The 55630-nt window shown below is 59.2% G+C and carries 54 protein-coding genes, 2 tRNA genes and 3 pseudogenes (2 of these 59 only partly in view); 19 read left to right on the forward strand and 40 right to left on the reverse strand.

All coding sequences use genetic code 11. The annotated features are described in order from the left end of the window. From ACL9RJ_RS13330 to ACL9RJ_RS13340, 3 genes are all read left to right on the forward strand, one after another. A protein-coding gene (locus ACL9RJ_RS13330; RefSeq protein WP_042934884.1) for an ABC transporter ATP-binding protein crosses the window boundary here: on the forward strand, positions 1-668 show its 3' portion. Its footprint begins 46 nt before the window's first position; only the last 668 of its 714 coding nucleotides appear in the window; its start codon lies off the left edge, out of view; its stop codon occupies positions 666-668. Positions 669-872: 204 nt separating this feature from the next. Beyond that, complete coding sequence (gene mrdA / locus ACL9RJ_RS13335; RefSeq protein WP_103033129.1) at positions 873-2765, forward strand: penicillin-binding protein 2; 1893 nt, start codon at positions 873-875, stop codon at positions 2763-2765. 209 nt (positions 2766-2974) lie between these two features. Next, entirely contained in the window at positions 2975-4321 is a 1347-nt protein-coding gene (locus ACL9RJ_RS13340) for an MFS transporter (RefSeq protein ID WP_422765333.1), read from the forward strand. 90 nt (positions 4322-4411) lie between these two features. Here the strand turns inward: ACL9RJ_RS13340 and ACL9RJ_RS13345 are convergent, their stop codons facing one another. The 4 genes from ACL9RJ_RS13345 to ACL9RJ_RS13360 all read right to left on the reverse strand — a co-directional run bounded on the left by ACL9RJ_RS13345 (position 4412) and on the right by ACL9RJ_RS13360 (position 9174). Further along, positions 4412-5998 carry an aldehyde dehydrogenase (NADP(+)) gene (locus ACL9RJ_RS13345; protein ID WP_422765334.1) on the reverse strand — a complete coding sequence of 529 codons (1587 nt, stop codon included), beginning with the start codon at positions 5996-5998 and terminating at the stop codon, positions 4412-4414. 97 nt (positions 5999-6095) lie between these two features. Continuing rightward, a complete protein-coding gene (locus ACL9RJ_RS13350) occupies positions 6096-7019 on the reverse strand; it encodes a dihydrodipicolinate synthase family protein (protein WP_103033128.1) in 924 nt (307 codons plus the stop codon). A gap of 61 nt (positions 7020-7080) precedes the next feature. Then, positions 7081-8328, reverse strand: coding sequence for a DegT/DnrJ/EryC1/StrS family aminotransferase (locus tag ACL9RJ_RS13355; protein WP_177118426.1), 1248 nt, complete (start codon positions 8326-8328; stop codon positions 7081-7083). Between the two features lie 33 nt (positions 8329-8361). Further along, positions 8362-9174, reverse strand: a complete 813-nt coding sequence (locus tag ACL9RJ_RS13360) for a shikimate dehydrogenase family protein (protein WP_177118427.1) — start codon at positions 9172-9174, stop codon at positions 8362-8364. 264 nt (positions 9175-9438) lie between these two features. Between ACL9RJ_RS13360 and ACL9RJ_RS13365 the strand changes: the two genes are divergently transcribed. Both ACL9RJ_RS13365 and ACL9RJ_RS13370 read left to right on the forward strand, forming a co-directional pair. Beyond that, positions 9439-10356 carry a LysR family transcriptional regulator gene (locus tag ACL9RJ_RS13365; RefSeq protein WP_042936945.1) on the forward strand — a complete coding sequence of 306 codons (918 nt, stop codon included), beginning with the start codon at positions 9439-9441 and terminating at the stop codon, positions 10354-10356. Between the two features lie 195 nt (positions 10357-10551). Continuing rightward, positions 10552-12108 carry a UxaA family hydrolase gene (locus ACL9RJ_RS13370; protein ID WP_422765335.1) on the forward strand — a complete coding sequence of 519 codons (1557 nt, stop codon included), beginning with the start codon at positions 10552-10554 and terminating at the stop codon, positions 12106-12108. Positions 12109-12239: 131 nt separating this feature from the next. Here ACL9RJ_RS13370 and ACL9RJ_RS13375 read toward each other — a convergent pair whose 3' ends face one another. The 11 genes and pseudogenes from ACL9RJ_RS13375 to ACL9RJ_RS13425 form a co-directional block, all read right to left on the reverse strand. Further along, the gene (locus ACL9RJ_RS13375; RefSeq protein WP_017129162.1) at positions 12240-12680 is read right to left on the reverse strand and encodes an RbsD/FucU family protein; all 441 of its coding nucleotides are present in this window, start codon (positions 12678-12680) and stop codon (positions 12240-12242) included. 10 nt (positions 12681-12690) lie between these two features. Next, on the reverse strand, positions 12691-13275 hold the full coding sequence (locus ACL9RJ_RS13380) for a DUF1349 domain-containing protein (protein WP_422765336.1): 585 nt from the start codon (positions 13273-13275) through the stop codon (positions 12691-12693). A 25-nt stretch (positions 13276-13300) separates the two neighbouring features. Further along, entirely contained in the window at positions 13301-14149 is an 849-nt protein-coding gene (locus ACL9RJ_RS13385; RefSeq protein WP_422765337.1) for an amidohydrolase family protein, read from the reverse strand. Positions 14150-14157: 8 nt separating this feature from the next. Continuing rightward, the gene (locus tag ACL9RJ_RS13390; RefSeq protein WP_422765338.1) at positions 14158-15141 is read right to left on the reverse strand and encodes an aldo/keto reductase; all 984 of its coding nucleotides are present in this window, start codon (positions 15139-15141) and stop codon (positions 14158-14160) included. Positions 15142-15247: 106 nt separating this feature from the next. After that, positions 15248-16291, reverse strand: coding sequence for an ABC transporter substrate-binding protein (locus tag ACL9RJ_RS13395; RefSeq protein WP_042936851.1), 1044 nt, complete (start codon positions 16289-16291; stop codon positions 15248-15250). Between the two features lie 171 nt (positions 16292-16462). Next, positions 16463-17251: an ABC transporter permease gene (locus tag ACL9RJ_RS13400; protein WP_177127525.1), complete on the reverse strand. Its 789-nt coding sequence runs from the start codon at positions 17249-17251 to the stop codon at positions 16463-16465. A gap of 5 nt (positions 17252-17256) precedes the next feature. Beyond that, positions 17257-18138 carry an ABC transporter permease gene (locus ACL9RJ_RS13405; RefSeq protein ID WP_212810994.1) on the reverse strand — a complete coding sequence of 294 codons (882 nt, stop codon included), beginning with the start codon at positions 18136-18138 and terminating at the stop codon, positions 17257-17259. Further along, a complete protein-coding gene (locus tag ACL9RJ_RS13410; RefSeq protein ID WP_042936850.1) occupies positions 18139-19248 on the reverse strand; it encodes an ABC transporter ATP-binding protein in 1110 nt (369 codons plus the stop codon). It abuts the gene before it with no gap. A gap of 60 nt (positions 19249-19308) precedes the next feature. Continuing rightward, entirely contained in the window at positions 19309-20232 is a 924-nt protein-coding gene (locus ACL9RJ_RS13415; RefSeq protein ID WP_103033127.1) for a dihydrodipicolinate synthase family protein, read from the reverse strand. 343 nt (positions 20233-20575) lie between these two features. Continuing rightward, positions 20576-21331, reverse strand: coding sequence for a substrate binding domain-containing protein (locus ACL9RJ_RS13420; RefSeq protein WP_422765426.1), 756 nt, complete (start codon positions 21329-21331; stop codon positions 20576-20578). After that, positions 21326-21460: pseudogene (locus ACL9RJ_RS13425) on the reverse strand (LysR family transcriptional regulator); the annotation flags it as partial. The pseudogene ACL9RJ_RS13425 and the gene ACL9RJ_RS13420, both read right to left, overlap by 6 nt. 349 nt (positions 21461-21809) lie before the next feature. Here ACL9RJ_RS13425 and ACL9RJ_RS13430 point away from each other — a divergent pair. From ACL9RJ_RS13430 to ACL9RJ_RS13445, 4 genes are read left to right on the forward strand one after another with little or no spacing between them, the layout of a single operon-like run. Further along, complete coding sequence (locus ACL9RJ_RS13430) at positions 21810-23246, forward strand: NAD-dependent succinate-semialdehyde dehydrogenase (RefSeq protein WP_042936940.1); 1437 nt, start codon at positions 21810-21812, stop codon at positions 23244-23246. 12 nt (positions 23247-23258) lie between these two features. Beyond that, positions 23259-23591, forward strand: a complete 333-nt coding sequence (locus tag ACL9RJ_RS13435; protein WP_017129147.1) for a carboxymuconolactone decarboxylase family protein — start codon at positions 23259-23261, stop codon at positions 23589-23591. Between the two features lie 2 nt (positions 23592-23593). After that, entirely contained in the window at positions 23594-24163 is a 570-nt protein-coding gene (locus ACL9RJ_RS13440) for an alcohol dehydrogenase catalytic domain-containing protein (RefSeq protein ID WP_422765339.1), read from the forward strand. A gap of 25 nt (positions 24164-24188) precedes the next feature. Then, positions 24189-24593, forward strand: a complete 405-nt coding sequence (locus tag ACL9RJ_RS13445) for a zinc-binding dehydrogenase (protein WP_422765340.1) — start codon at positions 24189-24191, stop codon at positions 24591-24593. Between the two features lie 189 nt (positions 24594-24782). On the opposite strand, the gene ACL9RJ_RS13450 is transcribed toward ACL9RJ_RS13445, so the two are convergent. Beyond that, complete coding sequence (locus tag ACL9RJ_RS13450) at positions 24783-25529, reverse strand: SDR family oxidoreductase (RefSeq protein ID WP_177118431.1); 747 nt, start codon at positions 25527-25529, stop codon at positions 24783-24785. Between the two features lie 136 nt (positions 25530-25665). Here ACL9RJ_RS13450 and ACL9RJ_RS13455 point away from each other — a divergent pair, with 136 nt between their 5' ends. Beyond that, positions 25666-26562: a LysR family transcriptional regulator gene (locus ACL9RJ_RS13455; protein WP_017129142.1), complete on the forward strand. Its 897-nt coding sequence runs from the start codon at positions 25666-25668 to the stop codon at positions 26560-26562. Between the two features lie 301 nt (positions 26563-26863). On the opposite strand, the gene ACL9RJ_RS13460 is transcribed toward ACL9RJ_RS13455, so the two are convergent. Together ACL9RJ_RS13460 and ACL9RJ_RS13465 are read right to left on the reverse strand one after the other, a co-directional pair. Further along, on the reverse strand, positions 26864-27193 hold the full coding sequence (locus ACL9RJ_RS13460; protein WP_017129141.1) for a type II toxin-antitoxin system RelE/ParE family toxin: 330 nt from the start codon (positions 27191-27193) through the stop codon (positions 26864-26866). Then, positions 27190-27426 carry a type II toxin-antitoxin system ParD family antitoxin gene (locus ACL9RJ_RS13465; protein WP_017129140.1) on the reverse strand — a complete coding sequence of 79 codons (237 nt, stop codon included), beginning with the start codon at positions 27424-27426 and terminating at the stop codon, positions 27190-27192. Before ACL9RJ_RS13465 ends, ACL9RJ_RS13460 begins: the two co-directional genes overlap by 4 nt. Before the next feature lie 136 nt (positions 27427-27562). Between ACL9RJ_RS13465 and ACL9RJ_RS13470 the strand changes: the two are divergent. Then, positions 27563-27697: pseudogene (locus ACL9RJ_RS13470) on the forward strand (integrase); the annotation flags it as partial. Positions 27698-27781: 84 nt separating this feature from the next. Here the strand turns inward: ACL9RJ_RS13470 and ACL9RJ_RS13475 are convergent. Beyond that, positions 27782-27868 (reverse strand) — tRNA-Leu (locus ACL9RJ_RS13475). Between the two features lie 272 nt (positions 27869-28140). Beyond that, entirely contained in the window at positions 28141-29058 is a 918-nt protein-coding gene (locus ACL9RJ_RS13480) for a LysR family transcriptional regulator (protein ID WP_042936938.1), read from the reverse strand. A gap of 105 nt (positions 29059-29163) precedes the next feature. Between ACL9RJ_RS13480 and ACL9RJ_RS13485 the strand changes: the two genes are divergently transcribed. The 5 genes from ACL9RJ_RS13485 (at position 29164) to ACL9RJ_RS13505 (ending at position 37586) form a co-directional block, all read left to right on the forward strand. Further along, positions 29164-29820 (forward strand): oxygen-insensitive NAD(P)H-dependent nitroreductase NfsB, encoded by a 657-nt coding sequence (locus ACL9RJ_RS13485; protein WP_042936937.1) that lies wholly within the window; start codon positions 29164-29166, stop codon positions 29818-29820. Positions 29821-30411: 591 nt separating this feature from the next. Then, entirely contained in the window at positions 30412-31662 is a 1251-nt protein-coding gene (locus ACL9RJ_RS13490) for an iron-containing redox enzyme family protein (RefSeq protein ID WP_017129137.1), read from the forward strand. Positions 31663-31754: 92 nt separating this feature from the next. Then, positions 31755-33062 carry an aspartate aminotransferase family protein gene (locus tag ACL9RJ_RS13495; protein WP_177118433.1) on the forward strand — a complete coding sequence of 436 codons (1308 nt, stop codon included), beginning with the start codon at positions 31755-31757 and terminating at the stop codon, positions 33060-33062. 36 nt (positions 33063-33098) lie between these two features. Then, on the forward strand, positions 33099-36644 hold the full coding sequence (locus ACL9RJ_RS13500) for an amino acid adenylation domain-containing protein (RefSeq protein WP_017129135.1): 3546 nt from the start codon (positions 33099-33101) through the stop codon (positions 36642-36644). Positions 36645-36683: 39 nt separating this feature from the next. Continuing rightward, on the forward strand, positions 36684-37586 hold the full coding sequence (locus tag ACL9RJ_RS13505) for a DMT family transporter (protein ID WP_017129134.1): 903 nt from the start codon (positions 36684-36686) through the stop codon (positions 37584-37586). A 140-nt stretch (positions 37587-37726) separates the two neighbouring features. Here the strand turns inward: ACL9RJ_RS13505 and ACL9RJ_RS13510 are convergent, their stop codons facing one another. Both ACL9RJ_RS13510 and ACL9RJ_RS13515 read right to left on the reverse strand, forming a co-directional pair. Beyond that, the gene (locus tag ACL9RJ_RS13510; protein ID WP_017129133.1) at positions 37727-38575 is read right to left on the reverse strand and encodes a TIGR03915 family putative DNA repair protein; all 849 of its coding nucleotides are present in this window, start codon (positions 38573-38575) and stop codon (positions 37727-37729) included. Beyond that, complete coding sequence (locus ACL9RJ_RS13515; RefSeq protein ID WP_017129132.1) at positions 38572-39792, reverse strand: putative DNA modification/repair radical SAM protein; 1221 nt, start codon at positions 39790-39792, stop codon at positions 38572-38574. Before ACL9RJ_RS13515 ends, ACL9RJ_RS13510 begins: the two co-directional genes overlap by 4 nt. A gap of 202 nt (positions 39793-39994) precedes the next feature. Here ACL9RJ_RS13515 and ACL9RJ_RS13520 point away from each other — a divergent pair, with 202 nt between their 5' ends. Continuing rightward, positions 39995-40129: a hypothetical protein gene (locus ACL9RJ_RS13520; RefSeq protein WP_017129131.1), complete on the forward strand. Its 135-nt coding sequence runs from the start codon at positions 39995-39997 to the stop codon at positions 40127-40129. An 84-nt stretch (positions 40130-40213) separates the two neighbouring features. Here the strand turns inward: ACL9RJ_RS13520 and ACL9RJ_RS13525 are convergent, their stop codons facing one another. The 4 genes from ACL9RJ_RS13525 to ACL9RJ_RS13540 form a co-directional block, all read right to left on the reverse strand. Beyond that, positions 40214-40399, reverse strand: coding sequence for a DUF1737 domain-containing protein (locus tag ACL9RJ_RS13525; RefSeq protein WP_017129130.1), 186 nt, complete (start codon positions 40397-40399; stop codon positions 40214-40216). Positions 40400-40544: 145 nt separating this feature from the next. Next, a complete protein-coding gene (locus tag ACL9RJ_RS13530; protein ID WP_017129129.1) occupies positions 40545-40862 on the reverse strand; it encodes a hypothetical protein in 318 nt (105 codons plus the stop codon). A 5-nt stretch (positions 40863-40867) separates the two neighbouring features. Beyond that, positions 40868-41029 (reverse strand): hypothetical protein, encoded by a 162-nt coding sequence (locus ACL9RJ_RS13535; protein ID WP_017129128.1) that lies wholly within the window; start codon positions 41027-41029, stop codon positions 40868-40870. Between the two features lie 153 nt (positions 41030-41182). Next, positions 41183-41707, reverse strand: coding sequence for a hypothetical protein (locus ACL9RJ_RS13540; protein ID WP_042936844.1), 525 nt, complete (start codon positions 41705-41707; stop codon positions 41183-41185). Positions 41708-42104: 397 nt separating this feature from the next. On the opposite strand from ACL9RJ_RS13540, the gene ACL9RJ_RS13545 reads away from it, so the two are divergent. Beyond that, positions 42105-42419, forward strand: a complete 315-nt coding sequence (locus tag ACL9RJ_RS13545; RefSeq protein WP_017129126.1) for a hypothetical protein — start codon at positions 42105-42107, stop codon at positions 42417-42419. Between the two features lie 135 nt (positions 42420-42554). On the opposite strand, the gene ACL9RJ_RS13550 is transcribed toward ACL9RJ_RS13545, so the two are convergent. Then, the gene (locus ACL9RJ_RS13550; protein ID WP_017129125.1) at positions 42555-42755 is read right to left on the reverse strand and encodes a hypothetical protein; all 201 of its coding nucleotides are present in this window, start codon (positions 42753-42755) and stop codon (positions 42555-42557) included. A 24-nt stretch (positions 42756-42779) separates the two neighbouring features. Then, positions 42780-43205: a hypothetical protein gene (locus ACL9RJ_RS13555; RefSeq protein ID WP_017129124.1), complete on the reverse strand. Its 426-nt coding sequence runs from the start codon at positions 43203-43205 to the stop codon at positions 42780-42782. Positions 43206-43830: 625 nt separating this feature from the next. Between ACL9RJ_RS13555 and ACL9RJ_RS13560 the strand changes: the two genes are divergently transcribed. Continuing rightward, positions 43831-44310, forward strand: a complete 480-nt coding sequence (locus tag ACL9RJ_RS13560; RefSeq protein ID WP_177086046.1) for a hypothetical protein — start codon at positions 43831-43833, stop codon at positions 44308-44310. 471 nt (positions 44311-44781) lie between these two features. On the opposite strand, the gene ACL9RJ_RS13565 is transcribed toward ACL9RJ_RS13560, so the two are convergent. The 12 genes and pseudogenes from ACL9RJ_RS13565 to ACL9RJ_RS13620 all read right to left on the reverse strand — a co-directional run. After that, positions 44782-45840, reverse strand: coding sequence for a hypothetical protein (locus ACL9RJ_RS13565; protein WP_146049262.1), 1059 nt, complete (start codon positions 45838-45840; stop codon positions 44782-44784). Positions 45841-45962: 122 nt separating this feature from the next. Continuing rightward, a pseudogene (locus tag ACL9RJ_RS13570) lies at positions 45963-46290 on the reverse strand (IS3 family transposase); the annotation flags it as partial. Positions 46291-46392: 102 nt separating this feature from the next. Next, a complete protein-coding gene (locus tag ACL9RJ_RS13575) occupies positions 46393-47193 on the reverse strand; it encodes a DUF6694 family lipoprotein (protein WP_017129121.1) in 801 nt (266 codons plus the stop codon). A 175-nt stretch (positions 47194-47368) separates the two neighbouring features. Beyond that, positions 47369-47442: transfer RNA gene (locus tag ACL9RJ_RS13580), tRNA-Cys, on the reverse strand. 148 nt (positions 47443-47590) lie between these two features. Further along, entirely contained in the window at positions 47591-49045 is a 1455-nt protein-coding gene (locus ACL9RJ_RS13585) for an FAD/NAD(P)-binding protein (protein ID WP_422765341.1), read from the reverse strand. Positions 49046-49060: 15 nt separating this feature from the next. After that, positions 49061-49828, reverse strand: a complete 768-nt coding sequence (locus tag ACL9RJ_RS13590) for an ABC transporter ATP-binding protein (RefSeq protein WP_017129119.1) — start codon at positions 49826-49828, stop codon at positions 49061-49063. 3 nt (positions 49829-49831) lie between these two features. After that, positions 49832-51172: an ABC transporter substrate-binding protein gene (locus tag ACL9RJ_RS13595; RefSeq protein ID WP_017129118.1), complete on the reverse strand. Its 1341-nt coding sequence runs from the start codon at positions 51170-51172 to the stop codon at positions 49832-49834. A gap of 36 nt (positions 51173-51208) precedes the next feature. Continuing rightward, positions 51209-52258, reverse strand: coding sequence for a branched-chain amino acid ABC transporter permease (locus ACL9RJ_RS13600; RefSeq protein ID WP_103033126.1), 1050 nt, complete (start codon positions 52256-52258; stop codon positions 51209-51211). A gap of 3 nt (positions 52259-52261) precedes the next feature. Continuing rightward, positions 52262-53143 (reverse strand): branched-chain amino acid ABC transporter permease, encoded by an 882-nt coding sequence (locus tag ACL9RJ_RS13605; protein WP_017129115.1) that lies wholly within the window; start codon positions 53141-53143, stop codon positions 52262-52264. Beyond that, complete coding sequence (locus ACL9RJ_RS13610; protein ID WP_017129114.1) at positions 53143-53919, reverse strand: ABC transporter ATP-binding protein; 777 nt, start codon at positions 53917-53919, stop codon at positions 53143-53145. Before ACL9RJ_RS13610 ends, ACL9RJ_RS13605 begins: the two co-directional genes overlap by 1 nt. Continuing rightward, a complete protein-coding gene (locus tag ACL9RJ_RS13615) occupies positions 53916-54911 on the reverse strand; it encodes an acyl-CoA synthetase (protein WP_422765342.1) in 996 nt (331 codons plus the stop codon). The genes ACL9RJ_RS13610 and ACL9RJ_RS13615 overlap by 4 nt, the downstream gene beginning before the upstream one ends. Before the next feature lie 260 nt (positions 54912-55171). After that, positions 55172-55630, reverse strand: the 3' end of a protein-coding gene (locus ACL9RJ_RS13620) for an LLM class flavin-dependent oxidoreductase (RefSeq protein WP_103033125.1). The gene runs 939 nt beyond the window's last position; 459 of the gene's 1398 nt are visible here — the last part of the coding sequence; its start codon lies beyond the right edge, outside the window — the gene reads right to left on this strand; its stop codon occupies positions 55172-55174.

Here is a 55630-nt window from a genome sequence, read left to right on the forward strand (position 1 = left end):
CCGAGACCACGGTACTCAAGCAGGTCAGCCTGCAACTTCATGAGCGGGAAGCGGTGAGTCTGCTGGGCCCCAGCGGCTGCGGCAAAAGCACCTTGCTGCGGATCGTCGCCGGACTGGAAAAGGACTTCCAGGGTGAGCTGAAACACAGCACTGCGCCCATCGCCTTCGTATTCCAGGAACCACGCCTGATGCCCTGGTTGACGGTGGAACAGAATATCGGCTTCAGCGAAGACGACCACTACGACCGGGCCTGGGTCACGCAACTGATCGAGGAAGTCGGGCTCGCCGGTTTCGCCCAGGCACTGCCCAAGGCGCTGTCGGGCGGCATGGCACAACGGGTGGCGATCGCCCGGGGACTGTACAGCAAGCCGCGGATCCTGCTGCTCGATGAACCCTTCAGCGCGGTGGATGCTTTCACCCGCATGAAACTGCAGGACCTGCTCCTGCAACTGGCCAGGCGCCACGGCATTGCTCTGCTGCTGGTGACTCACGACGTCGACGAAGCCCTGTACCTGAGTGACCGGGTGCTGGTGATGGATAACCGTCCCAGCCGTATTCGCCAGACCCTGTCGGTCGACCTGGCCCATCCCCGTGATCGCCGCGACCCGGTGCTGGCCTCCCTCAAGGCACAATCGCTGACCGAGTTGCACCTGGCCCAGGTGATCTAGTCCCACCCTGCCGGCCCGGAAGGATCCGAGCCGGCCCCTGTCCCCCCGCCTTTGCCCACGCCTTTTGGCGGATCCTCCATCAATAAAGCCCCTAAATCCGGCGCTTCTTGGTATCGTGTGCGCCGATTTAAGTAGCTACCTATTTATTTTTTCTATCAGCCATACCTTTTATCGTCAATTTTTCTTGCACAAAACAGGTTCCTCATGACCGATCCCATTCATCTCAAGGATCACGAGACCGAAAAACGCCTGGTCAACAAGCGCCTGATCGCCTGTGGCCTGCTGGTACTGGGCCTCGCCGCCGCCCTGGTGGGCCGCCTGTATTTTCTCCAGGTCACCGAGTTCTCCTACAACTCCACGGTCTCGGAAAACAACCGGGTCCATGTCCTGCCGATCCCGCCTGAACGCGGGCTGATCTACGATCGCAACGGCGAAGTGCTCGCCGACAACCAGCCCAGCTTCAACATGACCCTCACCCGCGAACGCGCCGGTGACGTCGGCCAGGTGCTGGACACGGTGATGAGCGTCCTCAACCTGCCGGAAGAAGACCGGACCCTGTTCGGCAAGGCACTCAAGCAGTCGCGCCACCCCTTCGAGCCGGTGACCCTGCTCTACGAACTGACCGAACAGCAGATCGCCCTGCTGGCCGTGAACGAATTCAAGTTGCCGGGGATCGAGGTCGAACCGCAGTTCGTCCGGCATTACCCGCTGGGCGACCATTTCGCTCATTCGGTGGGTTACGTCGGCCGGATCAACGAGAAGGAAACCAAGCAGCTCGACCCGGTGGAGTACCGTGGCACCCAGTCCATCGGCAAGACCGGCATTGAGCGCTTCTACGAGAACGAACTGCACGGCCACGTCGGTTACGAGGAAGTCGAGACCAATGCCCAGGGCCGGGTCATGCGGGTGCTCAAGCACACCGATCCGATCCCCGGCAAGAACATCGTCCTGAGTCTGGATATCAAACTCCAGGAAGCCGCCGAGAACGCCCTGGGTGACCGCCGCGGCTCGGTGGTGGCGATCGATCCGAAGACCGGCGAAGTGCTGGCGATGGTCAGCAAGCCGAGTTTCGACCCGAACCTGTTCGTCACCGGCATCCGCGCCAAGGACTACTCGGCCCTGCGCGACTCCATCGACCGCCCGCTGTTCAACCGCGCCCTGCGCGGGCTCTACGCTCCCGGCTCGACGATCAAGCCGGAAGTGGCCATCGCCGGCCTCGACAGCGGCGTGATCTCGCCCTCGACGCGGGTGTTCGACCCGGGCTATTTCCAGTTGCCCAATGTCGATCACAAGTACCGCAACTGGAACCACAGCGGCGACGGCTGGGTCGACCTGAACGCGGCGATCATGCGTTCCAACGACACCTACTTCTATGACCTGGCAAGCAAGCTGGGCATCGATCGACTGCACGATTACCTGAACAAGTTCGGGGTCGGGCAGAAGGTCTCCCTGGACATGTTCGAAGAGTCTTCGGGGCTGATGCCGTCCCGCGAGTGGAAACGCGCCACCCGCCGCCAGACCTGGTTCCCGGGGGAAACGGTGATTCTCGGGATCGGCCAGGGCTATATGCAGGTCACCCCGTTGCAACTGGCCCAGGCCACCACGCTGATTGCCAACAAGGGCGTGTGGAATCGCCCGCACCTGGCCAAGTCGGTGGGCCAGGTGGCGCCGGTGGACGAGAACCCGATCCCGAACATCGTCTTGCGCGACCCCAAGGAGTGGGAGCAGGTCAACTACGCCATGCAACTGGTGATGCATGACCCGCGCGGTATCGCCCGCGCGGCGGCCGTCGGCGCGCAGTACCGGATTGCCGGCAAGAGTGGTACCGCGCAGGTGGTGGCGATCAAGCAGGGCGAACGCTACGACCGCCTGAAGACCTCCGAGCGCAACCGCGACAACGCCCTCTTCGTCGGCTTCGCCCCGGCGGAAGATCCGCAGATCGTGATTTCGGTGATGATCGAGAACGGCGAAGCCGGTGGCCGGGTAGCCGGCCCGGTGGTACGCGAGATCCTCGATGCCTGGTTACTGGACAAGGACGGCAAGCTCAAGCCGCAGTATGCGCACCCACTCAAGCCCCATGAGGATCCCAAGGTCTGATCGAGGGCTGCACGCGCGACTCACGTTGCCATCCAACCGGGCCTAGAGCCCGGTTTTTTTATGCCCGCGCATTCTCCAGGGCGCCCATTCAACGCGGCACTCCCATCAATAAAAGCGATTTGTTGAGCGGAGTATTTGTCGCTTTTTTTGCAGATTCACAATCATTACTTTGGCCGGACAACACCGATAAAAAAACAAGGTCTGCCCTCATGTCTCTGCCTGAAGTCATAAAACCTGCCGTGCGCAGTCATTACCGCTGGGTGGTGGCGGCGCTGATTTTCCTGATTTACACCATCGCCGCCGCCGACAGGGCAAACCTGGGTGTTGCCCTACCCTTCATTCGCAAAGAGTTCGACATGAGCAATGCCGAGGCCGGTGGCCTGGTCAGCCTGTTTCTGCTGGCGTATGCCTTGGCACAGATCCCCTCCGGCTTTGCCTTCGGCCGCTTCGGCGTCAGCAGGATCCTCCCTGGCGCCATGGTATTGACCTCGCTGCTGACCGGCCTGGTGGGGACGGCCGGCTCGCTGCTTGCGCTGAAGCTGTACCGCCTGGGCCTTGGCGTTGCCGAAGGTCCACTGCCGATCAGCATGACCACGACCATCAACAACTGGTTTCCCCCACGGGAAAAGGGCACGGCTTCGGGAATCTTCCTGTCCGCCGTCAAATTCGGCCCGGTGATCGTGCCGCCACTCTGCGCCGTGATTATTTCGGTCTGGGGCTGGCGCGAAATCTTCTACTTTTTCGCCGTGCCCGGCATCGTCCTCGCGGTGGTCTGGTATTTCATGGTTGCCGATCACCCGTCCCGTAGCCGCTTCGTCAACAACGCCGAGCTCCACTACATCACCGAAGCAACCGACAACATCCAGACGGCTCAACCGACCCGCCCACGGCAGACCCCAGCCTGGTTGCACAGACTGGATCGCGTCATGCGGGCTCGTCATGAAACGCCCCTGGAAACCAACAAGCAGGTGTTCACCTCCTGGAACATCTGGGGTTGCGCCACCAGCTACTGTTTTCAACTGGGCGTCTCCAGCGTGTTGCTGGCATGGATCCCGACCTACCTGATGACCGTCAAGCAATTCTCGATCATGAACATGGGGCTGGTATCGGCGGCGCCATGGGTAGGCGCGGTGCTGGGCAACCTGATCGGCGGCTTCTGCTCGGACCGGCTGCTGGGCGGGCGGCGCAAGCCCGGCATGCTGCTGTCGGCACTGGGCACGTCGCTGATGATGTACCTGCTGATCAATTCGCCTGCCGAACCGCTGCCTTACGGGCTGCTGCTGATGCTGACCGGCGTTGTCCTCAGCCTCGGTTTCTCTTCCTACATGGTCTACCCGATGGGGCTGGCCACCAAGAAAACGTTCCCCATCGCCAACGCCATCGTGAACATGATCGGGCAATTGGGCGCCGCGGCCACGCCTTTCATTACCGGCCTGCTGCTGGATAACTATGGCTGGGGTTATGTATTTGCCTGGCTGGCAATCGGCTCGTTCATCAGCTTCATCCTCTTGCTGACCATCTCCGAGCCAAAGGCAGGACCGGGTCACCCCGGCTGACCTCCCCTTTTGCCCCCACGGCCTGCCCACGACAGCGCAATGGGGGCTTTTTTCATGCCACAGCATCCAGCGCCTTTGCCAACAATCGGGCTAAGGCACAAGCGCCTCGCTGCTCCACTCACCATTCACCAAGCGCTTCACTTGCAGGGGGTTGGCGTTCTGCAACGCAGCGGGCAACAGGTCGTCCGGGTAGTTCTGGTAGCAGACCGGACGCAGGAACCGATCGATCGCCAGGCTGCCGACCGAGGTCCCCCGAGGATCGCTTGTCGCCGGATAAGGGCCGCCATGGACCATCGCGTCGCAAACTTCCACCCCCGTCGGATAGCCATTGACCAGGATACGGCCAACCTTCTCCTCCAACAGGGGCACCAGCCATTGATACTTGCGCAGATCGTCCGGCTCACCGATGAGCGTCGCGGTCAGTTGGCCGCGCAGGGCCAGCAACGCATGCTCGAGTTCCGCGTCGTCAGCCACTTCGATCAGCACGGTGGCCGGGCCGAAGACTTCTTCCTGGAGCAAGGGATGTCCCTCCAACAGCAAGCCGACGTCGGCCTTGAACAGCTGCGCTTGCGCCTGGCTGCCCTCCTGCGGCTGACCCGCCAGGTGCGTGACGCCCGGGCATGACCTCAAGGCATCGACGCCCTTGCGGTAGCTGCCCAGGCCGCTCGCGTTGAGCAGGGTCTGCGGCGCCTGTACCGACAGGTGCTCCCTGAGCTGTTCGGTGAACGCCGTGAATGCCGCGCCACGGATACCGATCACCAGGCCGGGGTTGGTGCAGAACTGCCCTGCTCCCAGCACCACCGAGCCCGCCAGTTCGCCAGCGATTGCCGCGCCCCGGGCGGCCAGGGCTGCTGGCAGCAGGATGACCGGATTGATGCTCGACATTTCGGCGAACACCGGGATCGGCTGCGCACGCTCGGCGGCGATCCGGCACAGCGCTTCCCCGCCGTGCAGCGAACCGGTAAAACCCACGGCCTGGATCGCCGGATGCCTGACCAGGTCCGCACCGACACCCTGGCCGAAGATCATGTTGAACACGCCCGCGGGCATGCCGGTGCGCGTGGCCGCCCGCTCGATGGCGCAGCCCACCAGGTCGGCGGTCGCCATGTGTCCGCTATGGGCCTTGACGACCACGGGGCAACCGGCCGCCAGCGCCGAGGCCGTGTCGCCCCCCGCCGTGGAGAATGCCAGGGGGAAGTTGCTGGCACCGAACACCGCCACCGGGCCGACGCCGATGCGGTACTGACGCAGGTCGACGCGTGGCAGGGGCTGACGGTCCGGCAGCGCCAGGTCGATGCGCGCACCGAGGAAGTCACCACGGCGCAGCACCTGGGCGAACAGGCGCATCTGGTTACTGGTTCTCAGGCGCTCGCCCTGGATACGCGCGGCCGGTAGTGCGGTCTCCCGGCAGACGATGGCCACGAAATCCTGATCCAGTGCATCCAGTTCCTCGGCGATTGCCTCGAGAAACTCGGCGCGCCGCGCCGGACTCAGTTGCCGATAGGGGCCGAAGGCATTCTTCGCGGCGAGGGCGGCCTGCTCGACTTCTTCGAGCGTGGCCTGGTGGAAAGCACAGGACAGGGCTTCCCCGCTGCTGGCATCAAAGCTCTGGTGACGGGGCTCGCCAAGGCCGCTGCGGGCACCCGCGATGAATTGCTGACCAAGTACAGGAAGCATTTTCAACTCTCTCTATGTCATCGGCGCCTGGCCGAAACCTATGAAATCAACAGGCCCAGCCGCCCCGGCTGCCTCTGTTCATGCCGGGGCACCCGGTTTACCTACCCCATTGCAACGCAATCGGATTGGCCGCCCTGGCCAGTTCAAGCAGGCCCTCACGTGTCTGCGGATGCAGTGCTTCCAGGGGATGGCGAACGCTGTCGGAACGGATCACACCGCCCTCCTTCATCACCGTCTTGGCCGCACGCAATCCGCACTGGCGGTTCTCATAGTTGATCAACGGCAGAATCCGCTCATATGCCTGGATCGCGTCCTGGCGACGGCCTTCGGCATGGGCGCTCATCACCGGACGGATCAGGTCCGGAATCATCGCGCTGGCCATGACCCCACGGGCGCCGGCATCCAGATCGGCCATCAGCGTGATCGCCTCTTCACCGTTGAAAGGCCCCACGATGCTGCTGCCGCCCAGCGTGATCAGCTCGCGCAGCTTGGCGGCGGTGCCGGGCACTTCGATCTTGAAGTAACGCACCAGCGGCAGGGTCCGGGCCACTTCCGCCAGGAAAGCCGTGGAGAGCGTGACGCCGCTCAGCGGCGCATCCTGGATCATGATCGGCAGCTGGCACGCCTCTGCGACACGCTCGAAGTGCTCGCGGATCAGTCGCGGTTCGAGCTTGATGCCCGCACCGTGATAGGGCGGCATCAGCATGATCAGCGCCGCCCCGTGCTCCGCCGCGTGACGCGCACGCTGGCTGGCGACCTGGGTGCTGAAGTGGCTGCAGGTGACCATCACAGGCACCCGCCCCTTGACGTGCGCCAGGCAGAACTCGGTCAACTGTCGGCGTTCTTCATCCGAGAGCAGAAACTGCTCCGAATAGTTGGCCAGGACACAGATGCCATCCACGCCCTGGTCGATCATGCAGTCAAGCACCCGCCCCTGCCCCTCGAAATCGAGCTCGCCGGCATCGCTGAATGGCGTCGGGGCAACAGGAAACAACCCCGAGTACGGCCCAGTCGTTTGCATCGCAAAAACCTCTTCCATTGGGAAAACGGCAGGCCGGGCAACGGCCCGCCGCAGACATGAGTCAGCCTCGGCCGTAGGCCGTCAGCACTTTGCGGATCGCGTGGGCGATGCCTTGCAGGTGTTTCTCCTCGAAACGGTCGGTCCACCACATGCACACCGTTTCCTTGCAAACCGTTTCCGCCACCGGACAGACGCTGCTGGAGAAGTCCTGCGGGTTCGCGCCCGGCAAGGTGAAGGGCAGCCCCGACGAGCCGAACGTCTTGCGTTCACGGATGACCGGGTAGCTGTAGAGCGGCACCTCGCCCGGGTAACCGATGAAGCCGTCGATCCCCTCGGCCACCAGCGCCTTCATGACCTCGCGCAGCGGGACCGTCAGTTGCGCGGTGTCCACGCGGAACGAATAGAAGAAGTAAACCCCGCGGGTGTCCGGCAACGGCAATACCGGCTGGATAGGCAACCCGTCCAGCAACCCGGTCAGGCGATCGGCCGAGGCAACGCGCGCCTCGACGAACTGATGCAGTTTCTCGACCTGCGCCAGGCCGACGGCAGCCTGCAATTCGGTCATGTGGTAGTTGGGTGCCAGGAACAGGTGGTCACGGCCACCGCGCTCGCGCGGCCAGCCCTTGTCGCTGCACGCGCGCAGGCGACGACCGTTGTATTCGTCGCGATTGCTGATCACCAGGCCGCCATCACCGGTGGTCATGTGCTTGGACTGCTGGAAACTGAAACAGCCCACATCGCCGAAAGTGCCGCACAACTTGCCCTTGTAGTAGGCCAGGTGCGCCTGGGCACAGTCCTCGATGACGAACAGGTCGTGCTTGCGGGCAATCGCCATGATCGCGTCCATGTCCGCCGGATTGCCGAACACGTGGGTCACGATGATCGCGCGGGTCCGCGGGGTGATGTTCTTCTCGATGGAGATCGGATCGAGGTTCTGCGTGAGCGGGTCGACATCGGCGAAGACCGGCACCGCCAGTTGCGCGAGCACTGGAATGACCGTACCGATATCCGTCACCGGCGACAGGATGATCTCGTCGCCAGGCTCGGGATTCAGGTAGATCACCGCGGTATGCAAGGCCGCCGTGCCGTTCGCCACCGCTACGGCCGTGGACACCCCATAGATCTCGGCAAAGCGTTGCTCGAACTGCCGGGTCTTGGGGCCGACCAGGAAGGACAGGCTGCCTGAGCGGATCACTTCCAGCAGCAGTTTTTCTTCCTCGGCACCGAACGTGCGCCCGGATGCGTCACGGAAGCTGGGCAGCGTCCCGTCTATGGCGCGTGGTCCGCCATGGATGGCTAATTCGTTCATCATCAATCCTTCTTGTGAAATGAGTGCGGCCCGTTACAGGCCAAGGAAGTCCGCCATCGACTGCACCTGGTGTTCCAGCATGTGGCGCCCCAGATGGACCCGGCAGCCGATACCCTCGGCCTCGATCAGCAACGCGGTACGCTCCGGTTCCTGGACCACTTCCGCCACGGTCATCTGCGGCGTCAGCCCGGCGACATCCAGCGGCAACGGGTCCGTGGCCTGCATACCCAGGGACGTACCGTTGATAATCAGTTGGTGGCCGCTGGGGTCACGGCTGCCCAGAGAGACGTCCAGGGCCGGATAGTGACGCAGGAGCCGCTCCTTGAGCTCAAGGCTCTTGTGCTCACTGCGGTTGGCCAGGGTCAGCCGGGCGATGCCGGCCTGGGCCAGCGCGAAAGCGACGGCGTTCGCCGCGCCACCGGCACCGACAAGGTAGACCGACTGGCCGGCCACTTCGATACCGGCATGCTGCAACCCGCGCAGGAAACCGATGCCATCCAGTTGATCGCCGACCAGGCGTCCATCGGCCAGGCGTCGGATGACGTTGGCGGCGCCGACGGCGGCGGCCTGTTCACTGAGTTCGTCGCACAACGGCAGGATGGCCTGCTTGAAAGGCACCGTGACAATGGCCCCATCGAAACTCAACAGTGTTCGCAGACTGTTGACGAAACGTTCGAAGTCTTGCGGCGCAACATTCATGGGCACCATGATCGCGTCACAGCCACGCTCACGGGCAATCCTGTTGATCTTGGGCGGTGCTTTCACATGTTCGGTCGGGTGAGCAAGAATCCCCAGTACCCGGGTTCTGCCCGTCACTTCTTTATTGTTTTCCAGCCTGTCAGGCATATACGTGGCTCCTCTGTTGAAACAACCCGATCCCGTCGCGGCCTGCATGACGAAACAATAAACACCGCGAAACCGGCTGAACCCAAAGTACTGCACTTCATGCGGGGCGAGTAATGAGAAGTACACCCCTGTCGATAACCGTTGGCTATCGCCGGGTGCAGCGGCGTTTCCACAAGGGCTGGCGGCAGGACCGGAGGCGGCTGGAGTTTTCCCGCCTGCTGATGCCTAATGCGGGTCATCTCTTTGAAAAAGCGCACCCTGACGATGATGCCAACCCTGGAAACCATCTCCTCGCGCCTTCGCCTCAAGCAGTTGCGCCTGTTGATTGCCCTGGACGATCACGGCTCCATCCACCGGGCCGCGGAAATCATCGGCATCACCCAGCCCGGCGCGACCAAGGCCCTCCACGATGTGGAGGAAACCCTCGGCGCGACGCTGTTCGAACGCACCAGCAAGGGACTGAACGCCAATGCGATGGGCCGTTGCGCGATTCGCTACGCACGCTTGATCCTGACCGACCTGGCCCACCTTCGGCAGGAGATGCACGGGATCTTCCAGGGACATGGGGGACGCATCACCGTCGGCACGATCATGGGCGGCGTGCCGCTGCTGACGGCCGGCCTGCTGCGGCTGCGCGAGCGTCAACCCCAGGCGACCATCGAGATAGTCGAAGACACCAGCGTCAAGCTGCTGAGCCTGCTGGACCAGGGTCGCCTGGACATGGCGCTGTGCTACCCCAGTGTGAGCCCGCGCCCCACGGCCTATGACAGCATCAGCATGAAACCCGAAGCGCTGATGGTGATGGCCAACCCCAAGCATCCGCTGGTGGGGCGCACCTCGCTCACCCTGGAGGACCTGGCGGATTCCGGCTGGGTGATCTTCTCGGCGAACATGCCGCTGCGCCAGACGCTGGAGCGCGAGTTCCATGAGGCCGGCGTGAACTTTCCGGCCCACCCCATCGAAACCTCATCCACCTTCGCCACGCTGCTGTTGCTGATCAGCGACCCCCACCTGGTCGCGGTACTGCCCACCGACGTGGCGGAACTGCCGTTGCTGCAGGCCATGTTGACGCAGTTGCCCTGTACCATCACGCCAAAGACCGAGCCGTTCGCCATCGTCACGCGTACCCAGGTGGAACTCTCGCAACTGACCCACTTGCTGATCGAAGAACTGACGAAGTAAACCCCTTGTCGACGCAACCGATATCAGCGCCACCGGGTTGAATATCGCCTGGCCTCGCTCGATTCGGTCACACAGATAACGCTCGGTTATCTCAAGCCTCCGGATTTTCATTACCCGCCCCGCCGGGCCGGCGCTAGGATCGCGCCATGAACCCTGCAGCAAAGCATCCGCTTTCCCCTCCAGTAAGGTGCCGTAATGGAATTGATTGCTAAAACAAGTGCGCAAAGCCAGATTGTGGCGGCCACGATCCGGCTGGATCCGCATGACGACGTGCTGATCGCGCGCCAGCCGCTCCCTGCCGGTCTGTTGCTGGAGGCGGAAGGCGTCGTTGTCCGGCAGGCGATTCCCGCCGGCCACAAGGTGGCCGTACGGCGTATCGAGGCCGGCGAGAACGTTCGCCGTTACGGCCAGATCATCGGGGTCGCGTCGGCCCTGATCGAGGCCGGCGCACACGTCCACAGTCACAACCTCGGCATGGCGCACTTTTCCCGCAATCATGAGTTCGGCATCGACGCCAAACCGACGCCGCATCGGGAAGCGACGTTCATGGGTATCGTTCGCCCGGACGGTCGCGTGGCGACGCGCAACTACATCGGCGTGCTGACCTCGGTGAACTGTTCGGCCACCGTGGCGCGGGCGATCGCCGACTACTTCCGTCGCGACATCCATCCCGAGGCCCTCGCAGAGTATCCGGGCGTCGATGGCGTGGTAGCCCTGACCCATGGCATAGGCTGTGCCGTGGACCCGGGCGGCGAGGCCCTGGCGATGTTGCAGCGAACCCTGGGGGGCTATGCGGTTCACGCCAATTTCCATTCCGTCCTGATGATCGGCCTGGGCTGCGAGACCAACCAGATCGACGACCTGCTCAAGGCCCGCCACCTGCAAGCAGGCCCGCACCTGCGTGTGTTCACCATCCAGGGGACCGGCGGCACGGCGAAATCCATCGCCAACGGCATCGAGCAGATCAAGGCCCTGCTGCCGACTGCCAACCAGGTACACCGGGAAGCCGTCAGTGCCAGGCATCTCATCGTCGGGCTGCAATGTGGCGGCTCGGATGGCTACTCCGGGATCACCGCCAACCCGGCCCTGGGCAATGCGGTCGACCGGCTGGTGGCGGCAGGCGGCACGGCGATCCTTTCCGAGACCCCGGAGATCTATGGCGCCGAACATCTGCTGACACGCCGCGCGGTGAGCAGCGAGGTCGGTGAAAAGCTCATCGCGCGGATCCGCTGGTGGGAAAGCTATTGCCAACGCATGAATGCCGAGCTCAACAACAACCCCTCGGCCGGCAACAAGGCCGGTGGGCTGACCACCATCCTGGAGAAGTCACTCGGTGCCGTGGCCAAGGGCGGCTCGACGAACCTGGTCGATGTCTACGAATACGCCGAAGCGGTCACCGCCCATGGCCTGGTGTTCATGGATACCCCGGGCTATGACCCGATCTCGGCCACTGGCCAGGTGGCGGGAGGTGCCAACCTCATTGCCTTCACCACCGGCCGCGGATCAGCCTTCGGTGGCGCCCCTTCCCCCTCGATCAAGATCGCGACCAACTCGCACATGTTCAACCATCAGGAAGAGGACATGGACGTGAACTGTGGCGGCATCGCCGACGGCACCGATACGATCGAGGATCGGGGCGCCCATATCTTCGACATGATCCTGCGCGTGGCTTCGGGAGAGCGCAGCAAGAGCGAACGCCACGGCTATGGGCAGAACGAGTTCGTGCCCTGGCAGATTGGCGCGATCACCTGAGAGGCAGGAACGTACTGTTCCACGCTGAAGGGGTGCATGGGTGATCAGCTTGAGATCCCATGCACCAAGACACTTGGACCACCAGAGCCCCTCGACGTGACAGAACGTCCATCCGAGGGGCTGTGCCGCCGTCAGTTTCCGCCCAGGTTGACGGTGCCCTTGCGGATGATGACGTTGCCGTAGAACAGCGTTTCACCCGTGGCGATAATGGCAAAAGCTTCCTTGGCCCGGTCGTAGAAAGCAAAGCGCTCAATGCGACAGAGAGTCGGCGATTCGCCTGGCAGCGCGTCCAGTGCGTCCTGGATCACCGTATGCGCCCTTACGAGGGTGTCGGGCTCATCTATCACTTCCATCCCCACGACCGGATCGGGTTCGGACTCATCGATCGGCATGACCGAGAGCACGGCCTTCAACATCCGTGGCAGGTCCGCCGCTTCCATGCGGATCAGCCGTTTGGCCACCGTCTGGGCGGGAAAGCTGCCATCGACAATGACGATCTCGTCACCATGGCCCATGGATCGCAAGGCAAAGAGGATGTCAGCGTTGAGGATAGGATCGATACCAATCAGCATGGGAACTCCTTCAGCTCAAGTCGTGGAGGTTTTTGGTGGTGGCCGAGCCGATGGAGAACGCTGAAAAGCGCACGGTCAGGCCGCTTCGTTCCGGCGTGCAGGCGGTGGGGCCTACCTGATAACTTTCCGCCTCCGGGAATGGGGCAAGACGCAACAGCGGCCAGAAGACACCGTCACGGGAGGCCTGGATCCGCATCGTGCCTTTGGCCACGGTGACTCTCAGGTAGAAGTCCTCCAGTTCCTTGAAAGGTTGGGAGACCGACCAGTCCGACTGGCCGTCGGTGATGACGGTGCTCAGAAACAACTCACCGTCCGTGAACTCCACGCCGGTTTTCATCCAGCGCGTTTCGTCAATCCGCACCATCAGGCCAGCCTGGTCGTAAAGCGTCCGAAACGCCCCCTGGATGCGAATCTGCGCGGTGAATTCGCTGCCCGTCGGGAAGCCGAGAAAGTGCCCCGTATCGCGGATGAAGCCGTAATGCGTTTTCCGCCAGAAATCGGTTTTTTCGTCAGTGGTCAGGGTGAGGCCGGCGTCATCCGCCACCCAATGGGCTGGCGGGTTCAGCCAGGTTCCGGTACCGAGGTCGATGCTCATAGGGTTATCCTTTTCTTCCAGGGCCTCAACGCAGGTTATAGGCGTCGAGGGCGTTCAGTTCAAAAAAGCGGCTGGCAATCTCGGGGTGCGTTTTGACGAGTCGCTCGGCGATCGCCTTTACCCCGGAGTAGGTAGCCGCCAGGGTGCAAACGGGCCAGTCCGAGCCGAATAGAATGCGCCCGGGGCCAAATACCGTCAGTGCAGTACGTGTATAGAAGTCGAAGGTTTCTGCTGCGCATGACTCGGCGTCCGCCTCGGTGACCAGGCCAGAGACCTTGCACCAGACATTGTCGCTTTCGGCGAGAAGCTCGAACGCTTCGCGCCAGGCGGGGCTGAACCCTTCGGCGATCGGAGGCTTGGCAAGATGGTCAAGGACGAAGCGTCCATGCGGATAACGCCTTGCGAGCAGCGTCGCAGCCGGTAGCTCCCGTGTGCGAACCAGCAGGTCGAACGTCAATCCAGCCTCTATGACCGCGCCAACCGCTTCCTGTACGCGGGAGCGACACAGCCAGTCAGGATCCGGCTCGTCATGAACGTTATGGCGTATTCCGACGAGCTTGTCGCCACCGGGCAATGCGCGCAAGGCGGCGATCTGCGCCGGCACGTCGTCCGACTGCAGATCGACCCAGCCGACAACGCCCATGACAAAATCATGGGACGCGGCTATCGCCAGGAGGTCCCGGGTCTCTGACAGATCATGCCGGCATTGCACGACGATAGTGGAATCGATGCCATTATCGGCCAACAGCGGCTGCAGGTCGTGCGGAGCGAAATTGCGGCGAAGAGCGCGCATTTCATCGCCCGCCATCCATGGATAGGATCCGGTGGTCAGATCCCAAAAATGCTGGTGGGTATCGATTATCTGATTCGGCATGCTTTTCTTCATGCTGTTGGAGCATCGGCAGAGATCAGGCCCTGGGTCTTGAGGTCCTGCCACAGGGCACCTGGAATGGGCAGGCGGAACAGCTCGGCGTTTTCCAGCATTTCCTCGGCGGTTCTGGGCCCGGTGAGAACGCTGGCCACTGCCGGGTGAGCGAGGGGAAACTGTATGGCCGCCGCTTTCAAGGGCACACCATGGCTCAGGCAGACCTTCTCCAGCATCAACGCCCGCTCTATGAGCGCCCGGTCTGCGTCCTCGTAATTGAATTTCGCGCCGGCACTCGGATTGGCGAGAATGCCGCTGTTATAGACCCCGCCAATAATGATCGATATGTTTTTCTGGACGCAAAGAGGCAGCAGTTCCGTAAGGGCACCTTGCTCCAGGAGGGTGTAGCGGCCTGCCAGCAGAAAGCAGTCGAAATTGCCATTGCGAGCAAACTCGGCAAGCATCCGGCTCTGGTTCATGCCGGCGCCGACGGCACCGATGGTGCCGTCGGAGCGCAACCGGTCGAGCGCTTTATAGGCGCCCTCGATGGCCTGCTGATAACTGGCGTCAGGGTCATGGATATGCAATACGTCAATGCGATCGAGGCCCAGCCGGGCCAGGCTCTCCTCCACCGACGTCATCACGCCGTCATAACTGAAGTCGAAGACCGGGCGCTCGGGCGGAGTGTCCTTGTAGTAACCATCAACGACCGGCGTTTCAGGCACCCGCAGAAGGCGACCGACCTTGGTGCACACGACATAGTCATCGCCAGACTTGCGCTTTAGAAAAGCCCCCAGGCGCTGTTCAGCCATGCCGTTGCCGTATTGCGGGGCGGAGTCAAAGAAGCGAACACCCAGGTCCCAGGCAGCCTCCAGCGTTTCTTCGGCGCTGGTGGTGCTGGTCGGCGAGTAGAGACCACCAATGGCCGTGGTGCCTACTCCCAGCCTGCTCACTCGAAGTTCGGTCAGTCCAAGAGGCACGGCCTCAAATATTTCCTTCATGAAATTTTTCCTCTCATATGCACAGCCATCCAGCTGTGACTTCTTTCATCACAGCAGGAAATAATAATGGCGGGGACTTCTTGTCTTTATTGATGCAGCGACCCCACTACACGGCCGTTGCCTTGATTTCATTCCATAGTTCGATACGCCGACCAAAATCTTCAGGCGCCTGCAGGAAGACCAGCTTTTCCGAGTAGTTCAGGCCTATCTTGATATTTGCAGCTTCGTTCGTAGAGTTGCCATAACCGGTTTTTTCACTGATATAGGTGCCGACATCTTTCTCCAGCATTGCATCGACCCAGGCGTGTGCAAGACCGCTATCGCGGGCTTTGGCGCTGATACACCAGCAATCGATCCAGCCGATGGCGCCCTCTTTGGGAATAGTGAGCGCCGCATTGACGTTTCGCTTCTTGAGCATCGCGGCCTGGGGCTCGCCCATGGACATCATCAAATCGATGCCACCCTGGGCAAAGATGCTGACCCCATCGTCAAAGCCGGAATAAAAGCTGGCGATATTGGCTTTCTGAGCCAACAACTTCGTCTTGATCAATGCGAATTGATCATCCGTCAGATTGAAAGGATCCTTGATTCCCAGGGTCAGCGCCGCCGTCACAATGGCGTTGTTGGCATCATCGACGATGATCATCCGCCCCTTGTATTTCTCATCCCAGAGCACCGCCCAACTATCAGGGGCGACCTTGAATACATCAGCGTTGTAAATCAGCGGTATGGAGCCCCAGGCGAAGGGCGCCGCGTAAGTCTTGCCATCAAAGACGATGGCCGAGACATTCTGAAAAGTGGGCATCAGGTTCCTGGCGTTCTGGAGCCTGGCCAGATCGAGAGGCTGGATCAGCTTTTCCTGGGTCAGACGCTTGTAGGAAGAGGTCTCGATGGCGATCACGTCGTAATCGGCGCCCTGCGAAGCCGTCATTTTTGCGAAGATCTCGTCGACACTGGCCGCATAAGTGACGCTTACCGAAGAACCTGTTTTTTTCTCGAAGGCCTTCACCCATTGGTCGTCAGCGTAACCTTCCCAGGTCAGCACCCTCAGTTCCTTGCCTGCCGCACTGGCCGAACGCATAAAACCCGGAGTAATTAGCGCACTTGCTGCGACGACTGTGCTCAAAGCCAAAAAGTCACGTCTTTTCATTTCGCCCTCTCTCGATATTTTTAAAGTTATTATGTGCAATATTCCATGGACGCAATGTTCCGCCCATCCTAAGTTGCTACAACAAGAACGGCAGTCGCGAAGCAATTTTCCAAAGTTTTCCCACGTCCATTTATCATGGTTTTATTTTTGAGTTGACGCCCTCTTCTCTCCTCATGCCTTGCGCTCGATACTCTGGCGCAGGGATATCGCGCCTAGCGTTGCAAATACCAGCGTCACACAGAGCACCACCGAGACCAGCGCGTTGATTTCGGGGGTGAAACCGGTTCGCATCATTGCCCATAAGCGCATTGGCAGTGTGCTATCCCCGCCGACCAGGAAGAACGTCACCAGCGTTTCGTCGAAAGAAAGGGCAAACGCCAGCAAGGAGCTGGTCACCAGCGCTGATCGCAGCTGCGGGAAGACAATATAGATAAAGGTCTCGAAGCCATTCGCGCCAAGATCGAGCGAGCCTTCAATCTGCGAGCTTTCAAGTGTGTCCAGGCGGATCATGATCATCCGATAGATCACCGCCAGAATCAGCACGACGTGCCCGATGGTGACGGTCACCAGACTGCGTTCCAGGCCAACTTCCCGAAAAGCCACCAACAACGAAATACCGGTGATGATCGCAGGCAGCACGAATGGCAGGAATATTACAAACTCGATATATTTCTGCCCTTTGCGCGCCCCGGTCTTCATGTAATACGCAAGGGCCAGCGAAATAATTGTCGCGATGACTACAGCGCAGGCACCGACAAGCAGTGAGTTCCCGAGCGATTCCAGCAATTGGGAGTTCTCGGAAAACTTGCCATACCACTGCAAACTGAAATCAGACCAATCAACCTGGTGATCCTTGACACTGAAGAACGAGAGTGTGACCACTATCGCTGCCGGCGCATAAAGCACGGCGAACGCGAAAATACCCATGATCCACAGTACAGCAACGGTGATACGTTCCATGGGTGTCATTTTACTCTCCCCGCGCGGGAAATCAGGGAAGCAAGCCCGATGATGGCTATGACGGCTACAAGCAGCACGACTGCGAGTGCCGCACCGAACGGCCAGTTGAATGCCATGCCGAACTGACTCCAGATGGCGCGACCGAAAGTGAACCCCTCGCTCCCCCCTACCATTTGCGGAGTAAGGTAATCGCCCAGGGCAATGACCATCACAAATAGCGCCCCGGCAATCGATCCGGGCAGGCTGAGCGGAAGAATGACCGTCATGAAGATCCGGCCAGGCTTGGCCCCAAGATCAGCCGCGGCAGCAATCAACGAGGGTGGAATACGGTCTAGCGCGAGGAATATCGGCAATATGCCAAAAGGCAGATAGATGACCGCCATCGCAATCATCACGGCTGTCTGGTTGAATATAAAAAGCCGACTGGGCACATCAATGATTCCCAGGGACAACAAAACCGAATTCAAGAAGCCGTTGTAGCCGAGAATACTGCGCATCGCGTAAATCTTTACGACGTAATTCATAACCAATGGCAGTGCACTGAACAAAAGCAGCAGGTAACGGGCCGAGCCTTCCAGACGCCAGATCAGGTACGAAATGATATAGCCAAAAACCAGGGCGACAAACGCAACGAAAAATGCCAGCTTCAGCGTGCCCAGAAAGACCTTGAGATAACTACCTGCAAAAAAGCCCGCGTAGTTGGCCAGGGTCAGGCTGCCGGTAAGGACACCGCCTTTCTGTTCCAGGAAGCTGTAGGCCAGGAAGGACACCAGCGGGACCAGAACCATCACCGTTGGCACGCCGTAGATAACCAGCTTTACCATGATCTTGGCGAGTTGTAGCCGATTCGGGTTGGCGGCTTCCATATTCAGGATCAGGGCTGTCATCTAGGATTCTCTCGGCACGAAGCTGATATCGGATTCCGACCAGCGCAACGAGACCTCTGCACCCACGCCGAGATTATTCGTCCACAGTGCGGTCGGTATGCGCACTTTGATTCGGTGCGCCGCCGCTCCCAGTGAAAGCGATAACTGCGTGGTAGGTCCCAGGAATGTCACACCCTCAAGCTTTGCCGTCGTGACCTGCTGATCCGGCTTGCACTCGCTCCCATCATGCAGGCTGAAACTTTCAGGCCGGATCGCCAGTTGAAAACCCTTGCCCTTGGGCCCTGGCGACACGTGCCTGCCCAAGGGACTCTCAATCATGGATGCGCCACCTTGGGAATCCGTGATCGTGGGAAGTAAATTATTTTCCCCAAAGAACTTTGCTACAAACTCGCTTTTCGGCCTGTAGTAGATTTCCTTGGGCGTTCCAACTTGAACAAGATTGCCATGGTCCATGACCGCGATACGATCCGACATCGAGATCGCTTCTTCCTGATCATGAGTGATGAATACGAATGTTGTCCGGATTCTGCGCTGCAGATCCTTGAGAAACTCCTGCATCGATCGACGCAGCTCGGCGTCAAGTGCCGCGAGGGGTTCGTCGAGCAAGACCACTTGCGGCTCACAGACGATGGCCCTTGCAAGCGCCACACGTTGCCGCTGGCCGCCGGAGAGCGCAGCAGGGTATCGATCCGCCTTGTCCGCCAGATTGACGGTCTCAAGTACGGCCCTGACCTTGGCCTTGATCTGATCGGCAGGCATGCGTCGGATACGTAGACCATATCCGACGTTGCTCGCCACGGTCATATGGGGAAAAAGCGCGTAATCCTGAAATACCGTATTGAACGGTCTTTTGAATATCGGCAGGCTTACAATGTCGGTTCCCCGCAGGAGAATCTGACCGGATGTAGGCGCCGTGAATCCGCCAATCATTCGTAGAATGGTGGTTTTACCGGACCCGGACGGGCCAAGGATAGTAAGAAACTCACCGTCCTTGATGTCCAGGTCAACGGGTTTCAATACATTGATGCTACCGTATGACTTCGTTACACCCACAAGACGAATCAAGTCCGATGTGACGGTGGACAAAACAGGATTAGCTAAAACAGTCATTTTTCTTGTTCTCACCCTAGCCTTAGACAAATACCAACTCACCTCACCCACCTTACCGACTTACTTACCCCATCGCAGGGCAATCGGATTGGCCGCCCTGGCCAGTTCAAGCAGGCCCTCACGTGTCTGCGGATGCAACGCTTCCAGGGGATGGCGAACGCTGTCGGAGCGGATCACACCGCCCTCCTTCATCACCGTCTTGGCCGCACGTAATCCGCACTGGCGGTTCTCATAGTTGATCAACGGCAGAATCCGCTCATAAGCCTGGATCGCGTCCTGGCGACGACCTTCGGCATGGGCGCTCATCACCGGACGGATCAGGTCCGGAATCATTGCGCTGGCCATGACCCCACGGGCGCCGGCATCCAGATCGGCCATCAGCGTGATCGCCTCTTCACCGTTGAAAGGCCCCACGATGCTGCTGCCGCCCAGCGTGATCAGCTCGCGCAACTTGGCGGCGGTGCCGGGGACTTCGATCTTGAAGTAACGCACCAGCGGTAGGGTACGAGCCACTTCCGCCAGGAAAGCCGTGGAGAGCGTGACGCCGCTCAGCGGCGCATCCTGGATCATGATCGGCAGCTGGCACGCCTCTGCGACACGCTCGAAGTGCTCGCGGATCAAGCGCGGCTCCAGCTTGATGCCCGCGCCGTGATAGGGCGGCATCAGCATGATCAGCGCCGCCCCGTGCTCCGCCGCGTGACGCGCACGCTGGCTGGCGACCTGGGTACTGAAGTGGCTGCAGGTGACCATCACCGGCACCCGCCCCTTGACATGCGCCAGGCAGAACTCGGTCAACTGCCGCCGTTCTTCATCCGAGAGCAGAAACTGCTCCGAGTAGTTGGCCAGGACACAGATGCCATCCACGCCCTGGTCGATCATGCAGTCAAGCACCCGCCCCTGCCCCTCGAAATCGAGCTCGCCGGCGTCGCTGAATGGCGTTGGGGCAACAGGAAACAGCCCCGAGTACGGCCCAGTCGTTTGCATCGCAAAAACCTCTTCCACTTAACACCGCGAAACCGGATGAGTTGAAAATACTGCACTTCATGCGGGGCGAGTAATGAGAAGTACGCCCCCGCCGATAACCGTTGGCTATCCCCGGGTGGAGCGGCGTTTCAGCAGGCGCTTGCGGCAAGGTCGGGTGATGCGGGGGCGGCTTCGCCCTGGGTGCGGGTCAAAGACAGTGTCAGATTTTTTATACTGAGGCGCAAAAACACCTTAAACGCTTGAAACTTTGGCATTTGTTTTTGCGGTACACTTTATGCTCGGTATCATTCAAACTTCACTGATTCTGCACCTCCCCCCCCACTCAAGGCTTAATCAGCATCCTTTAAGCAATGAGTTCCTGAGCGGTAATCATTAGCTCAGTACCTACTCGACTTTTTAACGTATCGATGAAGCGAGTAATTTTTGCATCGATAAACTGGCGTGATGTGTAGACGGCATAAACGTTGCGCTCGTATGTATGATACTCGGGCAAAACACGGACGAGCCTGCCTGAACGCAAGTCCTCGATGGCTGAAAAACCGGCCAGCAAACCTATGCCTGCGCCCTCTCGAACGGCAACCGCCATCGCGTCCATATCATTGACGCTGAAACTCGGGCCCTTGGGGGCAAATGTGGCATCCCCGGTCTTGCTCTTCAATTGCCACTCATCCCGCACATAATCGACGGTGCCCAACAGCAAACACTGATGATCATTGAGATCTTCTGGCGTCATCGGGGCGGCGTTTAGCTCCAGATACTCTGGAGACGCAACCAGCACACAATGGCTAACGCCGATCTTTTGGCTGACATACGCTGAATCCGGCAGTGTTCGGGCAATCAGAATCGAGACGTCCAGTTGGTCTTCCAGGAGGTTAGGCATTCGCTGAGAAAGCATTAAGTCCACGGTGACATCGGGGAATTCCTTACGGTACTCCAGCACGGCACCGGTGACCAATTGCCGCGCTAGCCCAGGCACACAATGCACCCGCAAGGTTCCCCTGGGCCGCAAAGCGGCGTTGCTCGCTTCGGCTTCTGCATTCTCAAGATCCGCCAGAATTTTGGTACAGCGCTCGTAGAAGCGCCGGCCAGCATCTGTCACCGAAAGACGACGGGTAGACCGCTGCAACAGGCGGGTGTCGAGTACGTTTTCAAGCGCGGACACCGCACGCGAGACATTGCCGACCGTAGAGTCCAGATGGTTAGCCACAGCCGTAAAACTACCCATCTCGACAACTTTTACTTACACGGACATGTTCGTAAGCTTATCCATCCAAATCTACCTGTCGATCTGATTCCAAGCGTTCTTCACTGCCGAAGTGCGCCCCCAAAAAACATTAAAGCCTTCAACTTCGAGCCAGATTACCGTTGCCACGTAACGTGGCTCGTATTTGCAGATGCTACACGCTCCTGCCTGGGCTCGATATTACCTCCAGACACAACAATGATTCCCTCCTGGCCGGCTAAATCAAACGGCTCGTACTCCATAGACTCGGTTACACAGGGCGCCTGGACAGTCCCGGCAACCCAGGCGCCGAGTTTTGTACGAATTTTTGATAAACCAACCGAAGGGCAACCCCATGAACACATCTTACGACCCCCTTTATCTTTTTATCGGTGGTGAATGGATCAGTGCCGAAGGGCGCGCAACCGCCGCCGTCGTCAACCCCGCAACCGCACGTGAGATAGGGCGCGTTCCACTCGCCACCGCAGTCGACCTCGATCATGCACTCGAAGTGGCTCAACTGAGCTTTGAACAATGGCGCCAAACCGTACCAGACCAGCGCGCAAAAATTCTCAAACGCGCTGCGGATCTCATCCTGGAACGGGCACCACACATTGCCGAGCAAATGACGCTTGAAGAAGGCAAACCGCTTGGGGAAAGCATGGATGAAGTGACGCGTGCGGCTGAATACTTCGAGTGGTTTGCCGAAAGCGCACGCCGTATCGATGGTCGTGTAGTCCCAGCCAACCGTCCCGGCGTACTGCAAATGGTAAAACGCCAGGCCATCGGCCCTGTCGCTGCGTTCACGCCGTGGAATTTCCCTGCCATTACTCCCGCACGCAAGCTCTCGGCGGCGTTGGCTGCAGGTTGCAGTGTCATCCTCAAGCCAGGGGAAGAAAGCCCCTCTACAGCACTGGCTCTGGCGCGTGCTCTCGACGATGCAGGATTGCCTAAAGGCGTGTTGCAGGTAGTGTTCGGCGTACCGGATCAGGTTTCTAGCCACCTGATCGCTTCCTCCATCATCCGCAAGGTGACCTTTACGGGTTCGGTACCCATCGGTCGGCTGCTATCAGCTCGCGCCGCCGAGGGTGTCAAGCCCATTACCCTTGAATTGGGAGGACACGGGCCGGTGCTGGTATTCGATGACGCGGAAATAGAAAAAGCAGCCGTCGAAGGTGTTGCCAACCGGTTTCGCGGGACGGGCCAGGTCTGCATCTCGTCCACGCGCTTCCTGATTCAACGTAGCGTCTATGACCGGTTTGTTGATCACTTCGTGGCAGCCACCCTCGTGTTGAAAATGGGCGATGGCTTGACGCCCGGCGTCCAGGTTGGGCCGCTCGCCAATCCCAGGCAACTGGCCAAGATGGAAGAGTTGGTGGCTGATGCTGTCGCCAAGGGTGCGCGCGTATTGGCCGGTGGTAAGCGCCTGGAATGCAGCGGCTACTTTTTTGAGCCCACCGTGTTGGCGGACGTGCCTATGAACGCCCGAGTCATGCATGAAGAACCCTTCGGGCCTATCGCCGTGCTGATGCCATTCGATCACTTGGCTGATGGTTTGAAGGAGGCTAATCGCCTGCCCTACGGGCTTTCAGCCTATGCGTTCACTTCTAGCGCTCGAACCGCCATCGACGTCGCTGACGGGTTAGAGGCCGGGATGATCGGTATCAACCAATACCGCATCGTCGCCACAGAACTTCCCTTCGGCGGCATGAAAGAAAGCGGTCACGGTTCAGAAGGTGGCGTTGAAGGCATCGAGCACTACCTCACCCACAAATTCATCAGCCAGGTTTGAGGAGACATCGTCATGTCCAATATCAATTTCAGCAGCCCTCGTGAAGCGGCGCGGGCGTTTACACCAAAGCTGTCGCACTTCGTCGATTCGACGCTGTACCCGCAGGTCTGGAGCGATCCGGCATTGTCCCCGCGCGACCGCAGCCTGATCACAGTGGCCGCATTGATTGCCGGTGGTCACTCGGAAGAGTTGCCCGCGCATCTGCGGCGGGCCGTGAGCAATGGGCTGACCCATGACGAAATCGCCGCCGCGATCACCCACCTGGCGTTCTACGTAGGCTTTCCAGGCGCCATTACGGCATCCGCTATCGCCAATGCCACGTTCACCGAAACCGAGAAAAACTGATCATGAAAGCCATCAACATTAGAGAGTTCGGCGCGCCGGACGTGCTGGAACTGGCAGATGCTCCCAATCCCGAAGTACGCCCGGCTGACTTGCTGGTACGAGTCCATGCCGCTGGTGTGAACCGTGCGGATCTGACCCACCGCACCGGCGGCTATGGTCACCCTAACTTTGGTGATTCACTCATCATCGGCCTGGAGATCGCCGGTGAAGTGATTGCCAAAGGTGATTTGGTCACGGGTTTCGAGGTCGGCGATCGAGTGATGGGCGTTGTCGGAGGGGGGGCCTATGCCGAGCTTGCACGCATCGACTACCGCATGGCCATGCATATCCCTGCGCAGTTGGACTATGTACGCGTAGCGGCGATTCCCGAAGTCTTTGTCACTGCCCATGAAGCAATGATGCACCTGGCTCGGCTCAAGTCCGGCGACTCGGTATTGATCCACGCCGCAGCTGGAGGCGTGGGATCTGCTGCCGTACAGTTGGCCTACGCCACAGGGGCCACGGTGTATGCGACAACCGAAGGCAGCAAGCTGGCACGCGTGGAGCATTTAGGATGCAGATATCGCCATTGACTACAAGACGCAGGATTTTGCCGAGGTGATTGCAGACAAAACCAACGGTCGAGGTGTCGATGTCGTCATTGATTTCGTTGGCGAACCCTACTTTTCACGCAATATCGCATCTCTTGCCAAGGGAGGCCGGCTTATTCAGGTCGGTATTTTGGGCGGAGGCGGTAAGGTGAGCGTAGAACTGGAGCATATCCTTTACCGTCACTTGCAAATCATCGGTACTGTCATGAAGTCCCGTACACAACCAGAGAAGCACGACATGATCAGGCGCTTTCGCGAGCATTGGCTTGATCGCTTTGATGGCGCTGGAAGCCTGGAGCCGGTCGTTGACAGCACTTTCCCGCTGTCACAGGCTGCCGATGCCCATCGCCGAATGGAGTCGTCCGAAAACGTTGGGAAAATCATCCTGACGATGACTGGGTTCGAATCCTAGTATGTCGAAGTAGCGAAAAACTGGAGCAACGGCTATATCCACCATGCTGAGCTTCGTACCAGCGAAGTCATCGCCGTCCGATTTTTCAGGTTCGAATCGCTCCAGTTTGTGAATACCCACTGTTATTTCTACAACTCCCGCTCCCAGGCAGGAAGCGGGATGTACAGACTCGAAGGCGTGCCTATCTCGTTAAAGCGAGCGACCACCATCAACAATAATTTCCGTTCCCACCGTCCAACGAGACTCGTCCGACGCGAGGTACAGCACCGCCTTGGCTACTTCTTCAGGCGTGCCAAAACGGCCAAATGGGATGGTCGCAACAATATCTTTGTTGACCTGCTCGCGGTAGGCATCGGGGATACCCGCCTTGTCGTACAGCGGCGTGTCGATCGGACCAGGGCTGACCGCATTTACTCGAACACCTCGCGGTAGAAGCTCGCTAGAGAGCGTTTTCGACATGTTCAGGAAGGCAGCCTTTGTTGCGGCATAAATGGATGAACGCGCGGCGCCCAGGTGCGCACTGACCGAGGTGTTAAGAACCACCGAGGCAGGGTTGGAGAAGACCGGCAGCAGTGCTTGCAGGAGGAAGTAAGGGCCTTTGACATTGATGTCAAAGGAGCGGTCAAACATCTCCTCGTTCCAGTCTTCGATTGGCATCCAGACGGATACGCCGGCATTGAGGAAGGCAACGTCGAGCTGCCCGTAATGAGACTGAACAGCATGGGCCAGCTCCTTCTGGGCTGTGACACTGGCGGAGTCGGCTCGCAACACCAGAACCTCGCTGCCAAAGACAGCTTGGGCGTTTGCAATGGACTCAGGATTGACACCCGTGACGATCACCCGAGCGCCTTCTGCGAGGAATTGCTTTGCGGTCTCCAGACCAATGCCACTGGTGCCACCAGTGATAAGCGTACGCTTGCCTTGTAAACGGGACATGTAGATTTCCTCTCAGTTGTGACGACCAGTCGGACGACTGACCTTCTGAGAGCAACTATGTATTCATGCCAAGGCGATGATAAGATAGCCAGATAGAATACATCTCATGCAAAATCTGCATGAAAGAGGACGTGTGATGGATCGGTTGTTACTGATGAACTGTTTCGTACGCGCCGTCGAGACCGGCAGTTTTTCATCTGCGGGACGTGATCTCGGACTCGGACAACCGAACGTCAGCCGTTACGTCGCCGCACTCGAAGATCATCTGCAAACCAGGCTGCTTCACCGATCGACAAGAAAGCTGACGCTCACACCGGAAGGTGAGCGGTACTACGCAGATGCGCGGCGTATTCTGGAGTCAGTAGAAGAGTCAGAGTCCTCTCTGAGAGGGAGCGTGGCACCGTCTGGGTTACTGCGCGTCGCATGCCCGACTGCATTGGCGCACACCTTTATCGTGCCCCATGTGGCTAGCTTTCTGGAGCTCTATCCAGAAGTGTCGCTCGATCTCCAGATCAATGATCGCTACGTCAATCTGGTCGACGAGGGAGCCGAGCTCGCGATTCGCATTGGCCACCTGGAGGACAGCGCAATGCGTGCCCGGCCACTAGCGTGGTTCGAGCGTGTGTGTGTGGCCAGCCGCGAGTACTTGGAGAAACGTGGCTCTCCCTCTTCGCCTGATGACCTGAAGGAACACGACTGCCTTGTTTACACTCTGCTATCTACCGGTACTAACTGGCGGTTCAAAGGCATCGATGTCCCGGTCTCCGGTCGCCTGCGGGTCAATTCACCCGAGGCGATACGTGAGTACGTCAATGCAGGATTAGGAATCGCGCAAGGCCCTCAATGGCTTTATGAGGAAGGGCTAAGAAGTGGCAATCTTCAGTTGCTGCTTAAGGACTACGTAGCACCACAGGTGCCGATCCAGGTCGTTTACCTGGCGAATCGGCTGCTGCGCAAGCGAGCCATCGTTTTCATGGACTTCATGGCGGATGTGTTTGCAAAAAGCTCTGCATTCCATGAGCGCCTCAGGTAGCCTCAAACCCATGACCAGCGTGCGAACGGATAACCAGAACCACGAAGGCCCCTTGTAGTGAGACCGGATGCACGCTTACCACAGTTGCAATCGGCGGGCCTGGATAGTCATCGGGACATAACGTTTGTATCTCAAGTGCCTTGATTCACCGCCGGCACTAATCTGGATTGGACGGTCTGGCATGCTCAATACCGCGGGTTTCGCGCGAATCAATACCCTGCAACTGATCAGTTTTCCGGCAAATGGCACAGGGGAAAATGCACAAGAAAACGCCGCTCGATGGAGAGGTGTATCGGTGGATTCACTGGGCCGGACCGTCGACCAGCCATTCAGGGATGTCCCGCCTACCATGCAGAATGCGCCAGACATCGATATGGTCATCGCGCTCAACATAGAACACCAGATAGGGGTAGCGCTTTAGCGGCCAGCAAAGCAAACCGGGCAACTCGAGTTCATGGGAATAACGAGAGGCTCCCGAGGCCGGATGGCGACTGATAAGGCTGTACGCCCGCTCCAGAGCATCGATAAAGCCGAGCGCCGCCTGCTCTGCCTGCTCGTCCAGGTAAAAGCGGATAGCGTCTTCGACATCCTGCCTAGCCAGCGCTCGCGGAATGACGGGTTTCACCCTCATCCCCGAGCAGTCCGAACCCTGGCACGCAAGGACTCAAAGTAATCACCACCCACAGGAGCTGTCGGCGCCGAGGCAGCTCCCGCCATCAGCAGGTCGCGCAAATGCTGCCGATCCTGATCCTTGCGAATCAGTTCCCGCACATATTCGCTGCTGGTGCTGTAGCCACGCTGATTCACCTGGTCATCGACAAAGGACTTCAGGGCGTCGGGCAGGGAGATGTTCATGGTGCTCATGACTTTGTCCACTTTTGACAAAATTTGCCAAAGTATACACCTCCACCACTGCCTACCGCTGGTGCCCGCTAAATTTTCAGGCGGCGTTGGCCGAACAGGACCTGGACCGCTATCTCGGGCTGCGGTACAACTGGACAAGGCCGCAACGGACAAAGAAGAGTAGACAGGTAGTGTCCGTGAGACCCGAGACCAGCTCGGGCATACGACCGTCGGCATGACAGAGCAGTACATCCGCAAGCGCCGCGGTGCAAAGGTCACGCCGACGAAATGAGCGGATTGCGGAAAAGATTTTCTGATTGCGGAAAAAAATAAAAGGGCCTACCAGCTAAAAATACTGGTAAGCCCTTGATATATATGGTGCCCGAAGCCGGGGTCGAACCGGCACGCCCTTACGAGCGGGGGATTTTAAGTCCCATGCGTCTACCAATTTCGCCATTCGGGCGGCAGCGCGGTGAAGCGGTCAACACAGCGGCTCCTCGGCGGGAACCCCATGGCCTCATAACCTTTTGACGGTCCTGATGCCTGCGCGACAAGGGGACGAATATATACATCCCCTCCCCTTGAAGCAAGTTTGCCGGCGTCAATTTTCGGCAATCGACCTATTTCGCAAGTTTATGATTTTCAAAGGATTGCCTGTTGTTTCAGGTGAGTCGACGGAATATCGCGACGCATGCCGACTGCCATTCGTGCTTTCCCACACCATCACCGACACTTTCAAGGCGGCAACACAGGTCCCTTCTGATCCAGTTCGAGGAATTTTCCCTTGAGGAACTGGTACAAGGCCTGCACCGACGCCGAGATCTGCCGGCGGTGCGGGCACACCAGCTGGAGCCGGGTATGCTCGCCGTGGTACTCGGGCAGAAGCAGCTCCAGGTGGCCCGCCGCGATATCCGCCCGCACTTCCAGCCAGGCCTTGTAGGCAATGCCCTCGCCCGCCACCGCCCAGCGCCGGACCACATCGGCATCGTCGCTGAACAGCGTGCCCGTCACCGAGACTTCCCGGCGCTGCCCGTCCTTGTAGAACCCCCACTTGTCATAGAAGCGCCCCTGCAACACATAACAAAGACAGCTATGCCCGGCGAGGTCCTCCAGGCTTTGCGGGCGACCGCGGGCTTCCAGGTAGGACGGCGCCGCCACCAGCACCCGGCGATTCTCCGCCAGGGGCAAGGCGACAAAACTCGCATCGCTGATCTGTCCGTAGCGCACCGCGACATCCACCGGATCGCGGAACACGTCGGAGACCTGGTCGGACACGAACAGCCGCAGAATCAACCGTGGATGCAGGCGCCGAAACTCGATCAGCCAGGGCGACAGCAGGTTGCGCCCCAGATCGGAAGACACCGCCATCTGCAGCGTACCCTGCAACTCCAGGCGCTCGACATGCAGTTGCTCATGGCCTTCGCGCAAGGTGTCCAGCACGCCACGGGCATACGGCAGGTAGCGCTCGCCCTCGGCGGTCAGGCGCAGGCTGCGGGTGGATCGGGCAAACAGGCGGATATCCAGCTCACGCTCAAGGCGCTGGATCGCCGCGCTGACCTGACCAGGCAACAGGTCCACTTCCCGCGCGGCATTGGAAAAACTGCCCAGCACGGCGGAACGCACGAAGAGCGCCAGGTCATCGATTCGAATCATTTTCACACCCAGAGTGAAAGAGCTACCCGATGCTACCTCTTTATCCCTTTGATCGCGAAGATCAGAATCGCCGCCAACGCCTCAACCCATTCCCTGGAGCACCTGATGAACCTCGCGCAGATCACCACCCAGCGCTACACCACCAAAGCCTTCGATGCCTCGAAAAGCATTCCCCAGGCGACTATCGACGAGCTGCTGACCCTGCTGCGCAACGTGCCGTCCTCGGTCAACTCGCAGCCTTCGCACTTTATTGTCGCGTCGACCGCCGAGGGCAAGGCACGCCTGGCCAAGGGTGCCCTGGGGGCTTTCCCCAACAATGAGCCGAAGGTGCTGAACGCCTCCCATGTGATCGTGCTGTGCACGCGCACGGCGATGAGCGATGCGCACCTGGACACGATACTGAAACAGGAGGAACAGGACGGGCGCTTCTCGACCGATACGGCCAAAAGTGGCCAGCAGCAGATCCGCTCGCACTTCGTCAACCTGCACCGCTACGACCAGAAAGACCTGCAGCACTGGATGGAAAAACAAACCTACCTAGCCCTCGGCAGCCTGCTGCTCGGCGCCGCCGCACTGGGTATCGACGCCACGCCGATGGAGGGCTTCGATGCCAAATCGCTGGACGCCGAACTGAACCTGCACGAACAGGGACTGACCAGCGTCGTGATCGCCTGCCTGGGCTATCGCAGCGACAGTGATTTCAATGCCGCCCTGCCCAAGTCGCGCCTGCCGCAGGACTATCTGTTTACCCACCTGGCTTGAGCACCTGAGCAGTCCTTGACAGGGGCGGACTGCCTGACTCTCGTGAGCAGGCGGTCCGGCCATGCCGATATCATCGCCCGGGAGTTAACAAGGCAACCCTTGCGTTCATTATATTTTACTGACGCCTCCAATGAGGCTTTTGCTACTCCATGAAAATATTGATTTTTTTCTAGTCTCCGGTTTCAGCCCGCCTAAAATCAAACTAACCACGAACATAATATCGAACACCAACATTATCTTTTCCACATTGACAGTTACAGCTTTACGACTTTATGATTCAAAACAAGGACACGATACTTTCATGGAATGAAATCAATGCCCCGCCATATCCTTTTGTGTATTTCATCGCCTCATGATTCCCCCATCGCAACGCGATTCAGCAACACTTCCTAGTTGGAACAACCGTACCTGATCCCTCCGCACTGCGGCATCTTATGGATGCCTGAAATCTATTCGCATCGACTTCCCGCCGAGATTCAACTCAGCGAATGTCATTACTTGCGGGTGCAATATCTACAACGCCAATTAGCTTGAAACTTGCGCCGGAATAAAGCGCAGGAAAAGTTTCGCCTATAAAATGAAAGGATCTCTATGAAGCTTCTGGACAATGCTATCCATCTTTCCTATCCGCTCCCCAATGGGAAAACTGTAAAACTCAATCTTGCAACAGAGGAACTCCTGGGCGCTCGCATGAATAAAAATGTGAAACGCCTGCTTGGTTGCTACGAACAGGACATGCTATTCCTGAACAAGGAAATCGAAGGAGACATCCAGCAGCATCTCGACGAACGATATGGTCGTGATAAAAGCAAGAAAGCCCTGGATGAGCTGAGAACCCTCGAAGCCGTCGTATTTGCACCGATCAGTTCGCAACTGGATAAAGTCGACTTCTCGGTTTCGGCAGAGCAGTTGAAGTCGTTCTTCGGCATACAGCTGGATGAGGAGTTTGGTCGACTCAAGAATGGCGAGTTTGACCCTACGCTTTCCTACATCCTCAACGACCCAAACGGCCAGGCACTGATGAGGAGCCTGTTGACGCAGTTCTCGATCGAGTTCCTTATCGAAGGCGCGCCGATGGGACTTTACGCAACAGGCGCGTTCGGCACCTTGCAGTCTCATTTGCTGCGGGTCTACCAGGACGAGATGGGCAATGGCGTCCCTGAGGACAAACACAGCCATTTGTATGAGAAGACGATGGTGGATCTTGGTCTGAGCGATACACCGGATGCCTACCAGGACCACTTCCTCACCAGCAACATGCTGGTCTCGGCTTATACCTACCAGATCTGCCACGATAAAAGTAAGTTCCTGCGTTACCTGGGCGCATTCTTCCGCAATGAAGCGTGCTTCATTGTATGGCAGAAACAACTGGGTGAATCCGTTCGCGAAATCTACAGCGGAAAAGTCGACTGTCACTACTTCGACGTTCACACTTCGGTCGACCAGGCACATGGTCGCTGGGTTCTTGACAACCTTATATCCCATGCCCTGGATCGCTTTGGTGATGATGCCGCGCCTCATATATTGCGCGGTTTTGTAGAGTTGATGATTTACCAGGATATTTTCGGGCTGGAGCTTGACCATCAGATATTGACAGGCACAACCGCTGACTCCACGGAACTGACAAGCTCGGACCTTAAACTTTCGAATCATGTCGCCTCCGGTCAGACAGAACATCTTTTCTCTGCTCAGGAGCTTCTAATCAATCTTCAGGGCGATGGAAAACTATTCCTCACTGATCCCTTGGCCGCCAGCACTTCGTCAGAACATGGACTGATTCGCCTTCCACCCTTTACTGCGGCCCATATCAAAGCCGGCAACAACGGCGCGTACTACAACTAATAACACGTGGCGCGCAGTTGATCCTCCATCAATCGCGCGCTCACCGAAACCTGATGACACAAGCGCTTGCATAACAAGCGCAAGGATTCCCCATGCCTGTAGAAAAGTCCCTGTCTGAACACGACAATACCTGGCTGCACTTCTTCCCTTCCGATCAACTTGGCAAGACCGATGCTTTTCCCTCGTCCTTGGTCAAGGCACAAGGCATCTACGTAACGGATTCGCAGGGCCGCCAGTATATGGACGCCATCAGCGGTGCGTACTGTGTGAATGTCGGATATGGCCGTGACTCGATTGTCGATGCCGCCAGCCAGGCAGCCAAGACGCTAGCATTCTGCTCTCCGTTCAGTTTTTCCAACCCCTATTCCACCCAGTTGGCTCAGACCCTGGCAAACCTGGCGTCCCCCGTCGTCGGCGCCAATGCACGGGTGTTCTTCACCAACAGCGGCTCGGAGGCAGTAGAGACCGCGCTGAAAATTGCCCGGGCCTTTGCCGTCAAGAGTGGTGAAAGCCAACGCAAATGGCTGGTCTCCCGCGATCATGCCTACCACGGCGTTACGCTGGGCGCGCTGTCGGTCTGCGGTTTTGCATCGTTGAAAGAAGAGTTCGGTCCACTTCTGCCCATGACCGCGACCATTCCTTCGATGCACGACAGCAATGATCCCTTCAATGACCTCCTGAAGGCCACCCCAGGTCGTGGCAAGGATGTCGCAGGCGTACTGCTGGAAACCATCGAAACCAGCAACGGCATGGTGACGCCCGGCACCGAGTATCTTGATGGGCTGCGCAGGCTGCGCGAGGAGACCGGCGCCCTGTTGATCGTCGATGAAGTCATTACCGGATTCGGGCGTATGGGCAGTTGGTTCAGCGCTGAACACTATGGTCTAGAAGCAGACATCATCGTTTGCGCCAAAGGCCTCACAAGTGGATACGACTCCCTCGGGGCGACAATCGTCAGCGAACGTGTCGCTTCTGCCTTCGCCCAGGGCAACGACAGCATGTTCACCCATGGCGCCACCTTCGGTGGTCGTCCAGCCGCGGCCGCGGCCGCGCTGGAAAACATCAGGATTCTCGACCACGAGCAACTGCTCGGGAACGCCTCGTCCATGGGTGTCTACCTGAAAGACAGGCTGCATGGTTTGTTCGCAGGACATCCAAAGGTCTCCGGCCTCACCGGGACGGGCCTGCTCCAGGCCATCCACCTGAAGTCACCTGACTCCCCGGCTCCCGCCACGACGGAAGAAGTCGCGGTGATTCGCGATCGTTTGTTGAACCATGGCGTGATCACCTCCCTGTACTACACCCGCAACGATCCGACGATCGAGATCGCGCCCCCGCTGTGTATCAATCAGGAACAAATCGATCATCTCTGCCTGGTTATCCAGCAAGCACTGAAATAACTGTCATTGAGCCGAAAACATAAAGGACTATAAGAGATGACATTCGATGAAATCGAACACACAGATTCGGTGCGCGATACACAAGTGCCTGGCGTGGAAAGCGAAAGTTCGACAGTGAGCCAGGCAGCGGTCAGCCTGGAGCGAGCGGACGCCGTGGGCACGACCGGCGCCGAATTCGAGGCCAGCCTGCTCACCGCCTGGCTGGTAGCCGCTTGCTGGTACGCCAACTGGGCGGAAGAAGTGAGCAGCGTTGTCGTCTCTCGCGCAGGGCATCTCGACTGCCCGAATGTGGATCCGCTGGCATCGGCAAGCGCACTTCGTGCTGATTGCAGAAAAGCCCTGAACGACATGTCCGGCGCACAGCACGCGCCCTGGCAGGTACGGGCCTGGTCGGACACCGAGCAATGCCAGGGCTTGTTCGGTGCCGCCCAGTTGCAGATGAATGTCCGCGAAGCCTCGGTCGAATTGTTGTTCGACAGGCAGGTGCTTGAAAAAGACCTGGCTCACGAGATCCTCGATGCGCTGCTGGCCATCGCGATGGCTCTTCAGAGTGACAATCATCTCACTCCACAACAGCTTGTGGAGTTCGCAAGACCTGTACAGTCGAACGCCGAGTTGCTGGGCAAACTGCAGGGCGTCGTGGATCAGGATGTGCTGGAGGCATTCGAGAGCCATGCAGGTCGGAACCCTGAAAAAGCAGCCATTTGTGATGCCGGCACAACGATCAGTTACGGACAGTTATCGGCGCAGGCCCGCAAGCTCGCCACAGAGCTGGCACGCGAGGGGGTAACCGCCGGCAGCCGTGTCGCACTACGCCTGCCACGCTCAAGCGGTTTTATCATTGCCGCGCTGGCGTTGCTTTCGCTGGATGCCATCTACATTCCAATAGACCTCGAACTGCCAGCCGAGCGCAGCAAACTGATGCTCGAGGATGCTCGGGCGGGATGGATCATTGAGGGCGATGCGGTAATAACAAGGATTCGCTCGATAGCCGAAACCGAATCCGAAGGCAACTCGGGTTGCGGGTACGTGCTGTTCACCTCAGGCACAACCGGACGCCCCAAGGGAGTGATGGTTTCACGCTCATCGCTTTCGTACTACGCCAGCGTTGCCAGGCACACCTTCAATCTCACGAGTCATGCCAGGGTCCTGCAATTTGCCACCGTCTCGTTTGACGCCTCCGTTGAGGAAATCTATCCCTGCCTGATGGCCGGCGGAACGTTGATTATCCGTGATTCGAAGGTCGATCTGCGACCTGCCAGGTTTCTGCAGTTCGTGCATGAACAACGCATCACTTTCCTGGACTTGCCCACCGGCTACTGGCGAGAGCTCAGTCTGGCCTGCCTATCGGAGAACCTCCACTTTCCACCCAGCGTCAATCTGGTTGTCATTGGCGGAGAAGCACTCTACAAATCCGATATCCACGCCTGGTTCCGTCTCCCGCCACCTCGTCCACACCTGATCAACTCCTACGGCCCAACCGAGACGACGGTTGTCACAGCCCTCCAGCGCGTGCGACAGCCCTATGCCGGGGACGAGATAAAAAACGCTATCTCCATCGGTCGCCCCATTGCCGGCAGCAGGATTGTCTTGCTCGACCGGTTTGACCGGCCGGCACCGCTCGGGGGCATGGGGCAGATATGCATATCCAGTCCGGGCGTGGCCACCGGATACCTGAACAGCCCTGAAATGACCGATGAGAAATTCTTCATCCGGGTCGAGAGCGATCGAAGCCAGCATCGCTATTACAAGAGCGGGGATCTGGGACGCATCGGTGCCGACGGCGCATTGGAGTATCACGGCCGCATGGACAATGTGGTGAAACGCCAGGGCTTCAGGATTAGCCTGGGTGAAGTCGAGTCGATCGTCCGAACGCTGCCCGAAGTGTCGGATTGCTGTGTGCTCATGACCGACGCAGGTAGCAATGCCAAGCTGCTGTGCGCCGTGCAACTGATGCCTGGTATCGAGGTGACACAAACTGACTTGCGTCACCAGCTGAGCCTGGATCTTCCGTCCTATATGGTTCCGAACAGCTTCGTCCTGCTCGACGAAATGCCGCGCACTCTCGCTGGAAAGATCGATTACAACAGGGTGCGGGCTCTCGCGACCGCCATGGCCAGGACAAGGGAGAACGCCGATCTCGACCCACAACCAGAAAGCGAGCTCATGGCAGGCATACGCTCGATACTGGGCGCACGCGAACTGAACTGGGATGCCAGCCTGGCGGAGAATGGCGCCGACTCACTGGAGATCGTGCGATTGGCTGTCTTTCTGGAACGGCACAGCGGTCGGGAATGGCCGGTATCGACGCTGTACCATTGTGCGAGCCTGCGCACGATTCTCACCGACGCCGGTAAATCGGTACATGTACAACACAGGGCCCGACACTTCCGCGACTGGCGCGATGCGGAACTCGATCGGCTCAAGGGGTTGCTCCGGGTCGGCACGCCCCCTTCCACTCGTATCGCAGAAGGCATTCTTGTGACAGGTGCTACGGGGCTGCTCGGACGCCACGTGGTCAAGGACCTGCTGAAAAGAACGCTACGTCCAATCCACTGCCTGGTTCGCAGTTCGACCGCTGAAAGCCCCGAAGCCCTTCGTCGAAAACTGATGCAAACGCTTAACGTGCGCCATGAAGAGCGGCAAAGACTGCATGTCATCGTGGGTGACCTGAACCTCGACCAACTGGGCTTGGACGAGGATTGTCTGCACGCATTGCAACACAGCGTCGCCGATATCGTGCATTGCGCCGCCGATACCCATATGTTGTCACCCTATTCGAAGCTGATGACGACCAACGTCCTCGGAAGCCTGAACCTCATCAACCTGGCTCTTGCAAGCGGCGCCGGCTTCCACTTTGTCTCATCTCTTGCCTTGTTTGACACCAAACCGCGTCTCGCGCACCTATCCCCCAGCACCAAAATGGCGGAAGTGGATAGCGTGGCCTCCGGTTATCTGCAAAGCAAATGGATGATCGAAATGTTGCTGGAGCAGCTCCGGGCTGAGGGCCTCAAGGCAACGATCTATCGCTGTGGTCGCCTGTGGGGCAGTACCACGAACGTGGGTGAAGCCAGCAATGACTACGTCTTCCAGTTCTTGAGTGTCTGCCAGAGAATCGGACAATTTCCGATCATGCCCATGCAGCTGGAAGTCTGCCCGGCGGATCGCATCGCGGGCCAGATTGCCTCCCGCGTAGTAAACCCGGCGAGCCTCCCCTCGACAGCCACAAGCACCTATCATCTATGCTCCAGCAAAAGCTACACGATGGACGAAATCCATCAAGCCATGCGTCAGCAGGTGAAAGACCTGGTCCTGGTGAACTCGGCAACATGGCTGGCAACGCTGAACGCTCACATTCTGGCGTACCCGCAGGATGTCCCGGCGCTGAGAGTGTTCGCTGTCGTGAAGTCGCTGTCGCTTTCCGACTGCATGGATGACCTTACGATCACTGAAGCGATCGCCTCACATGAATGCTGGGGGCAAGAAGAATCTCCAGGCCTCACGCCGGAGCAGATGGCCTATACCGTGATGGCTGGATCAGTTCCCCCATCCTTACAAGCTCAAACCGTCGCGCATGGATGATGCCGAACCGCGAGTTTCATTTAAAAGGGAGATACCGAATTGACGCGCTACATCAATTTTCTACTGCTGGCCTTGATGGGCAGCACCTGGGGGCTCCACTTCGTACTCGTCAAGAAAATCACCAGCGTCGGGGTTCATGCAGACCTGATCCTGTTCCCGACGCTGGTCGGTGTGGCCATCGCGTTCCTGGCAATGATGGTCGTCACACGCAGCTCGTGGCGCACCAACCGGTCATGGTGGGTCTTCCTGATCATCTGCAGTGTACTTGGCTATGCATTCCCTATCTGGCTCGAACTGGTGGTGGCGCCTTACATTGACTCGACCTTGCTTACCCTGATCGTTACAAGCACACCGGTTTTCTGCATTTGCCTGGGCTTTCTGCTTCGTCTGGCAACGGTCACGTTCTGGCATGTGCTGTGTGCCGCACTGGGTATTGGTGCAGCCATGATGCTCCTGCTGCCCAGTGCAGCGCTTCCGCAGGGATCGTCCCGCTTTTGGCTGGCGGTGGCCATCGGGGTCCCGGTGAGTTACGCGCTGTACAACCTGTACGTCGCCGCGGCCTGGCCGAAAGGTCTGGGGGTGTTCACCATGGCCGCCTATGAGTCGGTGCTGGCTGCGTTGTTGGCACTCCCATTGTTCTTTACATCGACGTCGGAAGTGGGCTACCAGGACCTCGTCCAGCATGGATCGGAAGTGGCACTACTGGTGATCGTCACCGCAGTCGAGGTCTGGTCCTTCTTCGAACTGGTACGACGGGCAGGTGGGATATACGTTTCGTTTGCCAGTTTCGCGGCACTGGCGGCGGGGATTGCGTGGTCTGCGTTGTTGCTGGATGAGCAGATCACTCCATGGATGAATGTGAGCATCGGAGCGATCGTGCTTTCGCTAGTGCTGTGTCTGATCGGGGACCGAAGCCAGACCCAGAGGACGTCCCTGGGCTGAGTCTCAAGCCGGCTCCGGCCATGATCCGACAACCCCGTATGACCCGGGGCTGTCGGACGCTCGTCGAAAGGAACTCAGTAGCGACGATGCGGATCGTTGTAGGCGCTCCAGTCGAAACTGAAATGGCCGCTTACGCAACCTTACTGCCCAGTCATTCCCTCCCCGACCGCAATCCGCTTGCCGTTCTGCTGGCCCACTTCCTGCGCCTGCCCATCGCGTTGCTTGCCTTGTCGGGCAAGGCCCACCAACCGTGGAATCAGCGGTCCTTCCGGCAGGTGCCGCCAGAAACGACCGGGCATGTGCTGGCGCATCGCATCGGGGTTGACCCGGGCCGGATTGAAGATGTGCCGGTAATAGGTCAGCCACAACTCGGCGCCCGGATCGTCGGCATGGCTGGCCCACTGCCGCCACTCCTCGGGGCAACGGCGTCGATAGTCCAGGACCTGACCATCGAAACGGATGCCGTCGCGGGAAGTTGCGATCAGCCAGCGTTGCCGGCCCAACCGTTCGGCAAAATGGCCGCTGGCACTTTCCAGGATGTCGTGGGCCGGTTCGTGAAAGGCCACCAGATCCAGTTGCAGCCGTTCGGCGAGCGCTTCGGGCAATGGCACGAAACGCACGAAGGCATGCAGGTGATGGGCTTCGCGGCTGACCTGTCGGATCCGCCGCTGCAGTTCGCTGCCCAGGCGGTCGCCGGCGAGCATGGCGGTACGGTCGCCGTGGGCAACCCGCCAGAGCACCTCGTAGAGCAGGCTCCAGCGCTGCTCGCCACGATAGCGCGCGGCCTGTTCGAGCTGGGCCAACAGGACCGCCGGGACTCGCGCGCAGAACAGCCCCGGCCCCGCCGGCAACGGTGTCGGCACGGCCAGCAGATCATCCATCGGGCCTTGCGTCCAGGTCACATCGACCGGATCGATACCGTGGCCGAGCAGTCTGCGGGCCTGATCGCGCCAGGTGCCGAAGTCGTCGTCACAGTCCAGCGCGATCATCCCCACAGCCCCATCTGCAACGGTGCCTGAGGCTCGCGCAGGCGCACCCGCAACAGGCCGCTGCGCATCTCCGCCTGGGGTGGCCGATAGTCGCTGGTGACGATAAAGGGCCGGGCCTTGTCCAGCACGCAACGCATCTGGATCAGGTCGTCATAGCGGATACGCCGCTCGCGACGCAGCGCCACCAGCCGTTGCACACTGCGCAGGCCGATCCCCGGGATACGCGCCAGCAACGCCGGTTCGGCGCGGTTCACATCCAGCGGGAAAACCTCGCGGTTGGCCAGTGCCCAGGCAAGCTTGGGGTCGATATCCAGTGCCAGGTGGGTGGATTGGGTCAACAGCTCACCGGCCTTGTAGCCATAGCCGCGCATCAGGAAATCGGCCTGGTACAAGCGGTGCTCGCGCAACAGCGGCGGCGCAGCCAGAGGCACGCTGCTGGGGCTGTCGGGAATCGGGCTGAACGCCGAGTAGTAGACCCGCCTCAGGCCATAACCCTGATAGAGCGATTCGGAGTTGCGCAGGATCGTACGATCGTCGCTGGCATCGGCGCCGACGATCATCTGCGTGCTCTGCCCCGCCGGGGTAAAGCGCGGCGCCCTGACCTCGCCGGCCACCGCCTGCTGGCCGCGGTGGATGGTACCCATGGCCTGGCGAATGGTGATCAACTGCTTCTCCGGCGCCAGCAGCTTGAGGCCCGCCTCGGTGGGTAACTCGATATTCACACTCAGGCGATCCGCCAGACGTCCCGCCTCCTCGATCAACAGGGGATCGGCGTCGGGAATGGTCTTGAGATGGATATAGCCCCGGAACTGGTGCTCCTCACGCAACAAACGCGCCACCCGCACCAACTGCTCCATGGTGTAGTCGGCCGAGCGGATGATGCCCGAGCTCAGGAACAGCCCGCTGATGCAATTGCGCCGATAGAAGTCGAGGGTCAGGCGCACCACCTCCTCCGGCGTAAAACGCGCCCTGGGCACATTGCTGGAGCGGCGATTGACACAGTACTGGCAGTCGTAGAGGCAGAAATTGGTCAGCAGCACCTTGAGCAACGACACGCAGCGGCCGTCGGGGGTATAGCTGTGACAGATGCCCATGCCATCGGTGGCACCGATCCCCTCACGGCCACGGGAGCTGCGCTTGGGTGCGCCGCTGCTGGCACACGAAGCGTCGTACTTGGCGGCATCGGCGAGGATGCCGAGCTTGGCGATAAGCTGCATGGGATCTATCTCTATACTGATTATCCATACAGTATTCCGAGATACGTCCGCGTGCAAGCGTCATCGGGCTAGCCAAGCGTCGAACCGATAAAAGCCCTGCCAGATCAAGGAGGCCTGTATCGCCGAGGTAGAAAAATTGAATTAGCCGCCTGTCCTCCTGGTCAGGAATTATGAACGCAGTCAGTCTGACGAGGTAACAGCAATGACTATCGAAGCAGAGACACTCGTACAACTGACCGAAGCGCTGCAAGAACGCGGCATGATACTGGTAGCGGACGTTGCGTTTACCCGGGCCCCCTACCGGCACAACCATCGCTGGGTCTGCACCGTGGAGTAGCGACCCGGTCTTTCGAGCGGCTTCATGCCTGCCCGATACAGAAGGCCCGGCGAACGGCCCGGGGCCTGTTGTCCGACAGGAAACCTACCTGCCCGGCCAGATGACAGCCTGCGCCACCACCACAAACTCGCCGTTGAACGTTGCCGCTGGCGAGCCATAAAGCTGGTAGCCCAGGGCAAGGGCTTCAGACACTCGATGGCAGAATGACGCGTCATCCTTGCCTGTCAGGATCCGATAAATGGGTAAGCCTTCGGGAGGGGTCTTCTGCATGGCTGCACCTGTATGAATGGATAAGGAAACCTGCCTGGATTACCTGGCCTGGGTTTGTCCGATGATGCGTGGAGGGAGCGAGACTGTAGCACCAAGGGCGGGCTGGCCCCGGCCCAGCATCCAACAGCCAGGCCAGAACGTGCAACTACAGCATCACTGTGGAAAGCATTCCCAGAGCCCCCAGGCAGAACCCGATCAGTGCACCTCGCCCCGGTACCTCACCGAACAGGGACCAGACCACGATCGGCTCAAGAATCAGCAACGAAGTCACGGAAACCACAGTGACGATCCAGATGTCACCGACAGCCACATAACCCAGCCAATAGGCACCCAGCAAGCAAAGGCCTGCGAAGCACATCAGCACGACCGGAAGTATGAAAGCCTCCCCTGAACCGCTGCCCGTCTGGGCAAGCCTGGCAGTGACCACCTCGCTGTAGATTGCACAAAACTCACCTACTACCATCAGCCCTAGAGCAAAAACTCCGAGTAATTCTTTGGACATATCAAAAACTCCTTCGTATTCAGCGCACTGTTTTTCAGCTCCCAGTCGGCGATGCCGCCATCCAGGGATTCGTTGCAGTGATACGAAGCAGCCTTGAACAGGCCTGAATTACCGAAGTGCTTTTCCATGCTCTTGTCCTTTTGAAGGGGCGAGTCTCAGCGACTCGAACCGATCATACGTGCGTTGATTCCTGTGAACAATTTGTGTCGGAACGCTGCACCACCGCGCTGGGGCGCGAAGCGGCCTTGAAACAAGCAATCCAGGGGAATGCGATGACGCGATTAAAGCGCCTTGCACACTTTCGCGGCGACAGCATCGTCCGGGATAAACGAGTCCGGCGCACCAGGTTTCAGGACCACATACCCACGCCGCCAGGGTTGATCGTCAACCAGCTTCCAGCGATGTCCTGAGCCGGTATTGTCTTCGGCGACCAGCACTTCCCCCGGATGCAGGGTGAACTTCTCGCCGGTTCGGGTCACGAACGCCAGGGTGCCGGACAACGTCATCACGTACTGGGGCTCCGGGTCCTTATGCCAATCATAGGAAGCATGTGCCGGGGTTTGCTTGAAGTGAATAGCTGTCACGCCGTTGCGCATGCTCTGGTCGATGGTTCCCTCCAGCACGTGCGAGTTGTTATCCACCCCCGTGCACAACTTGAACGCCTTGATGGTATCGGTGGCGGGAGTGGCCGCCTGTGCGCCGCCCAGGGTCGCCAGGGTGATTGCGACAGCACCTGCCGTACGTAGGCTCATGCCGCACAGACTGTGGATGACAGCATGCCGCGGTGAGCGTTTTCTCTGATGCATGGAACAGATTTCCCTCGTGTTGAAATAGCATGATTGCCGTTGATTCCGAACCATGGTCCGTGTCGTAGCGATTCGGAACAACTAACAAATATTTCATTGGCGCTGATGAGCTTCAGCTGGTTTGGCGCAGGCTGTTGAATCACAGAAACAGGCGCCCCTACCAACAAAGCTCAATAAACAACCCAACGCTACAAACAACTAAACATATAAACACGCCTCGAAAAACACCACCACGCGAACCATCTACAGGTATCGAGACGCCCCATAGCACATAATCAGCATCCAACAAAAAATAAAACGCTATATGCAAAAATATCAAAAATTCTAACAACCAAAAATCGAGCGATTATATTTTCCAGGCACCTGCTTATTTTTATAACTTTCTGAGGGAACCAGAATGAGCAATTTCGCTGAAGAACTTAACAGTATTCCTACTGGTGAATACCTTCGTATCTGGGGGCAATTTCCTGGAGCCATGTCGTCCCAATGCATACAGGGCAAGCTGAGGAATGTGGACACCCTGGCAGGAAAGGCCTTTCTTGAATCGACGACCTACAGCGGCCAGATCAATGAAGTCCCAATAAGCGGAATCACCTCGATCCAAAGGGGTTACACAGGATCTGGAGCCTCGGGATCAGTGCAGAAACCGGACAAAGTGTACAACCCCAACTCCGGCGAATGGCAGGACAAGACGTTTAAGGACTACAGCTGATATCAATAGAAAAAGGGGGCAGTTTTACTTTCGCGTCTATAATAATCGCGAAAGTAAATCTGCTCCCTTTTCGTATATAAGGACAGTTGTGCGACTCAATATAATCAACGATTCCACCAGGTCACTGGCGGTCTTTTAGTCCAGCGAGCGCTTCGTACGAGCCGACCTGCGTTCGTCCAGAACCGCTTGCACTAAAGCCATCGCTTGGTCATGCGGAATGCCAGGACCCGGATTATCAAGCGACGCCTGCACCTTGGCACGAAACCAACGGTCATAACTGGCCGCCTGCTCTTCTGTCTCGAACTCCGAAACGACGGGGGAAAGTCGAGTACTCATGATGGCTTCCTATGGAGAGGGATATCAGCCCTCGGGCAATGCCTGATCAGACGAGGAAGAGCCCTCAAGCAGCGCATCCACTACCGCACGCGCCACCTCCACCGAGTGCAGCATGTTCCAGAACAATGCCCGTTCGACGGGATTGGCGTGCAGGCTGATTTCATCACCGTTGAGTTCTGCCGCTTCGAGCAGATGGGAAACGTAGGTCAGTGCCTCCTGGGCATTGATGCCCGGTTGGATGGCGAACAGTGAGGGTTTATCCGGGGCTTGCGGCGTAACAGGCTTGGAACATGTGAACGTGAGGGTATCGAGTAAACGCGGTGCGTTCGCCAATTCCGACTCGTCAGGCCTCGAAGGGTCGTTGAGGATCTGACACAGGAACACATCCTTGTCGTGGGTGTTTGGGACTTTGCCAGCAGTCGGTGGATCGGGCGTAATTTTCTTGGTCATGGTGACCTCCCTATTCAGATTTAGGAGTTCGCCATATTCGTTTCCACGCGAAGGGTGGCGAACTGTACGCGGGGTGGAAAACCGGAGAATAGGAACCCGGCACACCATAGGTGTCCCACGCACAGCCCGCCATAAAGCGAGTACAAAAATGCCGCTTATGCGGCAATGTGCGCCGATTCCTTTACGAGTTTCCACACCCGTGTCGCTGAATTTGCAGCGACCTTCGGACTGTAGCCTCGGTGTGTGGCGCACACAATATTGTCCCATGCCTGAAGCATGTGGGAAATATGAGTTTTTTCGGCAGGCCGCTTCGCACCTTGATTAAGCGCCGCTCGGTCGTGCTTGAGGGATTAGAATTCGCCAGCATTAAGTCACCTGACGAGACCATTCTCAGTAGACCGGAGAGTCCTGGGAAGGCCAACGAACATTACTGTCAGCCCACAATAAAGACAAAGACTGTGGCCTATCCCTGAATCCGATCAGTAATTCGAACCTGTCGACCTTGTCGAGCAGGCGCCGTAGATACTCCATGCGCCTAGCCCAGTGAGCACTTTAATTTTCAGGCTTTAGAAATAGGCCTACGCTCAAAAAGTGGCGTTTCGCCATAATAAAAAAGGAGCGCAACATGTTAAGATCAGTGCTAGTTATATCAGTACTCTTGGCTCTATCCGGATGTGGACTGTTTCAACAGACGGCGAAACCCAGCGAAATTACTCTAGTAAAAGCTATGGAGGATGTCGGCGCAGGGCTCAAAGCCATGCACGATAAGCAGGAAGGCATGACAACCGGCCTCATCCCTGCGTCCGTGGATGTAACCTTCAATATTGCGGCCAGCGATAAAAAAGGCGGGAATCTGACAATCGATCTATCGAAGTCGATAACCGGAGATGTTGCCAGGAGTCAATCTCTAGGTGGTGGCCTAACAAGCTCAGTCGAATCAAGCAGAGGAAATACAGTTACTGTCCGGTTCATAAACCTAATGACCGTCCCAAAGGAAACTATCGCCTATACACGATCACCAGCTGATATAGAGCTACTTTTCAAGGCGCTGCCTGGAGGACCGCAGTACATGATCGAACAAACGCAGGGAGCTAGGAATAGATAGCCGACTCAGTCAAAGGAGCTCGCTACATTTCATTACCAAGCGAAGGGGGTGGCGAACTGTACGCAGGTTGGTAAACCGGTGAATAGGAACCGGCAGGCCGAAGCCTCCTGCGTACAGCCCGCCATAACACGAACATAAAAAAGCCGCTCTCGCGGCGCTGTGCGTCTACTCAAATCCGGGTTACCAAGCCCGATCGCTGAATTTGCAGCGACACTTGAACAGTAGCTCCCGCGTTTGGCGCACGCAATATTCTCCCACGCCTGAAGCAAGTGGGAAATATGATTTTTTTCGGCGAGTTGCTTCGCACATTGATTGAATCCTGCGCGGTTGTGCTTTGGAGATGAGAATCCATCAGCATCAGATCGCCGAGTGAAATTTTTATCATCTGACTGGAAAGCCCTTGGAAATCAGAGAATATAGCGGTCAGACCACGACAAAGATAAAAATCGTGGCCTGCTTACACAAATACTCCTATTCCAGCTTAACAAATTTAGGCTTAGGAGATATTACCGTTGGCTGCATTTTCTTTACATGCAACCAATGAGGAGCATTGACGCTAACAAGCTTATGATTAGCGTTTAGCAAGTCCTGTTGCGCCGCTTCGTTTAAAGCTTCTACAACCTCAAGTGCCGTTGCGTCCTGATACTTTATGATCTGCTCCATTAGCTTCAGTGCTTTTGCACTAGGAATGGCCCAGTAATTTGCGGGTTCATGCTTACCCATCTTCAGAAAAGATCGCGCAACTGCGCTATAACCGTCATTAAATAACCCCATAAATCCATTGGGATCAGCTAACGACACCACCCATAGCCCCTTCGACTCGTCGAAAGAGACCTCTTTTCTATATGCTGTAGAGGCATGTTCTGGGACGATACCTATCCGTAGCCCTTGCCCACCCTCCAACTGCATTGCATTAGATTTTACTGTTGCCGCAAAGTATCGCGGATCATCCTCTACCGATAGGAAAAGGTCTGTCTTCCAGATTTTTTTGATCCTTTGGGTTAAACGCTCTTCGGCGGCGTAGCCTTCAGCAGCTACAGAGACCCAAGGACCAAAGCGAAAAGGACGACCACTACCTTGTGGAAGAAGGAACGACTCGGTCCCAGCCTCATCAACCATCGCATCAAGAAATCCTAGATATTTCGCTCTCTCTTGCCCAAAAAGCAGTGAAGTAGGAGCCGCATCTTTAAGTATCTTAGTAGAAGCACGATTCAGGGCATGACTAATAGGATTAATAACTTTTGGTTCTTTTCCAAGAATAGCTTCATGGACAGCCCATTCGAAGCCATCACCGCGCATCCCTTTATCCCTATCCAGCCGCGCAATCTTAGCAAGTTGCCGCAGCCTTACCTTATCAAGAGGGGTGTTGATGTCGGCCAAATCCTCTTCAGAAAGAGAATCTATAAAAGCGCGAATGACCGAGCGTGCAACAGCGTAGAGCGCTCGACCATAGTCATCGATAGGTGAATTTTGCTCAAGAAAAGTCACCTTTGCTTTACTGCCTGCTTTCCCTGCTTTTTTTCCAACCATGCGTCGTACTTCCAAAGGATTAAAGTTCAATTCGGCCTAGCCTATGTCGATGCAATTAATACCTTATTTCTTGGCGAATTGCCACCATCTAACACCTGCCATGACGGGTGCACATGTAGTGGTCAACTAATCCCGGACACGACATTAATTTTTTTGGCTTGGCTGACGTCAGCCCACCGTTGAATTGGTGCGGTCAAATCCAGTTATACTGATGCATCAGATAGTGGCTGATGTCTCGGTGCGCTTTTTGGAGCGTCATGTAATCCACTCAGTGTTCAAACTCCGGAACACGCGCTCCGTCGGTCTATTATCCCAGCAGTTTCGACGACTCATGCTTTGGCGCATGCGGGTTGGCGAAACTGTCGGTTGCCATATTCGCGCGCCCTGATCCGAGTGAAACAACGGTCCCAGAGACCTATCTCGCTGCTCGTACGCCATATCCAGCGCTTTTGCGAAAATGGTGCAAAAATGGGGACAGATTTATTTCCACCCCCTACTCCAATGGCAAGAATTAAATCTGTCACCTTTTAGCCGTCACCTTTTAGCCCCTTATCAAATCGCCCCATACTGCTTCTGCAAAGCATCCAACCGAGCCTGCTCACTCTCACTCAGACCACTGGCATCAAACAGCGCCTTGCCGTCCGGACCATCAAGCCGGTAGACCTCGACAGACAGATACGCTCCGGCAGGCGCCTGGATATTGCCCCACTTGCCGAACTTGCCGAACTTGTCAGGCAGCAGCTTCCAGACAGCACCTTCGCCCGGCTCCAGTCCACCACCGATTTCATAGTGGAAAGCATCGACAAACCACGGGATAGCCCTTTCCGGACTGGCAATGGTTGCCTTGAAATAAGCCCGCAAGATCGGGTAGGACGTACCGTTTTGAACCGTGAGTTCAATAATGGGCTGGGGGATTTTCGAGTACTTTTCAGCTTGACTCAATATTCTTGACTTGGGCACGGTGAACTTCAAGAGCTCAGCCTTGGCGGCCTCCGCGGACGCTACTCTGGACTGCAACTCCTTGATCTCCAGCAAAGCCTGTTCCCGCTGCCTCTTGTCCTTCTCGATACGAATACCAGTCGCCATCGTGTTCAGTTCGGCGGCTGTCTTGCCGTTCAAACTTGCATTGATGTCCTTCTGCATTGCATCAGCCGACTTGTTCCTGAGATCCACGTTGCTCAATGCAATAAGCATCAGGTCGGCAGCGAACTGCTTTTTTTCCTCGGGAGAAAGCTTTTCGGCTACTTTTTTCGTGGACTCCTGCAAGGTTGCCTCTGTGGTGGCATCGAGTTTGGGGTCCCCACAACCGGCCAACAATGCAGCAACAAGTCCAACAAGCAACATCCGTTTCATCTGATTCCATCCATAAAAAAACGGACTCTAGCAAAAGGCCATCGCCTCGTCGCCTTCAACAGATGCTCTCATGATGGTCAGGGAGGCCCAGCGGCAGAAAAAGCTCCCAGGACGGGGCTTTCTCCAGCCCAAAGAAAAAACCCCGTAGACGCTAATCTACGGGGCTTTCGAAGAGTGGAGGCCGAGGTCGGAATCGAACCGGCGTAGATGGATTTGCAATCCACTGCATAACCATTTTGCTACTCGGCCTCAGGTCGAATCGAGCGCCCTTGCAAGCCAGGCTTGCCGCAACTCCTTGATTCTTCAGCGTTCGCGACGTTGCCGTCCGAGCTGATGGCGCGCATTATGTCCTAGTTGAATGACACTGGCAACCCCCTGAATTCTAATAATTTTTAGGTCAGCCCAGGTCTTTCTGCGCAACCTCCAGGTGCGCCAGGCGCGCCGCCAATGCCTTGGCCTGGCTCGCCACATCGGTGACCGCCGTGCTCTCCCACCACAGGCCCCGCAGCGGCGGCCCCATGGCAAACAAACGCGTGGACGTATCGCCCCCGGCATCCACCACCGCGCCGCCCGGATCAGCCTCGATGCCCAAGGCCAACGGCCCCGGGCGGATCAATCCGCGTGCCAGCAGTTGCTGGGGCAACGGGCGATCCACCCGGCGCCAGTCATATTCAATGCCCGTGGAGTTGATCAAGGCCGCGCCGCTGATCGTCAGCGTCTGCGACTCGCCCCGGGGCCGGATGGAGATACTCACCTGGCCGTCCCGTGGCTCGCCCAGGCCCTTGAGGGAGGCGGCCTCGATGGTCAGTCGCCCTTCCCTGTGCAGGCGCTCCACCAGTTCGGCGCTCAGGGGCGGCGAACGGTGGTGATGGCTCTCCCACCACGGACGGACGTGACGGACGAACTGTCGGCGCTGGACATCGCTGGCCTGGCTCCACAACCGACCGATGTGCGCCCGCACGGTGTCCAGCGGCGCCTGCCAGTCGATCCCGGCCTCCACCGCCAAGGCGCATTGGCGACGCACCTCGCGCAGCAATTGCCGGGGGCTGCGGATACTATGATCCGCGGCGAGGAAGTCCACCCAGGCCGGTGGCTGGCGACGGACATGGGGCAGCAGTCCGTGCCGGGAAATGACCCGGATCGGTCCGCGATGCCCGGCCTGTTCCAGGGACACCACGGCATCGACCATGGTCAGGCCGGAACCGATGATCAGCACCGTGCCTTGCGGATCAATCCGCGACATGGTCGCCACATCCCAGGGGTCCACCGCCGCCGCGTTCAAGCCACTGGATTGCTTCTGGCGGGTGCGCGCCGCCGGGAACATGCCGGTGGCCAGCACGGCACGGGTGCCTTGCAGTTGCTGGCCGTCGGCGAGGGTCAGGCGTACGCCGTCGCTGTCGCTTTGCAGATCAACCACCTCGCCGTGCACATGCTCGGCCGTCGAACCCCGGGTCGCGCCCTGCTCCCGGGCTTCGGCCAGACGCTGCTGCACGTACACGCCAAAAAGCCCGCGAGGCGGAAACAGCTCGCTGACCGGCACATGCTGCCGGTCCGACTCGGGCCAGCCTCCGGCGGCGATATGGGCCTGCAACCACTGGGTCAGGTCATCGGGATTGTCCGGGTCGACGCTCATCCGCGCCGCATTGCCGTTCAGCGTATGGCCCAGTTCCGTGGCGCTGTAGGCCTCACCCCGCCCCAACTCGGCACGCGGCTCGACGATCAGGATCCGCCGCCGGCCCGGCAGGCGCAGCAACTGCACCGCCAGCATCGCACCGCTCAGGCCACCACCGACAATCAACACATCGGCCGCCGGGATGGCGTGTGTCGCCTGTCCGCTCAGGGTTTCACTCATCATTCGCTCTCTTGTTCAGTGCTTGCCCAGGTAGAAATCGTGCAGGTCGCCCCGGGCCAGCAATTCATCCGCCGTACCGCTGAGCACCACCCGGCCGGTGTCGAGCACATGGGCCTGGGTCGCATACTTCAACGCTACGTTAATGTTTTGTTCGGCAATCAGGAAGCTGACCTGCTGTTCGCGATTGAGCTGGGCGACGATTTCGTAGATTTCCTGGACGATAATAGGCGCCAGGCCCATGGAAGGTTCGTCGAGCAAGACCAAAGCAGGCCGGGTCATCAGCGCCCGGCCGATGGCGACCATCTGCTGCTCGCCGCCGGAGGTCAGCCCGGCCTGGGTCTTGCGCTTGGTTTTCAGGCGCGGGAACCAGGCATACACCCGCTCCAGGTCCTCCTGCATCTGCCGCCGCCCGAGGCCGCGGACAAAACCGCCGCTGCGCAGGTTGTCCTCCACCGTCAGTTGGCCGAACACATGGCGACCTTCCAGTACATGTACCAGGCCGTCACGCACGCGCTGGCTGGGGTCGACCGCCAGGCTATCCCTCCCCTGGAAGTGGATGCTGCCGCGCGTGACCTGCGCCCGCTCGGCCCGCACCAGCCCGGAGATGGCCTTGAGTGTCGTGCTTTTGCCGGCGCCGTTAGCCCCGAGCAAGGCGACGATGCCGCCCTTGGGCACGCTCAGAGAGACGCCGGACACCGCGAGGATCGTCCGGTCGTAGATCACCTCGATGTCCGTCACCTGCAACAGCGGCGCAGCGCCCGCCTCGACCGCCGGCTGGCCCATGGCTTATTCGCCTGCCGCGCAGGTGCGCGGGGTCAGGTGTTTTTCTGCCGCGAAAGCCGCCGATTTCTCGTCGATCAACGGCCGCAACAGCGCCCGGTCCGCCGCGATCCAGTCGCTGACCAGGCTCCAGTGCGCGCCGTCCCACTGCTGGACCCGCGCCGAGCCGCCGCCTTCATGGTCGCTGCAGGACAGTTTCAGGTTCTGCATCAGGCCGTAGAAGCCCATGGCCTTGAGTCGCGCATCGTCGATATCCAGGTGCTCCAGGCCCCAGCGCCCTTCCTCGCCATGCAGCGGCCGCTTGCCGAACTTGCCCTGGCCGGTACGAATCGCCTCCACGGCAATCGCCGCGTTCACCAGCCCGGAGTTGTAGTAGACGCTGCCGAAGTTGTTCAGGTCCTTGAGGTCGCTCTTGCCCTTGTCGAGGATGTACTGCTTGAGGCGCTTGTGGATCTCGAAATCAGCGCCCGCCGGATACGGTGTCAACGCCAGGTAGCCCTTGGCCGCGGCGCCCGCCGGCAGGACGTCTTCGCTGGAGCTGGCCCAGATATCGCCGACGATATGGTCCACCGGGAAGCCGAAGCGCGCAGCGGTCTTGACCGCGACCGGCGTCGACACGCCCCAGGTACGCAGGAACACCCAGTCCGGGTTGAGCTGGCGAATCTGCCGCCATTGTGCCGACTGTTCGTTGCCCGGGTCGGCTACCGGAATCTGGATATTCTCGAAACCGTATTTTTCCGCCAGCAGTTTCAGCGGGCCGAGGGTTTCGCGGCCATAGGCCGAGTCGTGGTAGACGGTGGCGATCTTCTTGCCCTTGAGCTTGTCGAAGCCGCCTTCGCGCTGGGCGATGTAGTTCACCAGGGTCGAGGCTTCGCTGTAGAAGGTCAGCATCACCGGGAAGTTGTAGGGGAACACTTTGCCGTCGGTGGCCTCGGTGCGTCCGTAGCCCAGGGTGATCAGCGGGATCTTGTCGACTTCCGCGCGTTCGCTCAGGGCATAGGCCGCCGGCGCGCCGTTAGGCTGGTAGACCGCCACCGGCGCGCCATCGAGGCCGTTCTTGAAGCGCTCGTAGCACTCGATGCCCTTCTCCGCCGTCCATTCGGTCTCGCACTCCTGCCACACCAGCTTGACGCCGTTGATGCCGCCTTCCACTTCGTTGATGTAGTTGAGGTAGTCGATCATCCCGGCCCACACCTGCACGCCGCTGGAGGCGTAGGCGCCGACCCGGTAGGTGGCCAGGGGAAAGAACTGCTGGTCGGGCGAGGCCTGGACCATCGGCGCGGTACTGCCGAGCACCGTCAGGGCCAGGGCCGCGACGGTCAGTGAACGTTTGAAAAGTGCACGCATGGTGGAATCGTTCTCCAGGGATGGGAAGTCGGGAAGTCAGAAGCGCAACGGCCAGTGCCGCAGACGGTCGCGGGTATTGCCCAGCAGGCGGATCAGTCCCTCCGGTTCCTTGATCAGGAACAGGATGATCAGCACGCCGAAGATGATTTTCTGCAGGTTCTGCAACTGCCCGGCATCCACCGCACCGCCCAGCAGGGCCTGGCCGAGGTGGCTGAGCAGGATCGGCAACAGGCAGATAAAGGCCGCGCCGACGAAGTTACCGGCGATGCTGCCCATGCCGCCGATAATGATGATGAAGAGGATCTGGAACGAGCGGTTGATATCGAAGCTGCCGGCGCTCGCCGTGCCCAGGTAGGCGAATGCCCACAGCGCCCCGGCGATGCCCAGGTAGAACGAACTGATGGCAAAGGCCAGGCGCTTGTAGCGGGCCACCGGAATACCGATCACCGCGGCGGCGGTATCCATGTCGCGGATCGCCATCCAGTTACGCCCGGTCTGGCTGTTCACCAGGTTGCGCGCGACCCAGGTCAGCAGCAGCACCGTGACCAGGGTCAGCAGGTAGCGCCCCAGCGGCGTGTTCAGGTCATGTCCGAACAGCGACAGGCTCGGCGCGGAAATGGTCCCGGACGACCCGTAGTTGTAGAACCAGGGAAACTTGACGAACAGCCACTCCAGGAAGAACTGCGCGGCCAGGGTGGTGACCATCAGATAGAAACCCTTGATCCGCGAGCTGGGCAGGCCGAACAGCAGGCCCACCAGGCCGCTGATGATGCCGCCGCCAAGCAGAGCCAGCGGCAGGCCCAGTTCCGGCAGGCGTAGCAGCAAGCCGTAGGTGGCAAAGGCCCCCACCGCCATGAAGCCGGCCGCGCCGACCGAGGTCTGCCCGGTGTAGCCGGTCAGCAGGTTGAGCCCGAGGCCGGCCAGGGACAGCACCAGGAACGGGATCAGGATTGCGCTGAGCCAATAATCGTTGCCCACCAGCGGCACCACGCCGAAGGCCAGCACCAGCAGGCCAAGCAGCGACCACGGCAGGCGCCGTTCGATCAGCACCCAGGGCGCCGTTTCATTCATCACAGGAACAGACATGCTTCAGACTCGCTCGATGGCCCGCTCGCCGAACAGGCCGGCCGGGCGGATATACAGGAAGGCCAACGCCAGGACATAGGCGAACCAGGGAGTGATGCCGCCGCCGATCAGCGGGCCGATATAGACCTCGGCGAGGTTCTCGGCGGCACCGACGATCAACCCGCCGACAATCGCCCCGCCAATCGAGGTGAAGCCGCCGATGATCAGCACCGGCAAGGCCTTGAGCACCACCAGCGACAGGGAAAACTGCACCCCTTGCCGTGCACCCCAGAGCAGTCCCGCCACCAGGCCGACGCAGCCGGCCACAGCCCAGACGATCTGCCAGATGCGATTGAGGTTGATGCCGATGGACAACGCCGCCGTGGTGTCATCGGCCACCGCCCGCAGCGACACGCCGATGCGGGTCTTGTTGAACAGCAGCGCCAGGACCACCACCAGCACCACGGCGGTGGCGGCGGCAATCAGGTCGAACTGGCTGAGCATCATCCCGTGGATAAACAGCGGCACGTCGTCGATGCCCAGGTCCAGCGCGCGGACCTGCGAGCCCATCAGCCCCTGGGCCAGGCCTTCGATAATGAACGACAGGCCGAGGGTCGCCATGAACAGGGTGATCTGCGAACGGTTGACCAGCGGCCGCAGCACCAGGCGCTCGATCAGCAGCGCGCCGATCACCATCACCCCCACCGCCAGCAGCAATGCCAGGGCAAAGGGCACGCCCTGATCGTGCAGGCTGACAAAGGTCAGCGCGGCGAACAGCAGCATCGAGCCCTGGGCGAAATTGAACACGCCGCTGGCCTTGTAGATCAGCACGAAGCCGATGGCGACCAGCGAATAGAGGGTGCCGGCGAGCAGCCCGCCGATCAGGGTTTCGAGGAAAAAGCCCATCAGTGCACCGCTCCCAGGTAGGCCGCGATCACCTCGGGATTACCCTGCACTTCAGCCGGCGTCCCGTCGCCGACCTTGCGCCCGTAATCGAGCACCACCACATGATCGGACAAGCCCATCACCACCCCCATGTCATGTTCGATCAGCACCACGGTGGTGCCGAGGTCGCGATTGACGTCGGCGATAAACCGCGCCATTTCCTGTTTTTCTTCGGCGTTCATGCCGGCCATGGGCTCGTCCAGCAGCAACAGCGTGGGCCCGGCGATCAGCGCCCGGCCCAGTTCCACGCGTTTTTGCAGGCCGTAGGACAAGGTGCCCACCGGCACATCGCGCAGGGCCTGCAATTCAAGCAGTTGGAGAATGTGCTGGGCCTTGCGGCGAAAGGCCTCGGCCTCGCGGCGGGCGCGGGGCAGTCCCAGGGCCTGTTCGAGAAAATGGCTGCGCATATGCCGCGACAGCCCGGTCAGCAGGTTGTCGATCACGCTCATCTTCTTGAACAGCGCGTTGTTCTGGAAGGTCCGACCAATGCCCTGGCGGGCCGCGTCCAGGGGATCGATACGACGCAAACGGCGCTGCTCGAAGACGATCTCGCCACTGTCGAAGCGATAGACCCCGTTCAACAGGTTGAGCAACGAACTCTTGCCCGCCCCGTTGGGCCCGATCAGGGCGCAGATCTCACCGCGACGCACGTCGAACGACAGTTCATTGATGGCCTTGACCCCCTTGAACGACAGCGACACACCACGCACCTGCAGAATCGGCTCGACCACACTCATGCGCTTTTCCGTCCGGGGGCATCCACCCGCCATTGATTGAAGGTCGCCGGCACCTGTGACGGGCTCGACGGTTGCCAGATGTATTGCAACCGCTGGAAGCCCAGCAGGCGCCGCACCCGCTGCTTGAACAGACGGGCCACGAGCCGCTCGGGATGGGCCAGCGCCCACTCGCACAGGCGTCGACGCCAACTGTCCCGGGGAGCCAGGCGTTGTTCGATCTCGTCCGCCAGGGCCTGCAAGCGCTCGGCCGACAGCAACAGGCCGGAGGGAGCCACTTCGCGCCGATCACGGCTGGCGCTGTCGCGGCTTTCCGGAAAAGCCAGGCTGTGACCGGTGTTCAGCCATTGCTCCAGCAGCACGCTCAGGCCGCTCTGCCAGCGGGTGTCCTCCTCGCTCCACAGCTGCGGTTGGGTGCCTGCTGTGCGCCACAGCACCAGTGGGCGGGGCTCCTGGCTGTCGCCCGACAGCGTGGCGAAGGCCAGTACGGTTTGCCGTGGCGAACCCGGCAGGCGCCCCGGCAACTGATTGCCGATCAGCACCCCTGGAGCAGCGCCGGAATCGCCGACAGCCAGCCAGTCGAGCAGTTGCTGGCGGCTGTCGACAAACCCGTGGCTCGGTTGCAGGCGCCAGAACGCCTGGCCGAGGGCTTCGGCGCCCAGTTCCGGAGCGAGGGCCAGCACCTGACCGCCGATGGAATGGGTTGCCAGCGCCAGCAACAACAGGTTGGGCTCCAGCGCACCGCTGACCGCCAGGCGCGAATCGGCCGTGAAATCCTGCTGGCGCAGACCATCGGCCAGGCGCTCGACCTCGCGCAAGGCATCGATCCAGCGCCAGCTGTGCCATTGCCCGTGGCGCTTGTGGCGCAAGGCGCCCTGCAACGGACTGACCTGGGCCCAGTGGCGCAATTGCTCAAGGGCACCGGGAAAGATCGGGACCGTTTCGCCGTGGGGCGGATGGATAAGCGGCGGACGCTTCAGTTCGTGCACGCTCATGGGCTCACCTCGTTCAGTCGTTTGGCGTGCGGTGGTCCGCTGGCGGATATGGATACATCTGTAAAGTTGTCAGTGCGCTCACCGGCCTATTCGCGGGCAAGCCCGCTCCCACGGGTTCTCAGTTCCCCAGGAAGGCCCTGTGATCGGGCCAGGTAGCGCCCCACTCACCCGCGAAGGCGCCCCACTCTGAAACCACGGCCAACTCGATCCCCGTGGGAGCGGGCTTGCCCGCGAAAGGGCCCGCCCGCTCGCCCTCGCCATCAGGCCGAACGCAAGCCTTTCTCCCGCAGCGCCGCCAGATCCCGGTACCTCGCTCCCGGATGGATATCCGCCAGCTTCGGCCCGGCGCCGAACAGCTTCTCGCGCAAGGTGCCCGGGGCGTACTCGGTCTTGTACACGCCGCGCTTCTGCAACTCCGGCACCAGCAGCTCGACCGCGTCGACAAAGGTCTCGTGGGTCAGTGCATAAGCCAGGTTGAAGCCGTCGACATCGGTGTCCTCGACCCACTCCTGCAACAGGTCGGCGACAGTTTCCGGGCTGCCGACAAACAGCGGGCCGAAGCCGCCGATGCCGACCCAGTCGGCCAGTTCGTTGGGGGTCCAGATCCGATTCGGGTCCGCCGTGGAAAAGGTCTCCACCGCCGACTGGATGGCGTTGGTGTGCACATGCCGCAGCGGTTCGTCCGGCTTGAACTGGCTGAAGTCGATCCCGGTCCAGCC

The organism is Pseudomonas sp. Mn2068, from assembly GCF_049319725.1.
GTDB classification, from domain to species: Bacteria; Pseudomonadota; Gammaproteobacteria; order Pseudomonadales; family Pseudomonadaceae; genus Aquipseudomonas; species Aquipseudomonas gingeri.

Coding starts and splice junctions, on each gene's coding strand:
- mrdA (WP_103033129.1), top strand. CDS start 873: ATGACCGATCCCATTCATCTCAAGGATCACGAGACCGAAAAACGCCTG.
- ACL9RJ_RS13340 (WP_422765333.1), top strand. CDS start 2,975: ATGTCTCTGCCTGAAGTCATAAAACCTGCCGTGCGCAGTCATTACCGC.
- ACL9RJ_RS13345 (WP_422765334.1), bottom strand. CDS start 5,998: ATGCTTCCTGTACTTGGTCAGCAATTCATCGCGGGTGCCCGCAGCGGC.
- ACL9RJ_RS13350 (WP_103033128.1), bottom strand. CDS start 7,019: ATGCAAACGACTGGGCCGTACTCGGGGTTGTTTCCTGTTGCCCCGACG.
- ACL9RJ_RS13355 (WP_177118426.1), bottom strand. CDS start 8,328: ATGAACGAATTAGCCATCCATGGCGGACCACGCGCCATAGACGGGACG.
- ACL9RJ_RS13360 (WP_177118427.1), bottom strand. CDS start 9,174: ATGCCTGACAGGCTGGAAAACAATAAAGAAGTGACGGGCAGAACCCGG.
- ACL9RJ_RS13365 (WP_042936945.1), top strand. CDS start 9,439: ATGATGCCAACCCTGGAAACCATCTCCTCGCGCCTTCGCCTCAAGCAG.
- ACL9RJ_RS13370 (WP_422765335.1), top strand. CDS start 10,552: ATGGAATTGATTGCTAAAACAAGTGCGCAAAGCCAGATTGTGGCGGCC.
- ACL9RJ_RS13375 (WP_017129162.1), bottom strand. CDS start 12,680: ATGCTGATTGGTATCGATCCTATCCTCAACGCTGACATCCTCTTTGCC.
- ACL9RJ_RS13380 (WP_422765336.1), bottom strand. CDS start 13,275: ATGAGCATCGACCTCGGTACCGGAACCTGGCTGAACCCGCCAGCCCAT.
- ACL9RJ_RS13385 (WP_422765337.1), bottom strand. CDS start 14,149: ATGCCGAATCAGATAATCGATACCCACCAGCATTTTTGGGATCTGACC.
- ACL9RJ_RS13390 (WP_422765338.1), bottom strand. CDS start 15,141: ATGAAGGAAATATTTGAGGCCGTGCCTCTTGGACTGACCGAACTTCGA.
- ACL9RJ_RS13395 (WP_042936851.1), bottom strand. CDS start 16,291: ATGAAAAGACGTGACTTTTTGGCTTTGAGCACAGTCGTCGCAGCAAGT.
- ACL9RJ_RS13400 (WP_177127525.1), bottom strand. CDS start 17,251: ATGGAACGTATCACCGTTGCTGTACTGTGGATCATGGGTATTTTCGCG.
- ACL9RJ_RS13405 (WP_212810994.1), bottom strand. CDS start 18,138: ATGACAGCCCTGATCCTGAATATGGAAGCCGCCAACCCGAATCGGCTA.
- ACL9RJ_RS13410 (WP_042936850.1), bottom strand. CDS start 19,248: ATGACTGTTTTAGCTAATCCTGTTTTGTCCACCGTCACATCGGACTTG.
- ACL9RJ_RS13415 (WP_103033127.1), bottom strand. CDS start 20,232: ATGCAAACGACTGGGCCGTACTCGGGGCTGTTTCCTGTTGCCCCAACG.
- ACL9RJ_RS13430 (WP_042936940.1), top strand. CDS start 21,810: ATGAACACATCTTACGACCCCCTTTATCTTTTTATCGGTGGTGAATGG.
- ACL9RJ_RS13435 (WP_017129147.1), top strand. CDS start 23,259: ATGTCCAATATCAATTTCAGCAGCCCTCGTGAAGCGGCGCGGGCGTTT.
- ACL9RJ_RS13440 (WP_422765339.1), top strand. CDS start 23,594: ATGAAAGCCATCAACATTAGAGAGTTCGGCGCGCCGGACGTGCTGGAA.
- ACL9RJ_RS13450 (WP_177118431.1), bottom strand. CDS start 25,529: ATGTCCCGTTTACAAGGCAAGCGTACGCTTATCACTGGTGGCACCAGT.
- ACL9RJ_RS13455 (WP_017129142.1), top strand. CDS start 25,666: ATGGATCGGTTGTTACTGATGAACTGTTTCGTACGCGCCGTCGAGACC.
- ACL9RJ_RS13460 (WP_017129141.1), bottom strand. CDS start 27,193: ATGAGGGTGAAACCCGTCATTCCGCGAGCGCTGGCTAGGCAGGATGTC.
- ACL9RJ_RS13465 (WP_017129140.1), bottom strand. CDS start 27,426: ATGAGCACCATGAACATCTCCCTGCCCGACGCCCTGAAGTCCTTTGTC.
- ACL9RJ_RS13480 (WP_042936938.1), bottom strand. CDS start 29,058: ATGATTCGAATCGATGACCTGGCGCTCTTCGTGCGTTCCGCCGTGCTG.
- ACL9RJ_RS13485 (WP_042936937.1), top strand. CDS start 29,164: ATGAACCTCGCGCAGATCACCACCCAGCGCTACACCACCAAAGCCTTC.
- ACL9RJ_RS13490 (WP_017129137.1), top strand. CDS start 30,412: ATGAAGCTTCTGGACAATGCTATCCATCTTTCCTATCCGCTCCCCAAT.
- ACL9RJ_RS13495 (WP_177118433.1), top strand. CDS start 31,755: ATGCCTGTAGAAAAGTCCCTGTCTGAACACGACAATACCTGGCTGCAC.
- ACL9RJ_RS13500 (WP_017129135.1), top strand. CDS start 33,099: ATGACATTCGATGAAATCGAACACACAGATTCGGTGCGCGATACACAA.
- ACL9RJ_RS13510 (WP_017129133.1), bottom strand. CDS start 38,575: ATGATCGCGCTGGACTGTGACGACGACTTCGGCACCTGGCGCGATCAG.
- ACL9RJ_RS13515 (WP_017129132.1), bottom strand. CDS start 39,792: ATGCAGCTTATCGCCAAGCTCGGCATCCTCGCCGATGCCGCCAAGTAC.
- ACL9RJ_RS13520 (WP_017129131.1), top strand. CDS start 39,995: ATGACTATCGAAGCAGAGACACTCGTACAACTGACCGAAGCGCTGCAA.
- ACL9RJ_RS13525 (WP_017129130.1), bottom strand. CDS start 40,399: ATGCAGAAGACCCCTCCCGAAGGCTTACCCATTTATCGGATCCTGACA.
- ACL9RJ_RS13530 (WP_017129129.1), bottom strand. CDS start 40,862: ATGGTAGTAGGTGAGTTTTGTGCAATCTACAGCGAGGTGGTCACTGCC.
- ACL9RJ_RS13535 (WP_017129128.1), bottom strand. CDS start 41,029: ATGGAAAAGCACTTCGGTAATTCAGGCCTGTTCAAGGCTGCTTCGTAT.
- ACL9RJ_RS13540 (WP_042936844.1), bottom strand. CDS start 41,707: ATGCATCAGAGAAAACGCTCACCGCGGCATGCTGTCATCCACAGTCTG.
- ACL9RJ_RS13545 (WP_017129126.1), top strand. CDS start 42,105: ATGAGCAATTTCGCTGAAGAACTTAACAGTATTCCTACTGGTGAATAC.
- ACL9RJ_RS13550 (WP_017129125.1), bottom strand. CDS start 42,755: ATGAGTACTCGACTTTCCCCCGTCGTTTCGGAGTTCGAGACAGAAGAG.
- ACL9RJ_RS13555 (WP_017129124.1), bottom strand. CDS start 43,205: ATGACCAAGAAAATTACGCCCGATCCACCGACTGCTGGCAAAGTCCCA.
- ACL9RJ_RS13560 (WP_177086046.1), top strand. CDS start 43,831: ATGTTAAGATCAGTGCTAGTTATATCAGTACTCTTGGCTCTATCCGGA.
- ACL9RJ_RS13565 (WP_146049262.1), bottom strand. CDS start 45,840: ATGGTTGGAAAAAAAGCAGGGAAAGCAGGCAGTAAAGCAAAGGTGACT.
- ACL9RJ_RS13575 (WP_017129121.1), bottom strand. CDS start 47,193: ATGAAACGGATGTTGCTTGTTGGACTTGTTGCTGCATTGTTGGCCGGT.
- ACL9RJ_RS13585 (WP_422765341.1), bottom strand. CDS start 49,045: ATGAGTGAAACCCTGAGCGGACAGGCGACACACGCCATCCCGGCGGCC.
- ACL9RJ_RS13590 (WP_017129119.1), bottom strand. CDS start 49,828: ATGGGCCAGCCGGCGGTCGAGGCGGGCGCTGCGCCGCTGTTGCAGGTG.
- ACL9RJ_RS13595 (WP_017129118.1), bottom strand. CDS start 51,172: ATGCGTGCACTTTTCAAACGTTCACTGACCGTCGCGGCCCTGGCCCTG.
- ACL9RJ_RS13600 (WP_103033126.1), bottom strand. CDS start 52,258: ATGTCTGTTCCTGTGATGAATGAAACGGCGCCCTGGGTGCTGATCGAA.
- ACL9RJ_RS13605 (WP_017129115.1), bottom strand. CDS start 53,143: ATGGGCTTTTTCCTCGAAACCCTGATCGGCGGGCTGCTCGCCGGCACC.
- ACL9RJ_RS13610 (WP_017129114.1), bottom strand. CDS start 53,919: ATGAGTGTGGTCGAGCCGATTCTGCAGGTGCGTGGTGTGTCGCTGTCG.
- ACL9RJ_RS13615 (WP_422765342.1), bottom strand. CDS start 54,911: ATGAGCGTGCACGAACTGAAGCGTCCGCCGCTTATCCATCCGCCCCAC.